Source organism: Leeia aquatica (assembly GCF_012641365.1).
GTDB classification, from domain to species: Bacteria; Pseudomonadota; Gammaproteobacteria; order Burkholderiales; family Leeiaceae; genus Leeia; species Leeia aquatica.
Window position 1 is genome coordinate 839,594 of sequence record NZ_JABAIM010000001.1, and the last position, 54,712, is coordinate 894,305.

General features: G+C 62.3%; 60 protein-coding genes and 5 tRNA genes (2 of these 65 cut by a window edge). 35 read left to right on the forward strand and 30 right to left on the reverse strand.

Annotation, left to right across the window (positions count from 1 at the left end):
* Positions 1-511 carry the 3' portion of a substrate-binding periplasmic protein gene (locus tag HF682_RS04310; protein ID WP_168875994.1) on the forward strand. Its footprint begins 245 nt before the window's first position, so only the last 511 of its 756 coding nucleotides appear in the window; its start codon lies beyond the left edge, outside the window; its stop codon occupies positions 509-511.
* A gap of 2 nt (positions 512-513) precedes the next feature.
* Here HF682_RS04310 and HF682_RS04315 read toward each other — a convergent pair whose 3' ends face one another.
* Complete coding sequence (locus tag HF682_RS04315; RefSeq protein WP_168875995.1) at positions 514-1,608, reverse strand: HD-GYP domain-containing protein; 1,095 nt, start codon at positions 1,606-1,608, stop codon at positions 514-516.
* A 28-nt stretch (positions 1,609-1,636) separates the two neighbouring features.
* The gene (locus tag HF682_RS04320) at positions 1,637-5,833 is read right to left on the reverse strand and encodes a PAS domain S-box protein (RefSeq protein WP_168875996.1); all 4,197 of its coding nucleotides are present in this window, start codon (positions 5,831-5,833) and stop codon (positions 1,637-1,639) included.
* 119 nt (positions 5,834-5,952) lie between these two features.
* Between HF682_RS04320 and HF682_RS04325 the strand changes: the two genes are divergently transcribed.
* Positions 5,953-6,444: a L,D-transpeptidase family protein gene (locus HF682_RS04325; RefSeq protein ID WP_168875997.1), complete on the forward strand. Its 492-nt coding sequence runs from the start codon at positions 5,953-5,955 to the stop codon at positions 6,442-6,444.
* 13 nt (positions 6,445-6,457) lie between these two features.
* On the opposite strand, the gene HF682_RS04330 is transcribed toward HF682_RS04325, so the two are convergent.
* The 4 genes from HF682_RS04330 to HF682_RS04345 form a co-directional block, all read right to left on the reverse strand.
* Positions 6,458-7,609 carry a hypothetical protein gene (locus tag HF682_RS04330; RefSeq protein ID WP_168875998.1) on the reverse strand — a complete coding sequence of 384 codons (1,152 nt, stop codon included), beginning with the start codon at positions 7,607-7,609 and terminating at the stop codon, positions 6,458-6,460.
* 134 nt (positions 7,610-7,743) lie between these two features.
* Positions 7,744-8,658: a PDR/VanB family oxidoreductase gene (locus HF682_RS04335; RefSeq protein WP_168875999.1), complete on the reverse strand. Its 915-nt coding sequence runs from the start codon at positions 8,656-8,658 to the stop codon at positions 7,744-7,746.
* Positions 8,659-8,660: 2 nt separating this feature from the next.
* Entirely contained in the window at positions 8,661-9,554 is an 894-nt protein-coding gene (locus HF682_RS04340) for a PNPOx family protein (RefSeq protein WP_168876000.1), read from the reverse strand.
* Positions 9,555-9,599: 45 nt separating this feature from the next.
* The gene (locus HF682_RS04345) at positions 9,600-9,977 is read right to left on the reverse strand and encodes a DsrE family protein (protein ID WP_168876001.1); all 378 of its coding nucleotides are present in this window, start codon (positions 9,975-9,977) and stop codon (positions 9,600-9,602) included.
* Positions 9,978-10,128: 151 nt separating this feature from the next.
* Between HF682_RS04345 and HF682_RS04350 the strand changes: the two genes are divergently transcribed.
* Positions 10,129-10,698, forward strand: coding sequence for a TetR/AcrR family transcriptional regulator (locus HF682_RS04350; RefSeq protein WP_168876002.1), 570 nt, complete (start codon positions 10,129-10,131; stop codon positions 10,696-10,698).
* Here HF682_RS04350 and HF682_RS04355 read toward each other — a convergent pair.
* On the reverse strand, positions 10,695-11,675 hold the full coding sequence (locus HF682_RS04355) for a GlxA family transcriptional regulator (protein ID WP_168876003.1): 981 nt from the start codon (positions 11,673-11,675) through the stop codon (positions 10,695-10,697). The two genes, HF682_RS04350 and HF682_RS04355, sit on opposite strands and share 4 nt — an antisense overlap.
* 133 nt (positions 11,676-11,808) lie before the next feature.
* Between HF682_RS04355 and HF682_RS04360 the strand changes: the two genes are divergently transcribed.
* Positions 11,809-12,432 carry a cysteine hydrolase family protein gene (locus HF682_RS04360; protein ID WP_168876004.1) on the forward strand — a complete coding sequence of 208 codons (624 nt, stop codon included), beginning with the start codon at positions 11,809-11,811 and terminating at the stop codon, positions 12,430-12,432.
* A gap of 152 nt (positions 12,433-12,584) precedes the next feature.
* On the opposite strand, the gene HF682_RS04365 is transcribed toward HF682_RS04360, so the two are convergent.
* The 8 genes from HF682_RS04365 to apaG all read right to left on the reverse strand — a co-directional run bounded on the left by HF682_RS04365 (position 12,585) and on the right by apaG (position 18,032).
* The gene (locus HF682_RS04365; protein ID WP_168876005.1) at positions 12,585-13,388 is read right to left on the reverse strand and encodes a MipA/OmpV family protein; all 804 of its coding nucleotides are present in this window, start codon (positions 13,386-13,388) and stop codon (positions 12,585-12,587) included.
* 241 nt (positions 13,389-13,629) lie between these two features.
* Positions 13,630-14,472, reverse strand: coding sequence for a phosphate/phosphite/phosphonate ABC transporter substrate-binding protein (locus HF682_RS04370; protein WP_168876006.1), 843 nt, complete (start codon positions 14,470-14,472; stop codon positions 13,630-13,632).
* Positions 14,473-14,713: 241 nt separating this feature from the next.
* Positions 14,714-14,789, reverse strand: a tRNA-Thr gene (locus tag HF682_RS04375).
* 100 nt (positions 14,790-14,889) lie between these two features.
* Positions 14,890-15,525 carry a LysE family translocator gene (locus HF682_RS04380; RefSeq protein WP_240947046.1) on the reverse strand — a complete coding sequence of 212 codons (636 nt, stop codon included), beginning with the start codon at positions 15,523-15,525 and terminating at the stop codon, positions 14,890-14,892.
* A gap of 160 nt (positions 15,526-15,685) precedes the next feature.
* Positions 15,686-16,498 carry a hypothetical protein gene (locus HF682_RS04385; RefSeq protein WP_168876007.1) on the reverse strand — a complete coding sequence of 271 codons (813 nt, stop codon included), beginning with the start codon at positions 16,496-16,498 and terminating at the stop codon, positions 15,686-15,688.
* Positions 16,482-16,685, reverse strand: a complete 204-nt coding sequence (locus HF682_RS04390; RefSeq protein WP_168876008.1) for an alpha/beta fold hydrolase — start codon at positions 16,683-16,685, stop codon at positions 16,482-16,484. Before HF682_RS04390 ends, HF682_RS04385 begins: the two co-directional genes overlap by 17 nt.
* Positions 16,686-16,718: 33 nt before the next feature.
* Entirely contained in the window at positions 16,719-17,537 is an 819-nt protein-coding gene (locus HF682_RS04395) for a DUF4393 domain-containing protein (protein ID WP_168876009.1), read from the reverse strand.
* Between the two features lie 111 nt (positions 17,538-17,648).
* Positions 17,649-18,032, reverse strand: a complete 384-nt coding sequence (apaG, locus tag HF682_RS04400; RefSeq protein ID WP_168876010.1) for a Co2+/Mg2+ efflux facilitator ApaG/CorD — start codon at positions 18,030-18,032, stop codon at positions 17,649-17,651.
* Positions 18,033-18,129: 97 nt separating this feature from the next.
* On the opposite strand from apaG, the gene rpe reads away from it, so the two are divergent.
* From rpe to HF682_RS18080, 7 genes are all read left to right on the forward strand, one after another.
* Positions 18,130-18,813 carry a ribulose-phosphate 3-epimerase gene (gene rpe / locus HF682_RS04405; RefSeq protein ID WP_168876011.1) on the forward strand — a complete coding sequence of 228 codons (684 nt, stop codon included), beginning with the start codon at positions 18,130-18,132 and terminating at the stop codon, positions 18,811-18,813.
* Complete coding sequence (locus HF682_RS04410; RefSeq protein WP_168876012.1) at positions 18,810-19,559, forward strand: SDR family NAD(P)-dependent oxidoreductase; 750 nt, start codon at positions 18,810-18,812, stop codon at positions 19,557-19,559. Before rpe ends, HF682_RS04410 begins: the two co-directional genes overlap by 4 nt.
* Complete coding sequence (locus tag HF682_RS04415) at positions 19,556-20,236, forward strand: phosphoglycolate phosphatase (protein ID WP_168876013.1); 681 nt, start codon at positions 19,556-19,558, stop codon at positions 20,234-20,236. Before HF682_RS04410 ends, HF682_RS04415 begins: the two co-directional genes overlap by 4 nt.
* Positions 20,237-20,310: 74 nt before the next feature.
* On the forward strand, positions 20,311-20,766 hold the full coding sequence (locus HF682_RS04420; RefSeq protein ID WP_168876014.1) for a contact-dependent growth inhibition system immunity protein: 456 nt from the start codon (positions 20,311-20,313) through the stop codon (positions 20,764-20,766).
* Positions 20,767-20,911: 145 nt separating this feature from the next.
* Entirely contained in the window at positions 20,912-21,361 is a 450-nt protein-coding gene (locus HF682_RS04425; protein WP_168876015.1) for a hypothetical protein, read from the forward strand.
* Positions 21,358-21,828 (forward strand): hypothetical protein, encoded by a 471-nt coding sequence (locus tag HF682_RS04430; protein ID WP_168876016.1) that lies wholly within the window; start codon positions 21,358-21,360, stop codon positions 21,826-21,828. Before HF682_RS04425 ends, HF682_RS04430 begins: the two co-directional genes overlap by 4 nt.
* A gap of 47 nt (positions 21,829-21,875) precedes the next feature.
* A complete protein-coding gene (locus tag HF682_RS18080; RefSeq protein ID WP_168876017.1) occupies positions 21,876-22,412 on the forward strand; it encodes a CbrC family protein in 537 nt (178 codons plus the stop codon).
* A gap of 141 nt (positions 22,413-22,553) precedes the next feature.
* Here the strand turns inward: HF682_RS18080 and HF682_RS04440 are convergent, their stop codons facing one another.
* Complete coding sequence (locus HF682_RS04440; RefSeq protein WP_168876018.1) at positions 22,554-22,847, reverse strand: hypothetical protein; 294 nt, start codon at positions 22,845-22,847, stop codon at positions 22,554-22,556.
* A 149-nt stretch (positions 22,848-22,996) separates the two neighbouring features.
* Between HF682_RS04440 and HF682_RS04445 the strand changes: the two genes are divergently transcribed.
* On the forward strand, positions 22,997-23,761 hold the full coding sequence (locus HF682_RS04445; protein ID WP_168876019.1) for an SDR family NAD(P)-dependent oxidoreductase: 765 nt from the start codon (positions 22,997-22,999) through the stop codon (positions 23,759-23,761).
* Between the two features lie 22 nt (positions 23,762-23,783).
* On the forward strand, positions 23,784-24,101 hold the full coding sequence (locus HF682_RS04450) for a YciI family protein (RefSeq protein WP_168876020.1): 318 nt from the start codon (positions 23,784-23,786) through the stop codon (positions 24,099-24,101).
* An 89-nt stretch (positions 24,102-24,190) separates the two neighbouring features.
* On the opposite strand, the gene HF682_RS04455 is transcribed toward HF682_RS04450, so the two are convergent.
* Complete coding sequence (locus HF682_RS04455; RefSeq protein WP_168876021.1) at positions 24,191-25,138, reverse strand: porin; 948 nt, start codon at positions 25,136-25,138, stop codon at positions 24,191-24,193.
* Between the two features lie 462 nt (positions 25,139-25,600).
* Here HF682_RS04455 and HF682_RS04460 point away from each other — a divergent pair, with 462 nt between their 5' ends.
* Positions 25,601-26,023, forward strand: a complete 423-nt coding sequence (locus tag HF682_RS04460; protein ID WP_205881900.1) for a GNAT family N-acetyltransferase — start codon at positions 25,601-25,603, stop codon at positions 26,021-26,023.
* A gap of 89 nt (positions 26,024-26,112) precedes the next feature.
* On the forward strand, positions 26,113-26,808 hold the full coding sequence (locus tag HF682_RS04465; protein ID WP_168876022.1) for a tetratricopeptide repeat protein: 696 nt from the start codon (positions 26,113-26,115) through the stop codon (positions 26,806-26,808).
* Here the strand turns inward: HF682_RS04465 and HF682_RS04470 are convergent.
* The 6 genes from HF682_RS04470 to HF682_RS04495 form a co-directional block, all read right to left on the reverse strand.
* A complete protein-coding gene (locus HF682_RS04470) occupies positions 26,805-27,323 on the reverse strand; it encodes a MepB family protein (protein ID WP_168876023.1) in 519 nt (172 codons plus the stop codon). The genes HF682_RS04465 and HF682_RS04470 overlap by 4 nt on opposite strands.
* 256 nt (positions 27,324-27,579) lie before the next feature.
* Positions 27,580-27,653 (reverse strand) — tRNA-Cys (locus tag HF682_RS04475).
* Between the two features lie 51 nt (positions 27,654-27,704).
* Positions 27,705-27,780: transfer RNA gene (locus HF682_RS04480), tRNA-Gly, on the reverse strand.
* Positions 27,781-27,798: 18 nt separating this feature from the next.
* Positions 27,799-27,874 (reverse strand) — tRNA-Gly (locus HF682_RS04485).
* A 27-nt stretch (positions 27,875-27,901) separates the two neighbouring features.
* Positions 27,902-27,977 (reverse strand) — tRNA-Gly (locus tag HF682_RS04490).
* A gap of 83 nt (positions 27,978-28,060) precedes the next feature.
* Complete coding sequence (locus HF682_RS04495; protein WP_205881901.1) at positions 28,061-29,215, reverse strand: aminotransferase class I/II-fold pyridoxal phosphate-dependent enzyme; 1,155 nt, start codon at positions 29,213-29,215, stop codon at positions 28,061-28,063.
* Positions 29,216-29,375: 160 nt separating this feature from the next.
* On the opposite strand from HF682_RS04495, the gene HF682_RS04500 reads away from it, so the two are divergent.
* The 5 genes from HF682_RS04500 to HF682_RS04520 all read left to right on the forward strand — a co-directional run bounded on the left by HF682_RS04500 (position 29,376) and on the right by HF682_RS04520 (position 34,653).
* The gene (locus HF682_RS04500) at positions 29,376-30,281 is read left to right on the forward strand and encodes a LysR substrate-binding domain-containing protein (RefSeq protein ID WP_168876024.1); all 906 of its coding nucleotides are present in this window, start codon (positions 29,376-29,378) and stop codon (positions 30,279-30,281) included.
* 158 nt (positions 30,282-30,439) lie between these two features.
* Positions 30,440-31,684, forward strand: a complete 1,245-nt coding sequence (locus tag HF682_RS04505) for an ABC transporter substrate-binding protein (protein WP_168876025.1) — start codon at positions 30,440-30,442, stop codon at positions 31,682-31,684.
* Between the two features lie 73 nt (positions 31,685-31,757).
* On the forward strand, positions 31,758-32,699 hold the full coding sequence (locus HF682_RS04510; RefSeq protein WP_168876026.1) for a carbohydrate ABC transporter permease: 942 nt from the start codon (positions 31,758-31,760) through the stop codon (positions 32,697-32,699).
* The gene (locus HF682_RS04515; RefSeq protein WP_168876027.1) at positions 32,692-33,552 is read left to right on the forward strand and encodes a carbohydrate ABC transporter permease; all 861 of its coding nucleotides are present in this window, start codon (positions 32,692-32,694) and stop codon (positions 33,550-33,552) included. Before HF682_RS04510 ends, HF682_RS04515 begins: the two co-directional genes overlap by 8 nt.
* A 6-nt stretch (positions 33,553-33,558) precedes the next feature.
* Positions 33,559-34,653: an ABC transporter ATP-binding protein gene (locus tag HF682_RS04520; RefSeq protein WP_168876028.1), complete on the forward strand. Its 1,095-nt coding sequence runs from the start codon at positions 33,559-33,561 to the stop codon at positions 34,651-34,653.
* A gap of 220 nt (positions 34,654-34,873) precedes the next feature.
* Here HF682_RS04520 and pgsA read toward each other — a convergent pair whose 3' ends face one another.
* The gene (pgsA, locus tag HF682_RS04525; RefSeq protein WP_168876029.1) at positions 34,874-35,452 is read right to left on the reverse strand and encodes a CDP-diacylglycerol--glycerol-3-phosphate 3-phosphatidyltransferase; all 579 of its coding nucleotides are present in this window, start codon (positions 35,450-35,452) and stop codon (positions 34,874-34,876) included.
* Complete coding sequence (gene uvrC, locus HF682_RS04530) at positions 35,449-37,275, reverse strand: excinuclease ABC subunit UvrC (protein ID WP_168876030.1); 1,827 nt, start codon at positions 37,273-37,275, stop codon at positions 35,449-35,451. The genes pgsA and uvrC overlap by 4 nt, the downstream gene beginning before the upstream one ends.
* A 120-nt stretch (positions 37,276-37,395) precedes the next feature.
* Here uvrC and HF682_RS04535 point away from each other — a divergent pair, with 120 nt between their 5' ends.
* The 3 genes from HF682_RS04535 to HF682_RS04545 are packed head-to-tail and all read left to right on the forward strand — an operon-like array spanning position 37,396 to position 39,815.
* Positions 37,396-38,034 (forward strand): hypothetical protein, encoded by a 639-nt coding sequence (locus HF682_RS04535; RefSeq protein ID WP_168876031.1) that lies wholly within the window; start codon positions 37,396-37,398, stop codon positions 38,032-38,034.
* Between the two features lie 60 nt (positions 38,035-38,094).
* Entirely contained in the window at positions 38,095-39,018 is a 924-nt protein-coding gene (locus tag HF682_RS04540) for a recombination-associated protein RdgC (protein ID WP_168876032.1), read from the forward strand.
* A gap of 20 nt (positions 39,019-39,038) precedes the next feature.
* The gene (locus HF682_RS04545) at positions 39,039-39,815 is read left to right on the forward strand and encodes a substrate-binding periplasmic protein (protein WP_168876033.1); all 777 of its coding nucleotides are present in this window, start codon (positions 39,039-39,041) and stop codon (positions 39,813-39,815) included.
* A gap of 79 nt (positions 39,816-39,894) precedes the next feature.
* Here HF682_RS04545 and HF682_RS04550 read toward each other — a convergent pair whose 3' ends face one another.
* Positions 39,895-40,233, reverse strand: coding sequence for a P-II family nitrogen regulator (locus tag HF682_RS04550; protein ID WP_168876034.1), 339 nt, complete (start codon positions 40,231-40,233; stop codon positions 39,895-39,897).
* Positions 40,234-40,266: 33 nt separating this feature from the next.
* Entirely contained in the window at positions 40,267-40,575 is a 309-nt protein-coding gene (locus tag HF682_RS04555) for a hypothetical protein (protein WP_168876035.1), read from the reverse strand.
* A 67-nt stretch (positions 40,576-40,642) separates the two neighbouring features.
* On the opposite strand from HF682_RS04555, the gene HF682_RS04560 reads away from it, so the two are divergent.
* Genes HF682_RS04560 through HF682_RS04575 form a run of 4 tightly spaced genes read left to right on the forward strand, consistent with a single transcriptional unit; the run spans position 40,643 to position 44,882 of the window.
* Positions 40,643-41,590 (forward strand): AAA family ATPase, encoded by a 948-nt coding sequence (locus tag HF682_RS04560; protein WP_168876036.1) that lies wholly within the window; start codon positions 40,643-40,645, stop codon positions 41,588-41,590.
* A gap of 6 nt (positions 41,591-41,596) precedes the next feature.
* Positions 41,597-42,571: a DUF58 domain-containing protein gene (locus HF682_RS04565; protein WP_168876037.1), complete on the forward strand. Its 975-nt coding sequence runs from the start codon at positions 41,597-41,599 to the stop codon at positions 42,569-42,571.
* The gene (locus tag HF682_RS04570; protein WP_168876038.1) at positions 42,568-44,520 is read left to right on the forward strand and encodes a transglutaminase TgpA family protein; all 1,953 of its coding nucleotides are present in this window, start codon (positions 42,568-42,570) and stop codon (positions 44,518-44,520) included. The genes HF682_RS04565 and HF682_RS04570 overlap by 4 nt, the downstream gene beginning before the upstream one ends.
* A gap of 14 nt (positions 44,521-44,534) precedes the next feature.
* Positions 44,535-44,882: a DUF3147 family protein gene (locus tag HF682_RS04575; RefSeq protein WP_168876039.1), complete on the forward strand. Its 348-nt coding sequence runs from the start codon at positions 44,535-44,537 to the stop codon at positions 44,880-44,882.
* Positions 44,883-44,926: 44 nt separating this feature from the next.
* Here HF682_RS04575 and HF682_RS04580 read toward each other — a convergent pair whose 3' ends face one another.
* On the reverse strand, positions 44,927-45,613 hold the full coding sequence (locus HF682_RS04580) for a hypothetical protein (protein WP_168875216.1): 687 nt from the start codon (positions 45,611-45,613) through the stop codon (positions 44,927-44,929).
* A 236-nt stretch (positions 45,614-45,849) separates the two neighbouring features.
* Here HF682_RS04580 and HF682_RS04585 point away from each other — a divergent pair, with 236 nt between their 5' ends.
* Complete coding sequence (locus HF682_RS04585) at positions 45,850-46,392, forward strand: PadR family transcriptional regulator (RefSeq protein WP_168876040.1); 543 nt, start codon at positions 45,850-45,852, stop codon at positions 46,390-46,392.
* Positions 46,374-47,006 carry a GyrI-like domain-containing protein gene (locus tag HF682_RS04590; RefSeq protein WP_168876041.1) on the forward strand — a complete coding sequence of 211 codons (633 nt, stop codon included), beginning with the start codon at positions 46,374-46,376 and terminating at the stop codon, positions 47,004-47,006. Before HF682_RS04585 ends, HF682_RS04590 begins: the two co-directional genes overlap by 19 nt.
* 107 nt (positions 47,007-47,113) lie before the next feature.
* On the opposite strand, the gene HF682_RS04595 is transcribed toward HF682_RS04590, so the two are convergent.
* Positions 47,114-48,328: a glycoside hydrolase family 18 protein gene (locus HF682_RS04595; protein WP_168876042.1), complete on the reverse strand. Its 1,215-nt coding sequence runs from the start codon at positions 48,326-48,328 to the stop codon at positions 47,114-47,116.
* 383 nt (positions 48,329-48,711) lie between these two features.
* Between HF682_RS04595 and HF682_RS04600 the strand changes: the two genes are divergently transcribed.
* Together HF682_RS04600 and HF682_RS04605 are read left to right on the forward strand one after the other, a co-directional pair.
* On the forward strand, positions 48,712-49,629 hold the full coding sequence (locus tag HF682_RS04600) for a LysR family transcriptional regulator (RefSeq protein WP_168876043.1): 918 nt from the start codon (positions 48,712-48,714) through the stop codon (positions 49,627-49,629).
* 77 nt (positions 49,630-49,706) lie between these two features.
* Positions 49,707-50,948, forward strand: coding sequence for an MFS transporter (locus tag HF682_RS04605; protein ID WP_168876044.1), 1,242 nt, complete (start codon positions 49,707-49,709; stop codon positions 50,946-50,948).
* On the opposite strand, the gene HF682_RS04610 is transcribed toward HF682_RS04605, so the two are convergent.
* Positions 50,922-51,407, reverse strand: coding sequence for an Lrp/AsnC family transcriptional regulator (locus HF682_RS04610; RefSeq protein ID WP_168876045.1), 486 nt, complete (start codon positions 51,405-51,407; stop codon positions 50,922-50,924). The two genes, HF682_RS04605 and HF682_RS04610, sit on opposite strands and share 27 nt — an antisense overlap.
* Before the next feature lie 128 nt (positions 51,408-51,535).
* On the opposite strand from HF682_RS04610, the gene kynB reads away from it, so the two are divergent.
* The 4 genes in view from kynB to HF682_RS04630 are tightly spaced (at most 26 nt apart) and all read left to right on the forward strand, a layout consistent with a single transcriptional unit that may run on beyond the window.
* Positions 51,536-52,162 carry an arylformamidase gene (gene kynB, locus HF682_RS04615; RefSeq protein WP_168876046.1) on the forward strand — a complete coding sequence of 209 codons (627 nt, stop codon included), beginning with the start codon at positions 51,536-51,538 and terminating at the stop codon, positions 52,160-52,162.
* A 20-nt stretch (positions 52,163-52,182) separates the two neighbouring features.
* Positions 52,183-53,448, forward strand: coding sequence for a kynureninase (kynU, locus tag HF682_RS04620; RefSeq protein ID WP_168876047.1), 1,266 nt, complete (start codon positions 52,183-52,185; stop codon positions 53,446-53,448).
* 13 nt (positions 53,449-53,461) lie between these two features.
* A complete protein-coding gene (gene kynA / locus HF682_RS04625) occupies positions 53,462-54,301 on the forward strand; it encodes a tryptophan 2,3-dioxygenase (RefSeq protein ID WP_168876048.1) in 840 nt (279 codons plus the stop codon).
* A gap of 26 nt (positions 54,302-54,327) precedes the next feature.
* Positions 54,328-54,712, forward strand: the 5' portion of a protein-coding gene (locus HF682_RS04630; RefSeq protein ID WP_168876049.1) for a glutathione S-transferase family protein. The gene runs 248 nt beyond the window's last position; the window shows 385 of its 633 coding nt (coding positions 1-385); the start codon lies at positions 54,328-54,330; the stop codon falls past the right edge of the window.

The following is a 54,712-nucleotide window of genomic DNA, read 5'->3' on the forward strand; positions in this document are numbered from 1 at the left end:
GATGACCATTCAGGAAAGCTTCCCGGAGGCCAAGGCGGCCTATCTTTCCGAGCGGTATATCGCTTACCGGAATCAGGCCATTTCCTTGCAAACCCGACAGCTCCAGATCTACAGCATGGCAGACTTGCAGGGGTTTTCTGTTGAGGCCTTCCAGCAGGCCCAGTTTGCACTGGGAGAGGAATTTGCGGCAGTAGTACGCAAGCATCCGTCTTACAGTGAGACTGCGGATCAGCGTACGCAGGTCTTGAAACTGCTGGCAGGCCGGACGGATGTGGCGGTGATGGATGAACGGATTTTCCGCTATCAGCAGGCCCGCCTGCAAAAACAGCCCCCTGCCAACGTGCCTCCTTACCTGCTGCGGGGTGCGGTTGAGATGCATAACCTGTTTCCCGCCACCTGGTATCGCATCGCGTTCAGGAAGCCCGCGCTGCGTGATGCATTCGACCGGGGCCTGGCCTTCCTGCGTACCAGCCACCGCTATCAGCAGATCGTGGATCAATACCTGCAATAAGCCTAATCCTCATCCCGGTAGCGTTCGGCGATCTCGCGGAATTCGGTTTCGATCTGCAGGAAAGCATCGAGGATATCCGGGTCGAAGTGGCGGGCACGGCCTTCGCGCAGGATGCGCACCGCTTCTTCGTGCGGGAAGGGTGGCTTGTAGACGCGGCGGGAGATGAGGGCGTCGTAGACGTCGGCCACCGCCATCAGCCGGGCGGAGAGCGGAATGGCGTCGCCCGCCAGCCCTTCCGGGTAGCCGCTGCCGTCCCATTTTTCCTGATGGTAGTGCGCAATCTCGCGGGCAAAGGTGAGGAAGCTGTTGCTGCCACCCAGCTCGCGCTCGACACTGAGGATGGTGTCCCGTCCGTAGAGGGTGTGCTTTTTCATTTCTTCGAATTCTTCCGCATCCAGCCGCCCCGGCTTGAGCAGAATGCGATCGGGCACCCCCACCTTGCCGATGTCGTGCAGCGGGGCGGATTTGTACAGCAGGGTAATGTTTTCCTCGGTGAGGGTGTCGGCAAAACGCGGGTGCTCGCGCAGGGTGCGGGCGAGCGCGGCGACGTAGTGCTGGGTGCGGCGGATGTGGTTGCCGGTTTCGTTGTCGCGGGTTTCTGCCATCGAAGCCATGGCGGTGATCAGCGCATCCTGCAGGCGGCTGAGTTCGGCGGTGCGCTGCTGCACCAGGTGTTCCAGCAGCTGATTCTCCCCCTTCAGCCAGCGGCTGGCCTGACGTAGCCTTAAATGGGTAGCAACGCGAGCGTAGAGTATGGGCGGGCTGATGGGCTTGGTCAGATAATCCACCGCGCCAAGGTTGAGACCATACTCTTCGTCTTCATCCTGGCTGCGGGCGGTGAGGAAAATCACAGGTATGTCGGCGGTCTCCGGATTCGCCTTGAGCTGGCGGCAGACGCTGTAGCCATCCATCTCCGGCATCATCACGTCGAGCAGGATCAGGTCGCAGCTGGGGGCCAGTTGCAGGGCCAGCGCGCCATTAACAGCGAGCTTGATCCGGTAATGGTCTTTCAGCAACCCGGCCATCAGGCTGAGGTTGTCCGGGGTGTCATCCACCACCAGCAGGGTTAACGGGCTGTTGCTCAGCGGCTCGGCCATGGGTGTGCTCCGCAATGATCCGACGGATTCAGGTCTTCCCTTCCTCCTTCAGTATTGCGGATGCCGCCGGGAAATCAAACCTGGACATGGCTTGATTCAGCTTTTGCAGGCCGGTTGCCCCCAGCTTTTGGGACAACGTCTCTTGCATGCCAGCCACCATCTCGCACGCTTGAGCGTCACACTCTTTAATCAGCGCGCGCAGCTGCTGCAGGCTATCCTCCGGCGACATCTGCTCTGCTACTGCCCCAGCATCAGGCTGGGACAGCCATTCCGCAGCGTGATGCAATATGGACTCCAGCTCAGTCGCCAACGCTTGCAGCGCGGCGGGAAGCTGCTGTTGCTCACCCGCGTGCAAGGCCTGCTCCAGTGTTTGCGCCGCTTCAGCCAATGCATCAGCCCCCAGGGTCGCGGCTACACCTCGCAGGGTATGGGCGCGCCGCTCGGCATCGTCCAGTTGCCCGGACTCCAGCTCGGACTGCAGTGCAAACAGGCAATCGCGCTGGCCTTCGACAAAGCGCCCGAGCATGCGACGAAAGAAGTCCTTGTCTCCCCGCATGCGGCGGACGGCGCTGTTCATGTCCAGCCCAGGAATCTCAGCCATTCCTTGAGGCGGCCGTTGCGCGGGCGTCACGTCAGGACCTGCTGAAGGGTCAGGCAAGCCCGCCCAGTAGGCCAGGGTGGCGTAGAGCAAGGCTGGATCAATCGGCTTGGTGATGTGGTCATTCATGCCGGCACGCAGACAGCGTTCACGCTCGCTTTTCATGGCATGCGCTGTCATGGCCAGCACAGGCAAACTGGCCAGTGCCGGATCCTCCCGCAATAAGCGGGTCGCGGTTAGACCATCCATCTCCGGCATCTGCACATCCATCAATACCAGATCGACCGGGTGGTCGCCCTGCAGGGCAGCCTGCAACAGCTGCAGCGCTTCCGAGCCGTTGCTGGCGACGCTAACCCGTGCCCCTGTGGCCTGCAGCAGTTCCATTGCGATCTGCTGGTTAACATCGTTGTCTTCTGCCAGCAACACATGCAACCGTGAAAAATCGGGCGCAACTTCACTTGGGTGCAGTTGGACCGCATCGGCAGGCTGATACAGCGCGACCACACGTTGCTGCAGGGTGTGCAAGAGCAAAGGAATCGGCAGGGTTCCCTCTACCGTCGCACCTTCCACTTCACGACGGGCGGGCTCGTCGCTGGCCGGGTATAGCAACATGACCTTGGGTTGCGGCACAGGTAGCAGCGACAGCAAGGAGACACCTACTCCCTCAGCCGGATCCAGCAACAACAACTGATAAGGGTGTTGCTCCAGAGCGCGCTGCGCCTGAGCGGTATCGGCGACTGCATCCACGGTGAGCGGCATGGTCCGCAAGGCCGACTGCAACCACTCCCGCCAGCATGCGTCCCGCGCGACCAGCAGGCAGCGCAGGCCCGTCATGGCAGCGGGCCAATGTGACGCAGGCGCAGGTCGGGCCGTCAGTTGCGCCGTGAATTGCACGCAGGTACCCTCACCCTCTGTACTTTCGATGCCAATGTGACCTTGCATCAATTCAACGATTGCCTTGGCAATGCTAAGCCCTAGCCCGGAGCCTCCAAAGCGGCGCGTTGTCGAATCATCGGCTTGGCTGAAGGCGTGGAACAGCCGGTCAATCTGCGCGGGACTGAGCCCGATACCGGTGTCACGTACTTTGAAGACCAGCTCATAGCGCTCCTCTCCCTGCAAATTCGCGCTACAGCTCAGCATGACTTCACCGGCCTCGGTGAACTTGATGGCGTTGTTCAGCAGGTTGATCAGCACCTGCCCCAGCCGCAATGGATCGCCCAGCCAGAGCCGGGGGACTGCCGGCGGTACCTTGACGTGGTAGCGCAATCCCTTCTCATGGGCCTTGCCACAGGTCACCGAGATCACATGCTCCAGCACCCGGTCCAGATCAAACTCCACCGGCTCCAGATGCAGTTTGCCCGCCTCGATACGGGAAAAATCCAGAATGTCATTGATAATACCCAGCAGCGCCACCCCGGCACGGTGGATTTTCTCGACATAATCGCGTTGCTGCGGGGACAGCGAAGTGCGCAAGGCCAGGTGCGCCATGCCGATGATGGCATTCATCGGCGTGCGGATCTCGTGGCTCATGTTGGCCAGGAACATGGATTTGGCGTGGGTGGTTTCCTCTGCCAGCTGGCGGGCCAGCTCGGCCTCCTGCAGCTCCAGTTGAAACTGGCGCAGCTGCAGCTGCTCCCGCTCTGCCGTGCTTTGCAGCAAACGCTCTTCGAGCTGCTTGCGCTCAGTGATGTCAGAGATGAAGGACAGGGTGGCGGGCTCGCCATTCCAGTCGATGCTCACTGCCGACAACTCGACCCATTGCACCCGGTCCTCCACGAGGTTGACGGTGCGGAAGCAGTAGTGAGGGGGAACGGGCTCACCACGCAAACGCCGCAAGTGATTCTCCAGTACCAGTGGCCGGTCCTCCGGATACACCGCCGTCAGGAAAGGCTGGCTGAACAGGGTTTCCCGGTCCAGCCCGGTCAGGGTCAACACACGCGGATTGGCGTACACAATATGGCCATTGGCCACCACCAGGATGCCTTCGGTCACATTGTCCAGCACCAGCCGGTGCTGCTCTTCAGAGCGGTTGAGCGCAGCCTGCAGCTGGTGGCGTCGGTCCACATCCAGAATGGCCCACACCGAGCCACACAAGGGATCCAGCCGATCAATCAGCTGCCCCGACAGCAGCGCCCAGAACAGCGTGCCATCAGCACGGCGCAGAGGCCGTTCTTCCTCATGGGCACTGCCCGCCTGCATCTGCTGCATGGCTGCGGCCATCCACGATGAAAAAACCGTGTCTTCGGCAAAGTAATCCACCAGCCGACAACCTGCCAGACTATCGGCAGACACCCCCAGCAAATGCCCCAATGCCGGGTTACCCCACTGCACCCGGCCATCGCCCGTCAATTGCAGCATGCCAATCAGGGTATTGCCGAGAATGGTCTCCCGCTCCTGCAAGGAGCGCTGCAGCTGGGCCTCCATCTGCTGCCGCTCGCGCACCATCTGCTCGGCGTGGTGCTGGCGCAGCTCGGCGTCTTTCAGTGCCTGCTTCATGTGTAGCGATTGCAGCCGTACCCGGGTCGCAATGCCCTGCACCTTTTGTGCCACCTGCTGGTGCTGGCGCAGGGTGGCACACGCTTGCTGCCATTGCCCCAGCTTGCCTTGTACCTCAGCCAGCTCGTTGAGTGCACTCAGGGTCATCAGCACGTAACCCATGTCGCCGACATCCGACAGCGCATGCTGGAATGCCCGCACCGCCTCCTCCAGACGGCCCCGCCGATGGTGAATATGCCCCATCGCCCACCAGCCATAGGGCTTCAACTGGCGGTCCTCGAAGTCATGCATCCGGTCGGCCGCCATCTTGGCGTACAGCTCGGCCTCATCCAGCCGCCCCAGCTGCGCCCAGACATAGGACGCCACAGAGAGGCAGAAATACCAGGTCGACAAATCCATGCCGTCTTCCTGCGCTGTGTCCCTCATGACGGGAGCCAGCACCGTGGCTGCCTGCTCGTACTCCTGCTTTGTGACGTGGCACAACGCCAGCAATGTCCGGACAAAAAACCCAAGCCAGTGCTCACGCACCGTGGGCAACAGCTGCAACGCCTCATTCAGCACAATGCTGGCATCATCGGTGTTGCCACTGGTGTAGAACAGCTCACCAATATTGGCAAGGATATGCACCGTGCGCTCCGGCATCTGCAAGGTGCGAGCCATCTCCAGCGCAGCCTGGAAGTGGGTGATGGCCTCATCCGACAAGCCACGGTCTTGTTCAGAAATGGCACAGGCGTTCAATGCAAACACCCCGGCCGGATTCGGGGTGGACATCACCAGCGGCAATACCCGCTCCCGGGCATAGCTCAACGCCTCGTCCAGATGGCCAAGCCGACGCAGCCGGGCCTGCGCCGCGGCACGCACCCAGAGCAGCAGCTCCGCGTCCGGCACCCGTTGCAGATCGCCCTCCAGCTGAGCCAGTGCGGCCTGCAGCCGCACAAAATCCCCGCTGAAGTAAAACTGGAAGGCCAGCGCCACCCGCGCGCCCACCTCAGCCCGCACGTCCCCGGCACCTGCCGCCTGCTGCAGTAAAGCCTGGGCCAGCTGTACACCCTCCGCCGGGCTATCCCGCATGCGATCAATGGCCTCTGCCATGCAGGCGCGCCAACGTGCCAGCTCCACTTCGTCCGCCATACCGACTCCATCCAGTCAGTTCACATTGATTATATGTCGGGGATGGTGGCTTTGCTGGCACGCGGGGAACCCATGACAAAGGAATGCGTCTGAGCAGCATCGCTTGTGGAGAAACCGCCATGTACCCACGCTGGCTGGCAGCGCTTTGCGCATTGCTGCTCTGCCTCCCGCTCGCCGCAGCGCCGCTGCAAGCCGACCGGGTGGTGGTGGACAAATCTGCCCGGCAGTTGACCCTCTACCGGCAGGGAAAAATCCTGTTGCAGCTACCCATGGTGCTGGGCGGTGTTCCCCGTGGCCACAAGCAGCAGCAGGGTGACCGGCGAACGCCGGAAGGGCGCTATCTGCTGGACTGGAAAAACCCGAACAGCCGCTACTTCCGTTCCATCCGCATCAGCTATCCCAATGCAGAGGATCGCGCCCAGGCCGCCGCTCGTGGCGTGAATCCCGGTGGCGACATTTTCATCCACGGGCAGCCTAACCAGAGCCGCTGGCCGGAAAGTGTGCTGCAGGAAGTCGACTGGACCGATGGCTGCATCGCACTACGCAATGCGGACATGCAAGCGGTGTGGGATCGGATCACCGTGCCGGTGAGTATCGAGATCCGCCCGTAGCCAAGAGGCAAGATCAGGCGGCGACCGCCAGTGCAGGTACACTGCGACCGGCACTGAGCGCCTGCTTGCAGCGTCGCATCAAGGCCTTGTCCCCTTTGGCCTTCAGCCAGTCGCGGATGGCGGACAAATGCTGCTTGGCCAGCTTGCGCTCGCCCAGCGCCAGCAAGGCCAGCGCATAATGCGCCCGCATATCCAGCAGCAGCCCGCACATGGGGGGCGAGTCCAGCTGGTGGCAGGCCTGCTGCATGGCCAGCTCCAGGTGCGGCAAGGCCAGCCTCGGATGCCCCGTATTGAGGGCAATCAGACCACGGCTGTAATGCAGGCACAGGCTGGCCATGCCCTCCAGCCGGGACTCATCCACCTCGTCCAGCAACTTGCGCGCCGCCTGCGGGTTCTGTCCCCAGCGGACCTGCACCAGTGCCAGATCCAGCCGGCTGTGCGAGGTGGGGGCCAGAATATGGGCCTCATGCAGGCGCAGCAGCATGCCACGGTAGTCTCCCGCAGCATGATGAATGGTCGCCACCCGCGCCAGATATCGGGCCGGGCCCAGCGCTGCATCACGGGCATAGTGGTCGATCTGGTCCAGCGCCTGTTGCAGTCGCCCCTGCCCGGCTTCCGCCATCGCCAGCCGGAAATCCAGTTCCTGCCGGGGCAATGGGGTACTCAGCCAGCCGCGCGGCAGACGCATCAGCCGTCGCAGCCAGCGACCCGATGCGGCCCAGTCGCCCCACTCCGCCGAGAACAAGGCCAGACGATACAGCGCTTCTGGCAAGGACGACCACAGAAACCACACCACATAGCCCAGCAAGGCGATGGCGGGTACGCCATGCGCCCAATCCAGTGGATGGCGAAACAGCAAGGCCAACAGCAGCCACCCTGCCAGCGGCCCCCACCAGGCCACCTGCCGCAGGCTCACCCGGCCCAGCTGCATCCACAGGCCGGAGGCGGGGTGCAAGCGGGCCTCTTCGGTAGCGGTCAGGTTAAACTGCGGGCGGCTGAAACGCTCGTGCACCACAGGGGCCGTATCGGTGGACTCATGCAGCTCAATCTCCAGATAACCACGCTGTGCCAGCGTCGCCCGTGCCGCCGCATCGTCACTGGCGGTCACTTGACCGCTCAATGCACGCCCTTGCGGCGTCCGCGCCCGATAGGTGAAATGAAACACCGCCCGCTACCCACCCCATGATGAATGTCAGGAGCATGCGCGGGCCGGGCCAGGCTGGTCAAGCCACGGCGGCGTGGACGGCAGCACGGGCCGGATGAGCGGTGCAACATGATGCTGCGCGCAGAGCAGGACTGCTACAGGTCCAGCTGCAATGCCGGGCCTGTGGCCCAGGATACGCAAGGGCACATGCCTTTGGCGCGCTGCGCCGGGGTCAGGCACACGTCGCGGTGGTCGACCTCGCCGCCGGTCACTTCGGCGTAGCAGGCACCACACTCGCCCCGCAGGCATTCATACGATGCCCAGGCTCCCGCCCGTTGTGCCACATCCAGCAGCGTCTCACCCGGTTGCGCCAGCACGGTGACGCCGGTACGGGTCAAGGTCAGCGCTACGGGCTGGTCCTGCGGGCGACGTGCTGCACCGAAGCTTTCCATATGCAACACCACAGCAGGCAAGCCCAGTTGCGCGGCTCGGGCCTTCACCGCCTCCAGCATGCGGTGGGGGCCGCATACATAAAAGGCGCTCCCTGCCGGCGCTTGCTGTAGCAGCGACTCCAAATCCAGCCGTTCGCCGTGCGCTTTGACATAGGTGTGCCGATGCGGCCCCAGCTGATCTGGCAGCAGCAATCGGTCGACAGACTGTACGGCGTAATGCACCTCAAATGAGCGTCCGGCCTGGCTGAGCGCATCCACCATGCCGAAGAACGGCGTCACCCCGATGCCGCCCGCCAGCAAGACGGTATGGGGCGCATCCGGTTGCAAGGGGAAGGCGTTGTAGGGGCCGCTGGCAGTGACCTCATCGCCCACCTGCAGGTGGGTGTGTATCCAGTCCGAGCCGCCCCGGCCCGGCTGGGCACGCTGGACACAAATCTGGTAGTGCTCGCGTGTTGTCGGCAAGGAAGTCAGGCTGTAGCGGCGCTCGCCAACCGGCGAGTGCAGGGTCAGGTGTGCCCCGGCGGTAAAGCCGGGCAAGGGGCTGGCATCCGCAGCCACCAGGGTCAGCTGCACCACATCGGTGGCGAGTAGGGTTTTACGCTGTACGATGAGTTTCATGATCAAGGATTAAACGGTGAGTAATCAACAAAGTCCCAGTTAACGCGGCTATCCAGCGGGGCAATGCGCCACTGCTCGGGCTGCACCCGCCACCAGCGATTGGTACCCCCGGTGGCCTGCTCGGTACCCGGCACCGCCAGCTCGATCGCGGCGGGGCCGCTCAACAGCAGCTGCTGGTGGCGGCTAAAACTGAGCAAACACAAGCCCGCCTGCGGATACACCTGGATATTGCCCAGGGTGCCAAACATGGCATTGCCGGCATAGTCCGGTATGCGCAAGGTGTCCCCCTCGCGCAGCACAAAGCCTGCGGGTCCGCCCCGATGCGAGCAGTCCAGCCCATGCGAGGGGTGAACACTGGCGACAAACAGCGTATCCGTTTCCGCCAGCCACACATCCAGGGTGTCCGGCACGCCCTGCCCCGCCATGACATCGGGCGTTGGCGCAGGCGCGGCCTCCCCCCATTGCGGAATACGGCGCTGGATGTACTTCGGGCAATTGGGGTAGGCCTGCTCTACCGCCACCCGCAACAGCGCTCCCTCCTGCTGGCTGACCCGGCCATTCACCCGCAAGCGGCGACGGCTGCTGAGCTCAATGAACAGCAGACCCAGCGCTTGCCCCAGCTGCAGGTCTACGGGCGCATCTTCCGGTAAACGAAGCTCGACTTCGTCGCCGCCTGATGAGACCTGGGCCAAGCCCGCCTGCCCCTCCAGCCAGCGCACCCAGGGCTTCCCGGCGAGGTCTTGCCAGGCCAGCGCAAACCCCGTTTGCAATGCGACGAAGGGTCGCGCCGGCATCGGTACCAGCCGGGTGATGGCGTGGCCATTCAGCAGCGCCTTGTGTCGCTCGCCGGTGGCTTCCTGGATGGCCACTTCACCTTCATGAAACAGATCGTCCATGCGGATTCTCCGGTCAGGCAGCCCGTTGCCGGGCTGCCAGCATGATCAGAACGTCAACAGGCGGTAACCGTCGTCCAGATACTTGGACAGGTCGATGATGCCGGAGGTACCCGGGATGGCCTTCTCGCGGATCAGCTTGGCACCGGCCTCGGTCGCTTCTTCAGTGGCGCCGAACACATCGGCACAACCACCGCAGACCCCGACCACGCTGGGCAGGATGGCCTTGTACAGGGTGTTGGCCGGATGCTCGGGCTTGATCAGCTCGCTAGCCCAGCGCACGCCTGCGCCCTGAAAGATCACCGCGACAGTCTGCTTCTTTTCCTGCAATTCGTAGGCGACGAACAGCGCGTTGAACAAGCGACCCAGCGCTTCTTCCGAACCCGATTTGGCATCTGCAAAAATCACAATGGCGGTCTTGGACATGTTGAACTCCTGAGGGTGTTGGTATGGGTTAAAATTTATTACCGATCGTTCGGTAAATAAATGCTACAGATGAAAGCGCTGCCGTGTCAATAGATATTTTACTGATCGTTCGGTATACTATCCGGACTGTAACAATGCCAATGAGTACACCGTGGGAAGAAAAAGCACCGTGCAGGATGCTGACCTGCTCCAGCGCATCTGTGATGCCTTTCGCGCCGCAGGCTATGAAGGCGCTACGCTCGCCACCCTGTCACTGGCCACCGGCCTGCAGAAGGCCAGCCTTTACCACCGTTTTCCGGGTGGCAAAGAACAAATGGCCGCCGAAGTACTGAACATGACCGGAGAATGGCTGGGCAAGGAAGTGCTGCAGCCGCTGCAAGGCAGTGGTACGCCACGCGCCCGGCTGGAGGGCATGGTGGCCCGGCTGGACCAGTTCTATGAGGGTGGCCGCAAGGCGTGTCTGTTGAACCTGATGTCACTGGGCCAGCCTTGTGAAGGCCCGTTTGATGCCACCATCCACAGCCTGATGACCGCCTGGGTAGATGCCCTCTCCCGGCTGCTGCATGAAGCGGGCATCGACATGCCCCTCGCCCGCAATCGGGCAGAACAAGCCTTGATCAGCCTGCAGGGCAGCCTGATTGTGTCACGCGGCATGGGCACGCAGCGACCGTTTCAGGACTTTCTGACCAATCTGCCGGATACTTTGCTCGGCTCGTCTTAACCCTCGTCACGCAGGGAAACGGGGCGGTACAGCTTGCGCCAGGCGGCGGGGGTGATGCCGAGGTGGCGCTGGAAGTGCTGCCGCAGCGAGAGCGCCGTCGCAAAACCCACCGCCTGGGCCACCCGCTCCACCGGCCAGTCGCCGCCTTCGAGCAGCTGGCAGGCCAACCGCACCCGTTCCTGCGCCAGCCATTGCTGCACGGTCTGGCCGGTAGCGTCGACAAAGCGGCGCTGGAAGGTGCGGCGGCTCATCAGGGCACGCGCCGCCAGTTGATCCACATCCAGCGGGCTGTCCAGCCGTTCACGCGCCCAGTCCAGCGTGGCGGCAATGCGCTCGTCGCCAGCCCGGACCGGTACCGGCTGCTCGATGTACTGCGCCTGCCCGCCTTGCCGCTGCGGCGGCATCACCAGCCGCCGCGCCACCCGGTTGGCCGCCTGTACGCCTTGCTGCTGTCGCAACAGGTGCAGGCAGCCGTCGATGGCGGCCACCGTTCCGGCGGAGGTCATTACCGCGCCGTCATCCAGATACAGCACATCGGCGTGCACTCGCGCCTGCGGGAAGCGCCCGGCCAGCTGCGCGCACCAGCCCCAGTGGGTGGTGACATCGCGGCCATCCAGCAGACCGGCATCGCCCAGCACAAACGCCCCCAGGCATAGCCCCACCATGCGCGCGCCCCGCTGCGCGGCCTGCTGCAAAGCCGCCACCAGCACCGGGCTGGCGGGTATGGCCGGATCCCCCCAGGACGGGATGATGATCAGTTCAGCTTCTGCCAGCACCGCAAGATCATGCGCGACCTGCACAGGCAGGCCATTGGCGGTGGGCAGCAGGCCCGGCTGCTCGGCGCAGACCTGATAGTGCAAACGGGGCAGGCCAAGTCGGCTCCAGTCCTCGCCAAACAGCAGGTCCGGCACCGAGAGGTGGAACAGGCTGATGCCGGGAAAGGCCAGCACCGCGACACGGGGATGGGAAGACGACATGGGGCAGCGCCAAGCCAATGCGGTTGGCACAATTATAATCATTTATGTCATTCATGCCAATGTTGGCGATGCGCCCTGCCCGGCACAATGCCGACATGCCTGTACGACAGGTGTCTATTTCAAGGAGAACCGCATGTCCCGCCGCGCCCTGTTGGTCATCGACGTCCAGAACGACTATATCGACGGCCCTTTCCGCATCACGTACCCCGCCGTCAATGATTCGCTGCCGAAGATCGCCGCCGCGATGGATGCCGCCACCGCGCACGGTATCCCGGTGGTGGTGGTACAACACAGCAGCACGATGGATTCGCCAATTTTTCGCCCAGGCAGCCACGGCTGGGAGAACCACCCGACGGTGGCGTCACGCCCCGCCCAGTTGCAGATCGAGAAGAAGCTGGCCAGCGCGCTGGCCGGTACCGGACTGGATGACTGGCTGCGTGAACGCGAGATCGACACGCTGACCTTAGTCGGCTACATGACGCACAACTGCATCGACAGCACCGCCCGCGACGCGGCCCACCGTGGCTATCAGGTGGAAGTGCTGAGCGATGCCACCGGCTCGCTGCCCTACGCGCATGAGCGGGGTCAGGCCGATGGCCAAACCCTGCACCAGACCACGCTGACCGTGCTGCACACCGCTTTTGCGCTGGTGCTGCCACAGGCCGAGTGGCAAGCGGCGCTGGAAGGTGCGCCGCTGCCGGCCCGCAGCAATGTGTTCAGCGCCAACCAAGCGGCGCTGGCGCTGCAGCTGGCCTGATAACCTGTTTATAGCCTGCTGCGCGACGGCGATACGGCGTTGAAAACCACTTCGGAATGCTCATTCACACCCAGTAAACTCCGCTTCCTCAGTCGTTTTCGCCTTGTCTCCCCCTCGCTCGCGAGACCCTAAACAGGTTCTGAGGCTCAAGATCAGAAGGTGTAAGCCGCACCAAAGAAGGCGCTGACACTGCGGGATTTCTGGGTGATCGGACTGCGCGCTGCATCACCGCGCAGCTTCGATACCCCGACCCGCCCCAGCAGGGACCAGTGCTTGTCCAGCTGGTGCTTGCCTTCGATGAACAGCTCCACGTCACGCAACCCGCCCTTGGCTTCAAAGCTGCGCAAGCCGGACTGGCTGGCCTGCCGGGCATTCACGCCAAAGAAGGTTTCGGCGTAAGCCTTGTTCATGTGGGTGGCCGACAGCCCCACGCTGACTTCGGTCTGCTGAGTCTGCACCACGGCGTAGCTGCCTTCGATGCTGGTGAGCATGCCGCCCTTGCGCCCGGTTTGCCCTGGCAAATCATCCTTGCCCATGCGGCGGCTCAGCGACACCCCCAGCTTCCAGCGGTCTTTTTCCCATTCGGCCCCCAGATTGAAAGTGGCACGCGCCTTGATGTCACCCAGCCCTTTGAGGCGGTTATCGTCCTTCTCCTTGCGTTCATCCCCGGCGGCGATCGACGCATATGCACTCCAATGCTCACTCACCGGATACTGCACGCCCAGCCCGCGCATGCTGTCCAGAAAAAACATATCCCGATACGTCACGTTCACGATCGGCATCAAGCCAGATTCCCGCTTGCTGGCGCCCGGATACTTGGGCCCACTCACCACGCCCGCCCCCAGGGTGACCGACCAGTTGTTGTCTTTGTTATCCGGGGCTGCCGCTTCCTCGGCACGCACCTGCGCCCCGGCTGCCAGCAACATCATCCCGACCCACCATCCCAGCTGTTTCATGACTTCACTCCTGCGATTGCACAAGCCGCACGGGGCGGCGACCGGTGCACTGTAAAGTCGGCGACCCTCAGGTACGCCAAAGGCGGGGCCACTGAAACCTAATACTGGCCGAAGTCCAATGCGGGCGCGGCTCGCAGCGGTGTGCTGGCATCAATGCGGACCCGCACACGGCATGAAAAACGGGGGCGCCAGGCCCCCGTTTTTCATGCTACCCGGTGACACCGGGTGTGATCTGCAACGCTTACGCGCCGCCGTAGCGGTTGTAGGTGTCCAGATAGGGTTTGGCATCAATCTCGCGGATATTGGTCACCCGCAAGCCTTGCCACAGGGCTTTCTGCTCCGGGTTGGACATCATGGCCAGCAGTGCCTGGCGCAGTTGTGCCAGCTTTTCCGGCCCCAGCTGCTTGCTGCCCAGAATCACCCACGGCGGCAACGCCTCGCTCTCCAGCACCGGCACCATGGCCGCGTTGCCCTTCATCTTGGCAAACACCGAGGCATCGCTCTTTACCGCGGCCAGGTCGGCCATCTTGTTTTCCAGCGCGAACGGCATGGCACCTTGCTGACGTACCGAGTACACCGTGACCTCGTCCAGATTCACGCGCTGTGCCTTGAGCATGCTGGTGGCCACCTGATAGGTTTCACCGCCGGTAATCGGCAAGGCCAGCTTCAGGCCGCGCAGGCCGGCCTGGGTCTTCAGCCGTTCACGCATGGCCGGGCTGCCCATCAGCACCACCTTGCGCGGAGCCGGGCCATTGTCCAGTGCCACCAGCGGGGTGTAATCCAGCTTCTGGATCGCCCAACCTGCCACCGTGCCCGGGCGTACCAGCACCACCTGATAGCGCTTGAAGCTTTCAGCATCAAACTGCCGATACGGCGACAAGCCATTTGCATTGACAGGCTGCTTCAGCACCTCGCTGAGCGCAGCCGCCAGCGGCTGATACTTGTTGCTGCTGTAATCGGCTTCCCCGCTGCTGCCGGAGCCTTCCTGAATACCGAAGGTCAGCGCCTGTGCTGGCATCGCCAGCCATGCCAGCCCGGCCACCACGCCGGAAACCAGGGAACGCCACCGTTTGATCTGCTGCATATCCATCACCTAACTTAGTACACACAAATGAATGTGCTAATAATTTTTAACCGATTTGTAACAATCGAAACAAAATGACTCAATAGTCATGTCAATGTTTTATGACAATGAATCAGACAAAAAAACAAGCCCAAACGGGCTCAAACATCCAGACTGCCAGAGAGAGAATACGGTCAACCACGCACACAGCGCAGAAAACAGACAGGCTGCCAAACAGCCTCATTCGACACAGCAGGGGATGTGGTGCCGGTAATAGGAGTCGAACCTACGACCTTCGCATTACGAATGCGCTGCTCTACCAACTGAGCTATACCGGCGTCCACGATTGGCGGGTCTGCCAATCAGAGGGCGCGATTCTAGCAGCATTTGGCCGTTTGGGGAAGCCCGCAGCGACTTCCCCGCCCTGCCCTCACACCATCAGGGCTTGATGGCGCTGCTGACCAGGCGCACACCTAGCGCCATCATCACGGTACCCGCTGCCCGATCCAGCGCCGTCTTGAAGCGCAGATAGGTGCGGCGCGGGGCCGGGGCGGACAGCAGCAAGGCCACCGTGGCATACCAGCCAACTTCAATCATCCAGCCCCCCAGCAGCACCAGCAAGGCGAGCAGCAGGGACACCTTCCCGGGCAGGAAGGTGGCGAACACACTGGCGTAAACGATGGCGGTTTTGGGGTTGCTGATCTGGGTCGTAAACGCCATCCAGAAGGAACGGGATGCCGAGTGGGCCTGCCGGGCTCCGCCCCCGGCATCCGCCAATGCGGCAGAAGCACCGCGAAAGATACGGTAGCCCAGATAACACAGGTACAAGCCACCGATCACTTTCAGCACCAGATACAGCAGCGGCACCGCCAGCAGCACCATTGTCAAACCCAGCATGGCCGCAGAGGACATGAGCAGCCCGCCCAAGCCCATCCCGAAGGCGGCGGCCAGACCATTGCCGCGTGATACGGAGACAGACTCGCGTGCCACCATCACAAAGCTGGGGCCGGGGCTGACGGCACCAATCGCCAAAGCAGCCAGAATACCCGCCAATACGTACAGGTCTTGCATCATGGAGACACTCCAGTCGGTCGAGGAAAGGATGCCGCATCGTGCACGCCATCCCGCCCCGTCGACAAGGGCCGATACGGACAGATTCACGGACCGCCGATCAACGGTCAAAGCCTGAGGTAACGATCCCGCTGCAGCGGCGGTGCAGGTATCGGCAGCACGATCAGCGCGCCGCAGCAAACCACGCTGGGTGCTGCTGCATATAGCGGTCACTGAGCGCATTGTAGAGCTCGGCCTGCCAGATGCTGGGCGGGTACTGGCTGCTGATCATGAACCAGGCGAGGTCGTGCAGCCTTTGCCGCCGGCTACGCCAGCGCCACAGCATGGGGTTATGCACCATTTCCAGCCAGGCATGCTCGCCGTCCCGCGAAAAAGCCTGCGCCATCTGCCGGGTCGACAGGTTGGCACACGCGTACACCACCAGCCGCAGGGCAACATCGTCTCCCTCCAGCAAGCGAGCCGCCAGCCGGGGAGACTGCGCCAGCGCCAACCTGCCCAAGGCCATCCGCACCGCTTGCCACGTCGAAAGCGTGCAATGGCCTGACGTTGCGGGCTCCAGTTGCTGATCGCCTGGCGGTAACCAGCGCTGCGCCACCTCCAGCGGCTGCGCCAGCGCGCTTCGCAGGGCAGGCAGCCGAGCGTAGAGGCGACTCAGTGCCGCCGCCGTGGTCGCGGACACCGTTACCTGTGCAGCGAGCCCCCACACCGCCTTGAGCAGCGCGGGCTGATTCGCCGCATCGTCTGTTTGCAGCAGGGGGCTGGCCATCAGTGCCTGCAGCACGCTCGCCTGCTGTTCTACTGGCAAACCCGGGTGAACATGCACCGCTTGCAGGATGCGACAGAGCGCACGCCCCTCCAGCGCCGGGCAGGACAGCACCGCCAGCATCTCTTCCTCACCCGCCTGGCTCAGCCAGTCCGGAATAGCCGCTGCGTGTCCTGCCAGCGCCTTCGCCATCTCTTCAGTGGTTAGGGTCATGTGTGTCCCTGGCAATTTCCATGTCATCCAACCATTGCCGGATCAGCCGCCCCAGCGCCTCCGGCTGCTCCAGTGGAATCAGGTGGCCGCTGTGTTCAATCACCGTCAGCCGGGCCTGCGGGATGCGCTCGACCAGCTCCTGTGCTTCCGTGAGAGAGCGGGTCTCGTCTTGTGCAGCCGCAATCACCAGCGTGGGGCAGCGGATCGGCGCGGTGCAAGCTTATGACAACAAGCCAACAGCTGCTGCAAACCGCTTGCCCAATTCGGTACGCATCAGCCCTCCCCTTTGATACGTCACTTCTTCCTTGTCCACCAGTGAAGATCCGGCAAATCGAATGTACTCTGGTCGTAGCTCAACCCACGAATAACTAAAAGGTTCGTCCAACCATACGTCGTACCTAATTTCTACCAAGCCAAGACGAATCCAGTTATCAATCATTGCTGAAGTCATTGGATTTTCCACGCGGATGCCAGCCGTATTTTTCAGATCAAAGATGTGTGGTACAAGGATGCTAAAAGTACTGTTCGCATTTATGCGGCGTATCTGAACAATCGGAACCGCATCTTCAGATTGAAGAACATTCCGAACTAGCCTCGCGTCTTCACTGTCAAGCTGCTTGATGATCTCCACGAATGCCGGATGAGCCACTGATGCGGCCCTGCCGTCCATTGAGGTTGCCAGCAGGCTCAGGTACATCTCTTTGAGGTTCGGCTCCTCGTGCGTAAACGCGAGGCCTTGGAGTGTCGGGCCAGCGATGGATGCCTTTGGCTCTATGATGTGCTCTGGCGGGATGGCCGCTGTCTTCTCCGCAATGTCCTGTTGAAACTTGCCAGAGAAGTAGGTTCTGGCCTTGTTACAAGCAAAATTGATTGCTGCCAGGGGAAGCAGCGCGTTGTTGATGGCTTGCGTAAGCGTTACCGCCGTTTGCCCAAGATTACTTGCGGCCTCCTTTACCTGCGTACTCTCACCCGCTGCTTTGATAACCTCGGACACGAGTGAAACACTGTCTCTGGCGGCCTTAAGCGGATCATCTTGCATGTGCTCCCCCAAGATTAATGGTGATGCCAGACATGAAACATGTACTTGGTCAGGTGCATTTTTAGTGCAGGCATGGCACATCAAACTTGGAGGCTCACACCTTGTAGCCCCTCAATGCAAAGTACGCGGTATGCTCAAGGTGAAGCTGGCGATTTCGGCTTCGAAGTGGGTGCCGTCGTCGGCGAGCATCTGGTAGCTGCCGTGCATGGTGCCGACCGGGGTGGCCAGTGCGCAGCCGCTGTTGTATTCAAAGCTCTGGCCGGGGTCGAGGTGGGGTTGCTCGCCGACCACGCCTGCGCCGCGTACTTCTTCCACCTTCATGTGGCCGTCGGTGATCACCCAGTGGCGGGAGATCAGCTTGGCGCCGACGCTGCCGACATTACGAATGGTGATGTAGTAGGCGAAAAGGTAGCGGTCCTGCGCGGGATCGGACTGGTCTTCCAGGTATTCCGGGCGGACTGTGACTTCGATGGCGTAGCTGGAATCGTCGGCCATGGACGGTTTCCTCGTGACGAAGCGGTCATTATGCCACAGCACCGCGGGACGGGATAAAATAGACTTCATTCCTGTTGACCGTCTGCCGAGTACAACCATGACCGACTTCCGCATTGCCCCCAGCATCCTCTCTGCCAACCTGGCCCGTCTGGGCGAGGAAGTGGTCAACGTGGTGGAGGCAGGCGCCGACCTGATCCACTTCGACGTGATGGATCATCACTATGTGCCAAACCTGACCTTCGGCCCGGTGGTGTGTGAGGCCATCCGCCCGCTGACCACGGCGCTGATCGATGTGCACCTGATGGTGAAGCCGGTGGATGCAATGATCCCGGCCTTTGCCAAGGCGGGTGCCAACATCATTACCTTCCACCCGGAAGCAAGCGAGCATATCGACCGCACGCTGGCGCTGATCCGCGATCACGGCTGTCAGGCCGGGCTGGTGTTCAACCCGGCCACCCCGCTGCACTATCTGGACCATGTGATGGACCGGCTGGACATGGTGCTGCTGATGAGCGTGAACCCCGGCTTTGGCGGGCAATCTTTCATTCCGGAAACGCTGAACAAGCTGCGGCAGGCACGCACCCGCATCGACCGCTGGCGCGAGCAGACCGGCCGCAATATCTGGCTGGAGATCGACGGCGGCGTGAAGATCGACAATATTGCCGAGATTGCCGCCGCCGGGGCCGATACCTTTGTGGCCGGGTCAGCCATCTATGGCACCAGCGATTACCGCGCCACCATTGCCGCCATGCGGGCCGAGCTGGCCAAGGTGGCGGCATGAAGCGCTTTATCATCACCGGCCACAGCAGCGGGCTGGGCGAGGCGCTGGCCCGCCGCCTGCTGGCCCCGGAGCATGAGGTGATTGGCCTCGCCCGGCGGCGCAATGCGGCGCTGGACGATGTCTCCCGCGCGGCGGCGCTGCCCCTGCAGCAGCACGAGCTGGACCTGAGCGAGGTGAGCACGCTGGACGAGTGCTTTACCGACCTGCTGGCCGGGCTGGAGTGGGACGGCATCACCGATGTCTATCTGGTCAACAACGCCGGCACCGTACAGCCGATTGCCGTACCGGGACGCCAAGACCCGGATGAGGTGGTGGCCGCGCTGCAGCTGAACCTGATCGCCCCGGTGCTGCTGAGCAATGCCCTGCTGCGCCATACCGAAGCGCTGCCGGTACAGCGCCACATCCTGCACATCTCGTCTGGCGCCGGGCGCAAGCCCTACTCCGGCTGGAGTGTCTACTGCGCAGGCAAAAGCGGGCTGGACCACTACACCCGCAGCGTGGGGCAGGACCAGCCCGCGCGGCTGCAGATGGCCTCGCTCGCGCCTGGCATCATCGACACCGACATGCAGCAGCAGATTCGGGATAGCGACCCGGACGACTTTCCGCTGCGCCCGCAATTCCTGCACTACTACCATCACGGCGAGCTGAGCAGTGCCGACAGCGTGGCGGTGCGCATTGCCGATTTTCTGCTCTCCGGCAGCATGGGCTGCGGCGACATCCTCGACCTGCGGGACATGGAGCCATGATACGTGCCGTAGCCTTTGATCTGGACGGCACGCTGATCGACTCGCTGCAAGACCTCGCTGCGGCTGCCAACCAGATGCGCAGCCAGCTGGGCCTGCCCGCCCTGCCCGCCGAGCGGGTAGGCAGCTATGTGGGCGACGGTGCCGCCGTGCTGGTGGCCCGCACCCTGCAGGACAACCCCGCAGCCCAGCCGGACGACAGCCCACAGCAAGCCACCGCCCGCGCCGCCTTTCACCAGGCCTATCTGACGGGGCTCAGCCAGCACACCCGTTGCTACCCCGGCATCCGCGCGCTGCTGGACCACCTGCAGCAACAAGGCCACCCGCTGGCACTGGTCACCAACAAACCACTCGCCTTCACCACCCCGCTGCTGCATGGGCTGGACCTGCACCGCTACTTCACGCTGGTGCTGGGGGGCGACTCGCTGCCCGAGAAAAAGCCCTCCGCGCTGCCGCTGCTGCACGTCGCCCAGGCACTGGACTGCCCACCCGCCCAACTGCTGATGGTCGGCGACTCCCGCAACGACCTGCTGGCCGCCCGCGCCGCCAGCTGCCCCATGCTCTGGGTCGACTGGGGCTACGGCGACCCGGCAGACGCGGCAGAGGCCAGTGGCGTGGTGTCGACGGCGGAGGAGGTTGGGCTGTGGGTGGGAGAACAAGTTGGTTTGGATGTGCTGTAGACTGAACCTCGCCTACCAGAAAACCTTTCTGCATTTGCCCTCTGTCGTTTATCCAGCCGTTGGGAGACACTGCTTTGCCTAACCCCAATCACAAGCGGCGGAAGCAACTTACGCAGACCCTGACCCAGCTGGAGAGGCAGGAATGGGGTCCGGCTCAGTCGAGTTCCAGTCTGACCGTCTCCTGCCATCAACTGCGCCACAAGCCATTGGGGCAGATGACGGTGGAAGACCTGCGGATATTGATCGGGCAGGACATCGGGCTGCCTTACCTGATGCCACTGGCGCTGGACACCCTCCAGAATGACCCACTGGCAAAAGGGCAGCACTACCCGGGCGACCTGCTGTGCGCTGTACTCCGTGCATCCTCTGCGTTTTACCAAAAATATCCGGCTTATCGCCTCGCGGTACGCGAGCTGGCAGCGCTGGCATGTCATGCGGTGCAATGGCTGGAGGAGTGGGAGCAATCCTCCACGCAAAAAGTGCTGAACGAGGCGCTCAGGGCGTTTGATGCCTCCGGCCAAGCGATATGAGGCGTTAACACAGGGGTGGTGCCAGCAGTTCACTTGAGCCCCCGGAAGACACCCTCACGCCTCCCCCTCCTTCTTCACATCACTTGCCGTTGCGATCCCCCCGCCGCTACAGTGCGCTATCTTCCTCCTGCTTCGGTGTACCGCCATGCGTGTGAACTTCTGCCTGCTGTCCTTGACCAGCCTGTTGCTCAGTCCGTTAGTCCATGCCGGGGAGTGTGCGGCGGGTGGCAAGCTGCTGTTTCAATGTACCACCAGCAAGGGCAAGCAGATTGTGCTGTGCGACAGCGGCAAGACCATTGATTACAGCTTTGGCCCGCGTGGCAAGCCGGAGATTGTGGTGCGGGCCAAGCGTGACGAGGCGTCCACCACGCAGTGGCATGGCATGGGCCGCTATATGAATTACTCGGTGGATGTGCCGAACCGTGATGTCAGCTACAGCGTATATTGGGGAGTGGATAGGCTGGACGAGCAGCATCCGGTGGAGGCCGGGGTGTATGTCATGCAAGGGGAAACCGAGCTGGCCAATGTGAAGTGTGATGGCCGCAAGCCAATTGCGCAGCATATGGAAGGGGTGGCGCTGCGGGAAGTGGAATGAGTACGTTCCCCCCTCGTCTGGGACGCAGGCTGACGCTGCTTGCGCTGGGCTTGCTGCTGCACGTGGGCAGTGTACTGGCTCATGCCTGGCTGACGTTTGCGGATGTGCTGGCTTCTGGCGAATCGAGCTGGCCTGATGATCCCGCACGGTCCGAAATCATGCTGGGTGGCGCGCTCTGTGCGCTGGTCACTGCGGTGATGTTTGCCCTGCTGATCTGGTCTGTCCGGCGCTGGCTCTCGCCCAGCTTGGCACGGTGGCTATTGCTGCCAGCCTATGCGCTGCTGTGGCTGCTCTCCGCCTATTGGGTAACGGATGCTTACGTGGTGTTGCTGGGCAATACCTGGCTGCCGGTTGAAGTGCTGGCACTGATACTCAGTACCGGCCATGCCACCCTGCCCGCACTGCTGATCAATGGCTTGCTGCTCTACCGCTGGCTGTCGCAGCCCAGGAGCGGGGGGCCGTGCTAACTTATTGCGTCCGACAGCTTCCAACCTATAAATTTAAAGTCCATCCGATGTCCGATCAACTACCCCAATTCCGCTACCATCCTGATCCAATTGCGTCAGGCGTCATCTCATTGAACAACGCGACATGTATCTGCTGCGGGTACGCTCGAGGCTATGTCTATGGTGGGCCACTCTACACGGCACAAGATGTCGAAGGGTCGGTATGCCCCTGGTGCATTGCAAATGGTGAGGCAGCCGCCCGGCTAAATGCATCATTTGTGGCTGACTACCCACTGCTGCAGTCAGGCCTTCCATCAGACATCGTTGAGGAAGTTTGCTCAAGAACACCGGGCTACTATTCATGGCAACAGGAGGAGTGGCTCTCGCATTGTGGTGATGCCTGCGAATTTCATGGGGATGCCAGCGTGGAGGATATTCGGTCAGCCTCTATTACCACTAAAGCACATTGGATGGCAAACTATCAGCTAAGTGAAGACGACTGGGTGAGTGCTACTAAAGACTATCAGCCCGGTGGTCACTCAGCGTTCTACAAATTTGTTTGTCGCCACTGTGGTCAGGTGTCATTCGGTTGGGACTTGCCCTAGAATTTGGGCACCGCTCTTTTGCCCGCCCTTGCCAGATCCCCTTGGGTTTCCATGAATTCGTACAGGGGATGGCCCAGCTGATGGGGAGCATGTACTTCAACCAGTCGGCAAACTGATTACGCCGCCCGGCTGCAAGCCGCCCTACCGCTGCAGCTTGCGCCGCGCCACCTGAAACAAGCCAGTCAGTATGCACAGGTAGAGGCATTGCAGCGGGATATCCAGAAAGCGGTCGGCCAGCCATGTACCCCAAGGCGTCCAGGACAGCGCCAGTGGCGGGTAGAGCAGCAGCCCGATGGCCCGCTCCGGCATGGCGGAGGCCACCCCATAGCCCAGGGTATCCACCCCCAGCCGCAGCAACAGCGCCACCCCCAGCACCTGGATGGTGCGGGCAACCACAGTGAGCAGTCGGGCATGTGCGTCTTCTTGAAGCGGCATAACGTTATCCTGGGGAAACCGGCCCATGGGGCCGGTATTCTGATATCTTGCAGTATCGCCCTTGCCACGCCCGGCAGCAAGCCGCTACGCTGGCAATCGCGAAATGCGAGTGGCTTGGCCACGCTTTGATCATGAATGGACAGCATGCAATGACAGCAGTTCTGGCAGGAAAAGTGGCGGTGGTGATGGGTGGTACCTCCGGCATTGGCTTGGCTACCGCGCAGCGCTTGATCGCAGCCGGTGCGCAGGTGGTGATCACCGGGCGCGACGCTGCCAAGGGGGCACAAGCCCAGGCCGGGCTGGGGCCGATGGCCGCTTATTTGCCCTGCGATGTGTCGCAGGCGGAATCTGTGACCGCCTGTTTTCAGACACTGGCGTCGCGCTATGGTCGACTGGATTGTGCGGTGAATGTGGCGGCCATTCCGTTCAACCCTGCCCTGCTGCACCACACATCTGATGCAGATGCCCGCGCCCTGCTGGCCAGCGACGTGATGGGCCCCTACCTGTGCATGAAGCAGGAGATTGCGTTGATGCTGACTGGGGGTGGTGGCACCATTGTCAATGTGTCTTCTATTAACGGCATGTCTGGCGTGGCCTCTGCCGCGCTCTATAGCGCGGGGCGGCATGCGATTCTGGGGCTGACCCGCTCGGCGGCGCTGGAATACATCAGCCAGCAGATTCGCATCAACGCGGTCTGCCCCGGTGCGGTGGATACGCCGAGGCGGCAGCAACGGGTGGCGCACCTGTCGCCCGCCGCCCAGGCCGAGGCAGCAGCACAGACGGCGCAAGCCATCCCGATCGGGCGCGTGGCGGAGGCTGCCGAGGTGGCGGAGGCCATTTACTGGCTGTGCTCTCCCGCATCATCCTATGTGGTGGGGCAAGCACTGGCCGTGGATGGTGGCTTGTCCGCCTGAGTTGGCGCAAGAAGGAGGCGATATGCCGCAATTTCTCTACCAAGTCCGCCCGACACGGCTGGCGATGCTGACCGAGGGGCCGACCGAGCAAGAGTCCGCCATTCTGGGGCGACACTTTGCTTATCTGGAACAGCTGCTGGCGCAAGGCGTGCTGCTGATGGCCGGGCGCACCCTCACCGAAGATGCACGCACCTTTGGCATCGCCATTCTGGAAGCCGAGTCCGAAGCCGCGGCCCTGCGCTGGATGCAGGATGACCCTGCAGTGGCGGAGGGGGTGATGCGGGCGGAGCTGTTCCCTTATCGCGTAGCCCTGTGGGCTGATGCGGGGCCACCGCGCTGACAGGATGAAGTCGGCTGGTAATCCTCAAAAAAGTGCCGGCCCCGAGGGGTCGGCCAACCATGAGGAGGACCTACTGCGAAATCAACACGTTAGAAGCTGTGCGACAGACCAATGAACAGGTCACGCGAGGCTTCGCTGTTGGTGTTGATCTTTTCACGCTTGTATTCGGCAAAGAAAGCCGTGCGCTTGGAGAGGTCATAGCTCATGCCCAGCCCCCACACGCGGTTGTTCTTGCCATCCACATTGCTGTGGTTTTTGGTGCGGATCACCAGCCCGCGAAAGTGCAGGCGACCCGTTTGATAGTCGGCATACAGGCCAAAGCTCTTCTGCTTGACGCTGCTGCCCGCCAGGCGGCCCAGGTTGTACTCGGCCCCAATGGTGAAGTTGTCCACCGGGGTGATCTTGGCGGCGAGGTTGGTATTGCTGTTGCGGCCTGAGCTGGCGTTCTTCTGGGCGTTGTAGCCGAAATGCACGCCCCAGTTGCTGCCTGCATAGTTGGCGCTCATGGCCCAGGCATCGGTGGCCCGCGCGGTGGTGGTCTTGTCCTCACCTGCCGCCCAGCTCAGGGCGGCGGTGAAGCCCCCCATCGCCGGAAACTCATACTTCACTGCGCCCTTGTTGCTGCCGGAAGACACACTGTCGTAGTCCAGACCACGGTCGTACACATACCAGCCACCCTTGAAGTAACCGTCACCAAAGGCATTGATGCCCTTGCCGATCTTCAGCGCGCCAAAGTTACCGGCCAGCCCGACGAAGGTATCCCCTGAGGCCAGGGTACCGGCGCCGGAGGAGCCATCAATGCGCAGGTCGCTGTTCACCTGCCAGATGGCCTTCATGCCATTACCGAGGTCTTCGCTGCCGCTGAAGTTGAGCTCGGAGCCGGCATCGTCGATCTTGTTCTGAGTAACACCACCCACCGCGTGCTCAATGTGCAAGCCACCTTCTACCTTGCCGGAGATGGTGACATTGCCTGAGTCCGCCAGAGCGCCCACCGATGCCAGGCCCATGATCACTGCACTGAGGTACGTTTTCTTCATGCTCTCTCTACCCTTTTTCCATTTGTTGTTTGCGTGTTGTTTGACCCCTTTGAGGTCAGGGCCTATTGAACGCGCAAGGGCAGATGTAGCCAATTTGTTGCCAGGCTATTGCAGATAAATCATTGAAATCAATGTATTAACTACACCACAGCAACAAAACCGCCGTGCGGTGCAGCATGCTTGATTTTACCGTGTAAGGTATAAGAAAGTTTAATGTAAGCATTTGTAATGTTGATGTAATGCTGCAAGGCAGCATTGATGTGCCTGCCTAAAATGTAGTCAGTATGCTCCGAGCTGGTAGCATAATCTGCTAATACCTGTAGTAATTCCGCCCTCTCATGTAACTGCCCCCATTCCTGTGGCAGCCCCCGCCACGCAGGGCATCCCGCAAAAACACGGCTTCCCCTCGATACCATCGGGTGGCAGAATTCAGCCTCTGCCACAGACCACGGGAACGGCACCATGCTGACCTACCGCCTTGCCACTGAGGCTGACATCCCGGCCATGTCCCGCATTCGCCTGTCTGTGACCGAGAACGTGCTGTCGCGGCCTGACCGTATTACGCATGACATGTATGTGGATCATCTGGAACGTCTGGGGCGCAGCTGGGTCTGCGAGCAGTCACAGCACATCATCGGCTTCGCCAGCGCCTGCGTGACGGACCACAGCATCTGGGCCCTGTTTGTCCACCCGACGCAAGAGGGGCAAGGGGCGGGCCAGCACTTGCTGGCGCTGGCCTGTGACTGGCTGTTTACCCAGGGCGCGCCAGTGATCCGCCTCAGCACCACCCCAGGCACCCGCGCCGACCGTTTCTATCAGGCACAAGGCTGGCAACGGGATGGCACCACGGCAGACGGTGAAATCTGCTACCTGCGCCTGCGCTGAACCCATATCACCCTGTAACAAGCTGCTTGGGCGCCCCCCCCCAACCCTTTGTTAGACTCGCCACACTGACCTGACTCCGAGCCCATCCCATGCTTGCACTGACCCGGCGCATCGTTACCGGCCTGACACTGACGCTACTCGCTCAACCGATACTGGCCACCCCCTACCCGGCGCACGACCTTAGCGCGTTACTGCAGGCCCCCAAGGCGGGTCAGCCCGCCCGCTTTGACCTTGCCCGCTTTGATGCCATCGTGTCGGACCTGTACCCCCACGCGCAGAACTACCCGCCCAGCTTTGACAGCCCAGAGGATCTGGCCCGTGCCAGACGGGAATACCAGCAGCTGAGCCAGATGCTGGATACCTTGCTGCAACACCCTGCCCGCGATTTACTGCAGCGTAGCGCCCTGTTGCACAATATGGGAGCCATCATGGATGTGCCCGGCGCGGCACAACGCGCCCTGCAGCGTTACCCGCAGTGGATCGCCGCAGATGCAGCCAATCCGCTGGCGCACTACAGTTATGGCCGCTTTCTGGCCGACATCGGGCAAGCGGATCAAGCCCGGCCCGTACTGGAGAAGGCCAAAACACTGGGCAGCGAGCATGCCCCCTTCACCCTGGGGCTGGTCTACCAGCAACTGGGCAACACACCACAAGCGCTCGCCAACCTGAAAGCCTGGCAAGCCCGCCACCCGGATGACGCCCATGTGAAGAAAATCATCAACGCCATTGAGAAAGGCACCCTGACCTTTCACTTCAAGCCCAGCGCCTCAGCCACCACCCCCTAAGGCAACGCCAGGCGTAAACGTGTCAGCACCGGTTCTGCTTGCCCATGCGCATCCAGCGGCAAGAAGTGCTGTAACTGCCAATGCTGGCTGCGCACTGCGGCCCGGGCCTGTGGCTGGCTCCACGGCGGGTACAGCCGGAAGGCCCGCTTGCCCTCCCGACCTGCGCCGGAGAGGATGCCGTGCGCCAGCAGGGTGACCTTGCTGAAAATGAAGTGCCCCTGCCGCCCACCTTCTGCAGCCAACACGATGGTCACATCCAGCGGATCATGCTCAGCAAAAGGCGCAATCTCCGCCCCCGGATGCGGACGTTGCCAAAGGGTAACGAACTGCCCGATTTTGGTCGGCGTGGTTTTGGCCACCCGGTAATGAATAGCGAGGCCATTCAGCCCAAAACGACATGCACCATACTCCTCCCCTTCGACCTCCGGCTGCAGCGGACTGCTCAGTACAAAACCGGCAGGTTCATAGACTTGCTGGAGTGCAGCTTCAAGGGCAACGCGATGGTGGGGTAGCATGGATCATCCGGTTGGCTGTGGGCGCAGTCTAACAACAGACCGCTTAAGCGCCCATGATCCAGCAGGGTGATGACAAGAGGTGTCAGCAGGATGCCAACACTCACGCCGCAGACATATGCACCTTGGGCCATTCGCCCAGGCAGGCGGTCACTATCGTGATAAGCGGCTGATCGCGGTTGGAACAATTTTGCGGAGCACGACAATAATTGCGGAGCAACGCAAAACGGCCTGCATCGCTGCAGGCCGCTTGTCGATTTGGAGGCGGGTACCGGAGTCGAACCGATCTCAACGGATTTGCAATCCGCTGCATAACCGCTTTGCTAACCCGCCGTATCTGGTCCGGTGCCACCGGGGGTGCCGCTGTGCGACACCATCAAATTCTGGAGCGGGAAAAGAGTCTCGAACTCTCGACCTCAACCTTGGCAAGGTTGCGCTCTACCAACTGAGCTATTCCCGCATTGTGATGCGCTGTATGTGGAGCGGGCGAAGAGTCTCGAACTCTCGACCTCAACCTTGGCAAGGTTGCGCTCTACCAACTGAGCTACGCCCGCATTCCGGCTTACAGCAGACCTTGTTACTGGAGCGGGCGAAGAGTCTCGAACTCTCGACCTCAACCTTGGCAAGGTTGCGCTCTACCAACTGAGCTACGCCCGCGTCGTTCACAAGAGACGGCAATTATAGGGGCTTCAGGATTTCTGTCAACTGCTTTTGCCGCTGTCTTGCCAAATTTCGGGGTTTTACAATCTGGCCAGCTCAAAGGCTTGAGCCAGATCCTGCCACAGGTCTTCGGCGTGCTCGAGGCCCACGTGAAGGCGTACCAGATTGGTGGGCACATCGAAGTCAATCAGGGCATTGGCCACGCTGGCGGCCTGGGCGAGGCTGACGATGGAGGGGATGACCAGACTCTCGTAGCCGCCCCAGCTGACGCCAAGCTTGAACAGGCGCAAGGCATTGCAAAACTTGCGCGGGTCGATATGGGGCTGCAGGGCAATAGTAAAGGGGCTGCCACCTTCTTCTGCCGGGGTGCGGCTGTCACTGCCGAGCGTGGGGTGCAGCACGCTGGCCACAGCGGGGTGCTCACGCAGGCGGCGGCTGAGTACCCCCACCGAGCGACGCTGGGCAGAGAGGCGTTGCGGCAATGTGCGCATGCCCCGCAGCAGTAGCCAGGCTTCCCACGGTGACAGTTTGGCCCCCAGGTAGGGGTAGGTCAGGTCGTTGATGGCATCAATCCGGGCCTGACTGCCGACCACAATGCCAGCGACGGTATCGCTGTGGCCGGAGAGGTATTTGGAGGCCGAGTGCACCACCAGATCAATCCCGGCTTTCAGCGGTTGCTGATAGAGGGGCGTGGCCCAGCTGTTGTCACACAAGGTGACTACCCCGCGCTGGCGGGCGGCGGTGGCCAGCCGGTGCAGGTCCTGCGTGCGCATGGTCCAGCTGGTGGGGCTTTCCAGGTACAGTACGGCAGCCCCTTCCAGCCGCGCGATCACAGCATCGGTATCGCTGCCATCCACATACTCTACCGTCACATTGAGGCGGCTGAGCAGCTTTTGCATGAAGCGGTAAGCGTCGGGGTAGACATCGCGTACGCAGACCATGCGGTCGCCTGACTTGACCAGCGAGAGGATGGCAGCACTGATGGCCCCCATGCCGCTGGAGAAGGCGCGTGCTGCTTCGCCGCCTTCCAGCTCTGCCACTTTCTGTTCAAACAGCTGTACCGTCGGGTTGTCACCCCGGCTGTAGATGGGCTGGCTGCCATGACCGGCAAAGCGCTGCTCCATGTCCTCCACCGTGGCGAAGGTGAACAGCGAGGATTGAACAATGGGCGGCGTGACGGACATCCAGGGGTTCGGTTCGTCATGGGCCAGCAGGGTCATCGGGTGCAGGGTCACGGTGCAAGTACTCCGGTGGCTGGAGAGGAAGGTGCCGTCAACAGGCAAATCCGCCCTCTCGCGGCAGGTTGTCATTGGCTGGCATTTCACATTGCCAGCCGCCCCCCCGGCAAGCGACAATATCTATCCATTGGCATTAGTTTTTCTAAACGAGCCCCGCATGCAAAACCGTCTGCCCCCGCTCAACGCCCTGCGCGCCTTTGAAGTGGCCGCCCGCCACCTCAGCTTTGCTGCCGCGGCACGCGAACTGCATGTCACCAATGCGGCGATCAGCCACCAGATCAAGTCGCTGGAAGAGGCACTGGGGGTGCAGCTGTTCATGCGGCAGAATAATCACATTCTGCTCACGGTCGCCGGTGAAACCTATCTGCCCAAGGTGCGGGAGGCCTTCCGTACCCTGCGCGAGAGCACCCATCAATTGCTGGGCATCCATTCGGTCACCTTGCGGCTGGCGGTACGCTCTGCGTTTTGCCTCATGTGGCTGCTGCCACGCCTGCCCCGCTTCTATGAGGCCTACCCCGGCATCCACCTTGATATCGAGAACGAGGTGGACCGCAATTACCTGCAATACGACCTGACCATCGACTACCGCCCGACCGGGGTGCCGGATTACAGCGTGCAGCAATTGCTTTCCACCCCGCTCTACCCGGTCTGCAGCCCGCAGTGGCGCGAGCAGTTGCAGCAGCCGGAAGACCTGATGCGGGTACCGGTGCTGCACGATCGCCCCTTGCAGGGCATGCCGGAGTATCCGGACTGGCAGCGCTGGCTGGCCGCCGCTGGCTGCTCGACCAACCTCAACCCGCAAGGGGTGACCTTTGCCACCGCCTTGATGTGCCAGCAAGCCGCAGTCGCGGGGCTGGGTGTGGCGCTGGGGCAACATGCACTGGTAGAGAGCGAGCTGGAAAGTGGGCGTCTGGTGCGAGCCTTGCCCGAATTGCAAGCCCCCATCCACCTGCCGTATTACCTGATTTCGCCGGTCACGGCAGATGAAAACCCGGGCATGGCGCCCTTCATGCGCTGGCTGACCGCTGAGGCAGCGCGTAGCCAGACCAGCCTGCCGGGCTGAGTTAGTTTTTCTAACTGATGGTATCTATTTTTCTCGTTTGACGCCCCTCCCCCCTCTACGGTCTGATAGTCCCCAGCCAAACCAAGATTGGCCGCACCAGAGGCAGGTCAGCCGCTACAGCCGACGGCCTCTCCATTCGCAGAAAAAAGGGGACCAAGATGACATTCAAGCCGGGAAAACTGCAGTGTCTGGTTGGGGCCGTGCTGGCCACCATGGCCTGCAGTGCTTTTGCCGAAGACGTGGAAGTGATGCACTGGTGGGTGACCGGCGGGGAAGGCGCTGCCGTTGCCAAGTTCAAAGAAGGCCTGAAAGCCAAAGGCTTTGACTGGAAGGACATGGCAGTAGGGGCTTCGGACGCCCAGCGTCTGTTGCTGAAGACCCGCATCCAGCAAGGCAACCCGCCAGAAGCCGCCCAGGTGCAGGAAGACATCTACGCCCACGCCCATGAACCGGACAAGCTGGCTAACCTGGACGAGGTCGCCAAAAAGGAAAACTGGGACAAGGTGCTGCCGCCGGTGGTACAGCGCTACGCCAAGGCAGGCACCGGTCACTATGTGGTGGTTCCGGCCACCATCCACCGCGAAAACGTGATGTGGATCAGCGTGGCCGCGCTGAAAAAACTGGGCGCCAGTGCCGCACCGAAAACCTGGGACGAGTACTTTGCGCTGGCCGAGAAAGCCAAGAAGGCCGGTATCATGCCGGTGGCCGGTGCCCGCACCTGGGCACTGGACCTGACCTTCCACCAGATTGCTTTCGGTACCATGGGTGGCGCGCAGTACAGCAAGGCCTTCTATGATGGCGACGATGCCGCCATGACCAGCCCGCAGATGATCAAGGCCTTCGAGATCTTCCGCAAGCTGAGCACCTACGCCGACAAGGGCACCGAGACCCGCCGCTGGAACGAGGCCACCTCGCTGGTGATTCAGGACAAGGCGCTGATGCTGATCATGGGCGACTGGGCCAAGGGCGAATTTGCCCAGGCCAAGAAGGCTCCGAACAAGGATTACTTGTGTGCCGCCGTGCCAGGTACCGAGAACGGCCACTACTTCCTGACCGACGCCTTCATTTTCTACAAGACCAACAAGAAGGATCTGACAGGCCAGATGGCGCTGGCGCAAACCATCCTGGACAAGAACGTGCAGGTGGGCTTCAGCGCCGCCAAGGGTTCGGTGCCGCCGCGTACCGACGCCGATGTCAGCAGCCTGGATGAGTGCGCACAGGACTCCTACGCCGACTACCTCGCCGGTGCCAAGAGCGGCAAGCTGGTGGGCTCACCCGACCTGTTCGTCCCGGCCGGTCGCTCCAATGCCTGGAACGATGTGATCCGTGCCTTCTGGGCCAACCCGGACATGAGCGCACAAGACGCGGTGAAGAAGATGGCGCAAGCCAGCAAGGCCAGCTGAGCCTGACTCACGCCCGGTGGTCTGCAGGCAGACCCTGGGCGTTTTTGTTTTTGCATTCAGGAGTTTTCCCTACATGTCGCCACCCTTATCCGGTGAGGTGGAAGCGCGTCCGCTGACTGACGCGCCGAATCCATCCGCCTGGAAACACCAGCTGGAAAAGTGGCTGCCGCAGATTGCCATCTCGCCGGCGCTCACCTTGTGCATTATTTTCTTCTACGGCCTGGCCGTCTGGGTCGGGATGATTTCCTTTACCGATTCCGCCGGCATGCCCAGTTACAACTGGGTGGGTTTCGACAAGTATGTCGCCCTGTGGAACGACGACTACTGGTGGGAAGCCGTCAAGCACCTGCTGGTGTTTGCGCCGCTGGCCGTGGGGCTGCCGCTGCTGCTCGGTGCCATTCTCGCCATCTTCCTGGATCAGAAGATCCGCTTCGAGGGCGGCTTTCGTACCATCTACCTCTACCCGCTGGCGCTGTCCTCGGTGGTAACCGGCACCATCTGGCGCTGGATGCTGGCGCCGGATACCGGCATTGAAGCCTGGCTGCACAGCATCGGCATGCAGAACGCTTCATTCGCCTGGCTGGTTGAATCCGACAAAGTGCTGTTTGCCCTGGCGATTGTGGCCATCTGGCAGTCCACCGGCTTTGTGATGGCGATGTTTGTGGCCGGGCTGCGCGGTATCGATGACTCCATCTTCAAGGCTGCCATGCTCGATGGCGCATCGCTGCCTCGTGTGTACTGGCGCATCATTCTGCCTATCTTGCGCCCGACCCTGTTCAGCGCCTTGCTGCTGTTGCTGCCTGCCGCGCTGAAATCGGCCGAACTGGTGATCGTGATGACCCAGGGGGGACCGGGCCAGTCCAGCACCCTGCCCGCCTACTATATGTATGACCGCTTCTTCACCCGCGCGCAGATGGGGCTGGGCTCTGCTTCCGGCATGATCATCATGATGATGTGCATTTCCATTGCCGTGCCGTATGTGATGATGGAGCTGAAACGGAGCCGCCATGAATAAGCCCCGTCTGACCGTCGGTCGCGTCTGTATCTACGCCTTCCTGGTACTGAGCGCACTGTTCTTTGCGCTGCCCACCTGGTTTGCTTTCATGGCCTCGTTCAAGACCTTGCCAGACCTGCAATCCGGCAATCTGTTCGGACTGCCCAATGGCTGGACCATCGCGCCGTGGAAGCGGGCCTGGCAGGAGGTCTGTACCGGCATCCAGGGCTGTACCGGCATGATGCCGTACTTCAAGAACTCGCTGATCGTGGTGATTCCGTCCACCCTGATCTCCACGCTGTGGGCCGGGTTCAATGGCTATGTGATCAGCAAGTGGAAGTTCCGTGGCAGTGAGTTCGTGTTCTTCCTGCTGCTGTTCGGCCTGTTCCTGCCGACGGTGATGTTCCTGTTCCCGCTGTCACTGATCCTGCACAAGCTGGGCATGTCCAGCTCGCTGCTGTCGCTGGTGCTGGTACATATCATCTACAGCCTGCCGCTGGCCCTGTACTTCCGCAACTACTTCAGCAGCTTCCCCGGAGAGCTGATCAAGGCGGCCCGTATTGACGGTGCCGGTCTGTTCACCATCTTCTGGCGCATCCTGCTGCCGTCGACCAAACCGATCTTCGTGGTGGTGCTGATCATGCAGTTCACCTCGATCTGGAACGAGTTCCTGTTTGCGCTGATCCTGGCCCCGTATGACCAGCAACTGGTCACCGTCGGCCTGACCAACCTCACCGGCTCGCAAATCGGCACCCCGGAAACCAATGTCTATATGGCCGCTGCACTGATGGTCGCCCTGCCGACCGTGCTGATCTATGTGGTGGCCGGCAAGTATTTTGTCCGCGGCCTCACCGCCGGGGCAGTAAAAGGATAATTCAACATGTCTGGACTGCAAATTCGTGATGTTCGCAAAGCCTACGGCAAACATGACATCCTCAAGGGCATCAACCTCACCGTCAACCACGGCGAGTTTGTCATCCTGGTCGGCTCCTCCGGCTGCGGCAAGTCCACCCTGCTCAACATGATCGCCGGTCTGGAAGACATCGAGCACGGCGAGATCCACATCGGCAGCCGCCGGGTCAACGACCTGAGCCCGAAGGACCGGGACATCGCCATGGTGTTCCAGTCCTATGCCCTCTACCCCGGCATGACGGTGCAAAAGAACATCGAGTTTGCGCTGGAAATGCGCAAGGTGCCGAAAGAAGAACGGGAAGCGGTGGTCAAACGGGTGGCCAAGACCCTGCAGATTGACCATCTGCTCGACCGTCGCCCCTCGCAGCTCTCCGGTGGCCAGCGCCAGCGGGTGGCAATGGGGCGTGCGCTGGCACGTAACCCGGCCATCTTTCTGTTCGACGAGCCGCTGTCCAATCTGGACGCCAAGCTACGCGTGGAGATGCGCAGCGAGATCAAGCAGCTGCACCAGCGCGTCGGTGCCACCATTGTCTACGTCACGCACGACCAGGTGGAAGCGATGACCCTGGGCGACCGTATTGCGGTAATGCGGGAAGGCCGCGTGCTGCAATACGGCACACCGGAAGAAATCTACAACCAGCCCAGCACCCTCTACGTAGCCGGTTTCATTGGCTCGCCGTCGATGAACTTCATCCCGGTCACCCTGCAGGAGATTGACGGACAGTGGACCTGCGATTTCGTGACCTCAGTCGGCGACCGCAAGCTGGTGGTCGGCCCGGTGCGGGACCGTCAATGGGACGGCAAGCAGGTGATTCTGGGCATCCGCCCGGAACACTTTCATGAGGCACGCAGCCTCAGCGAAGACCATCTGCCCTTGCCGATTGACCGGGTAGAGCCGACCGGGGCCGACACCTACATTTATGGCAGTGTCAACGGCGCCACCGTTGCCGCTCGCTTGTTGCCGCGCCAGATGAAGCACGGCACATCACGGCTCTCTCTACAGTTCGATTTGCCATCGCTCTCGTTTTTTGATCCGCAAACCGAACTGCGCATCACCCCTTAAGCCCAGGGGGACTTGACAGGCCACCCCTCGGGGTGGCCTTTTTTACATCCGGCGCCCGCGGTCTGCTGCAGCCGCTCCGCACTTGTTCATCGCCTGCTGCGCGACAGGATACGGGATACGGCGTTGCACCGGCGTTGGATTGCCTTGCACCCCGTAAGCGCTGCTTCCTCACCCCTTTTCGCCTGGTCTCCCCCTCGCCTGCGAGACGTTCAACCTGGCCTCAGCGCCCGGCACGCCCCGTGAGCAGCGGCCACGCCTGGCGCAGGTAGTAGACCATCGACCACAGGGTAAGCACCACCGCGATCACCAGCAGCCACTCGCCGGCCAGGCGGGTTGCCAGCCCCGGGATCAGCGGCAGGTCGTACAGCAAGGCGGTGATGGCGGCCATTTGCGCTGCGGTTTTCAGTTTGCCGACATAGGACACTGCCACGCTCTTGCGGGCACCCAGCTCGGCCATCCACTCGCGCAGGGCGGAGATGGTGATTTCACGGCCAATGATGATGGCGGCCAGCGCCGGGTCGGCGCGGTCCAGCTGCACCAGCATCACCAGTGCCGCGGCCACCATCAGCTTGTCCGCCACCGGGTCGAGGAAAGCACCAAAGGCGGAGGTCTGGTTCAGCGCTCGCGCCAGGTAGCCATCCAGCCAGTCGGTGACGGCGGCCAGCACGAAGAAACCGGTGGCCAGCAGGTTCTTGTCCGGCATGGAGAGCATGGTCAGCGGCAGGTAGTAGATGCCCATGAACAGCGGGATCAGGATGATGCGCAGCCAGGTCAGCAGGGTAGGCAGGTTCAGGGTCATGGGTGTAGTTGCCGGTAAATGCGTTCAGCCAGTGCGGCACCAATGCCGGGCACGGCGGCGATATCATCCTCGCTGGCGGCCAGCAAACCCTGCAGGCCACCAAACTGGGTCAGTAAACGTTGCCGGCGCTTGGCGCCGACGCCTTCGATCTCTTGCAATGAGGACTGGGTACGTGCCTTGCCGCGCCGCGCCCGATGTCCGGTAATAGCAAAGCGATGGGCTTCGTCACGGATCTGCTGGATCAGGTGCAGTGCCGGTGCATCGGTTGCCAGATTCAAGGTTAGGCCTTGTTGCGGCACAATCAAGGTTTCCAGGCCCGGTTTGCGCTCCACCCCCTTGGCAACCCCGACAATATCGAGGTCCGGCAGGCCCACTTCGTTCAGCACTTCCAGCGCCACATTCACCTGCCCCAGCCCGCCATCAATCAGCAGCAGGTCCGGCAGCCGGGCCTCTTCACCCGCCGCCTTGGCTGCTGCCAGTTTGCCATAACGGCGGGTCAGTGCCTGCCGCATGGCGGCGAAATCATCACCCGGCGTGATGTCGGTGATATTAAAGCGACGGTATTCGCCCGGTTGCATCGCCAGGCGGTCGTATACCACGCAGGAAGCCACGGTGGCCTCGCCCTGGGTATGGCTGATGTCAAAGCATTCGATGCGCGACACCGCCCCCAGGTTCAGCGCCTCGGTCAGGGCGGACAGCCGCTGGTCCTGCGCCGCGCGCGACAGCAACCGTTGCTGTAGTGCCAGGCGGGCGTTCTTTTCCGCCATCTGCAGCCAGACCCGCCGCTCGCCATTCGGGTTGCTGTTGAGTTTGACCTTGCGCCCGGCTTGCTGCGACAGCAGGTCGGCCAGCCCTTCGTCTTCCATCGGCTGGCTGAGCACAATCAGCGCCGGGGGCGGCAGCTCCAGATAGTGCTGCAGTACAAAGGCCTCCAGCACTTCGGCCTCGGTGGTGCCGTCGGACAGCGCGCCGGGGAACATCGCCTTGTCGCCCAGTTGCCGCCCACCGCGCACCATCACCAGATTGACACAGGCCATACCCTGCTCCACCACCACCGCGATGATGTCGGTATCAAGCTGGCTGGCGTTGCTGGAGACAAACTGCTTTTCCTGCACCGCCTGCAGCTGCTGGATCTGGTCACGCAGCACCGCGGCCTGCTCGTATTCAAAGGCTTCGGCGTGCGCCTGCATCTGCTGGGTGAGGCGCTCCACCACATCGCGCTGCTTGCCTTCCAGCAGCAGCCGCGCTGCATTCACATCGGTGGCGTAGTCTTCTGCACTGATCAGCCCGACGCACGGCCCGGAGCAGCGCTTGATCTGATACAGCAGGCAGGGCCGCGAACGGTTGCTGAATACACTGTCCTCACAGGTGCGCAGCCGGAAAATGCGTTGCAACAGGTGCACGCTTTCCCGCACCGCCCAGGCATTGGGGAACGGCCCGAAATACTGGTGCTGCTTGTCCACCCCACCGCGATAGGACGAGATGCGCGGGAAGGCATGGCCGCTGACCCGGATGTACGGGTAGCTTTTATCATCCCGAAACAGGATGTTGTATTTGGGGCGCAAACCCTTGATCAGGTTGTTTTCCAGCAGCAGCGCTTCGGCTTCGCTGCGGGTCACTGTCACCTCGATGCGTACCACCTGCGCCACCATCAGCCGGATGCGCGGCGAATGGTCGGTTTTCTGGAAGTACGAGGTCACCCGCCGCCGCAAGGCCTTAGCCTTGCCGACGTACAGCACGCTTCCGTCCGCCGCCAGCATGCGGTAGACCCCCGGCAGCAGCGGCAGGGTCTTCAGGAAGGACGGGATGTCAAAAGGTTCCATCAGGGCAGTTTGCGAAGTCGTGGGCGGATTCTATTACAAGATGGCGACGCCGCCCGCACAAGCTGCAACTTTTCCATGCATGATGACGTCTGAATGCCACGTCTGCACCACGGAATCCTCATGCTGCGTTACAGCCTGCTGTTGCTTTGCCTTGCCATGCCACTGCAATCCGCCACCCTGCCCGTACAGCGGCTGGATCAGCATGCGGCCTCTGGCCGGGTGCGTGCCGAAACGGTAGAGACCTCGCAAGGCTGCACTACCGTCACCCTGCGTTACCGCCAGCAGGTACTGCACAGCCAGGGCTGCTATGTGCTGTCCGGGCCAGACGCCTACTGGGCTGACCTGGATTTTGACCACCATGCTGATCTGTGGCTGCGGGGCTGCACCGATGGCCAATGCCGCAGCATCCGCTCCGAGGTCTGGCGCTTCCAGCCCGGCCGCCAGCGCTTGCAGTACGACGCCACCCTTTCCGCCCTGCCCAATCTGCGACTGGCACAGAACGAACATCGGCTGGAGTCCGGTATCGACAATGCCGGTTGCGCCGGGCAGGCTTTCCACTATGAACGTTACTGGCTGCCCAACGGGATATTGCGGCCCCTCTCTCGCCGGATACAGGAATGTCTGGCAGACGGCCGCATCCGTTATCAGGAGCACGCCTGGCAGGATGGCCGCTGGGTCACCACGCTCAGCCGCGAGGGTGCCCCCAGCGAGGCCGAGGAAGCCGCCCGCCGCAGCGGGGGCCTGCACACCCTGCCCTGAGCCCTTCGCCACAGTGTAAAATGCCAGCCCGGTATCACCCTCATCAGGAAACAACAGCCCATGTGGTTCAAGAATCTGCAGCTCTACCGCCTCTCCACCCCGTTCACCCTCAGCGCAGAAGCCCTGGCCGAACAGATGGCCGCCCGCGCCTTCAGCGGCTGCACCCGGCTGGACCGCAGCCATAGCGGCTGGGCTGAACCTTACGGGCTGGATGAGCTGGTGGTGGCTGGCGGTGGCGCGCTGTGGTTCTCGCTGAAGAATGAGGACAAGCTGCTGCCGTCCAGCGTGGTCAACCAGACGCTGGCGGACAAAATGGCGCATATTGAGGCCACCGAGGCACGCCGAGTCGGCCGCAAGGAAAAACAGACGCTGAAAGAGCAAATCGAGGACGAGCTGCTGCCGCGCGCCTTCAGCCGCTTCAGCCGCACCCACGCGGTGCTGGACCCGGAGAGTGGCTGGCTGCTGGTCGACGCCGCCAACGCAGGCAAGGCCGAAGGGGTGATCAGCGCCCTGTTGCAAGCGGTAGAAGGGGTAAGGCTGGAACGACCGGATGCCGCGCAATCCCCGGCCAGCAAGATGGCCGACCTGCTGCTCACCCCTGCCGAAGAGCAGGAGCTGCAATTGTTCCAGCTGGACAGCGATTGCGAGCTGAAAGGCGCGGGGGACACACAGAGCGTGGTGCGCTTTGCCCGCCACAACCTGTCGCTGCCGGAAGTAGCCGCGCACCTGGCCACCGGCAAGCAGCCGGTCAAACTGGGCTTGCAATGGCAGAACCGGGTGAGCTTTGTACTGACCGAGGATTGGCAGGTGCGCCGCATCAAGTTCCTCGATCTGGTGCAGGATCAGGTGACCGACAGCCATGCCGACGACCAGCGCGCGCTGATCGAAGCCACCCTCACCATCCAGATCGCCGAGCTGCGTGGCTTGCTGACGGACCTAATGGCCTGGCTGGGAGAGGCCGCAGAAACACCGGCAAGCGCCTGATTCTGGACTATACTGGCCCCATGGAACCACCCACCCTCTCCATCCGGCGAACCCTGCTGTTGCTGGCGGGTTTGCTGCTTGCTGGTATAGCCCATGCTGATCGGCCTGTGCTGAAAGTGCTGTTCGGCGTGCACAAACCGCCTTACATTCATGAGCCCAACCGCTCGGGCCTGGATTACGAGATCGTCAACCAGGCTGTGCAGCTGATGGGCTACCAGCTGCAGGCGGACTTCACCCCGCCTGCGCGAGGCGTGCTGCTGTTCAAGAATGCGGACATTGATGCGCTGGCCACCATGCGGGAGAGCAGCGGGCTGGAGGGGGCGTACTCCGACGCTTACATCAGCTATCAGAATGTCGCCACCGTGCTGGCCAAGCGGGGTATCGTCCTCAACAACATTGAAGATCTGGCGGGCTACAGTGTGGCCGCCTTCCAGAATGCCAAGCTCAATCTGGGCGAGCGCTACCGCAACGCGGTGGACAAATCACCCTCCTATCAGGAGGTCTCACCCCAGGTAATCCAGAACAAGCTGCTCTACAGTGGTCGGGTAGACGTGGTGATTGGTGACCGGCTGATCTTCCGTTACTTCAACCAGGAAGCCGCCAGCCTGGTCGATGTCAAACAGCCTATCCAGCAATTTGCCCTGTTTCCGCCCACCGAATACAAGGTCCTGTTCCGCGACCCGGCCATGCGGGACCGCTTCAACAATGCCTTGCGTGCCCTCAAGGCACGCGGCACCTACCGTGAGATCGAGCAAAAATACCTGGATAATCAGAGCAGCGGCACCGCCCCGCAATAAGCAGTGCCGTCGCACCTGAAGCGGGTCTGACGGGCCTTGAGGCTTGGGGTGCGTCAACGCCCCGCCAGCGGTCTGTCCCTTAAACCGCGTCTTCGTTCTGCTCACCGGTGCGGATGCGCACCACCTGCTCCACCGGCATCACGAAAATCTTGCCATCACCAATCTTGCCGGTGCGTGCCGCCTTGGTGATGGCATCAATGGCAGCGTCCACCAGTTCGTCTGCAATCACCATCTCCAGCTTCACCTTGGGCAGGAAATCCACCACATATTCGGCACCGCGATACAGCTCGGTATGACCTTTCTGCCGGCCAAAACCCTTGACCTCGCTCACCGTCATGCCGGTGATGCCGACTTCGGACAGCGCCTCGCGCACTTCGTCCAGTTTGAACGGCTTGATGATGGCGTCAATCTTCTTCATGTGTACTCCCGTTTCAGGTCATTTGCATTCGGTTTACCAGCCGAGGCGGCGACGCCAGGCGGACAGCAAGGATAATTGCGGCCACGGCACCGGCTCACCCGGCGCACGTTGCTGCAGGCGGCGGCGCTCCAGCCCCAGTCGCAGCATGTTCAGCAAGGCCCAGCCCACCAGTGCCAGCGCCGGGATCGCCACCGCATGCGCCAGCCAGGCCGGCAGCCAGCCTTGTTGCCGCAGCCCTTGCGCCAGCCAGGCGAAGAACAGGCCCAGCGTCAACCGCGCCAGCAGCCCGCCCGACACCCGCCGGATCAGTTCATCGAGCAGGGGCTCTGCCTCACTACGCATGTCATTGCCATGATTTATTTTAGGCATGGTCACCACAGTTTGCCGTGCGGCAGCTAGAATAAACAGCATGTTCACCTCACATCATAGCAAGAGCGCGGCAGTGGCTACAGCCCCCGCGCATCCGGTCCTGCAACAGGCACTCACCCAGCTCGGGCAGCAGCTGCTCGGCAAGCCGCAGCAGATTCGTCTGGCGCTGGCCTGTTTGCTGGCGCGCGGCCACCTGCTACTGGAGGACGTGCCCGGTGTCGGCAAGACCACACTGGCGCACGCGCTGGCACAAACGCTGGGCCTTGGTTATCAGCGGGTGCAATTCACCAGCGACCTGCTGCCCGCCGACCTGATCGGCATCTCCATCTATGTGCGGGAAACCGGCCAGTTCGAGTTTCACCGTGGTCCACTGTTCAGTCAGCTGGTGCTGGCGGACGAGATCAACCGCGCCAGTCCCAAGGCGCAGAGCGCCTTGCTGGAAGCGATGGCCGAGCGGCAGGTGACGCATGATGGCACCACCTATGCGCTGCCCGATCCCTTCTTCGTCATCGCCACGCAAAACCCGCTGACCCAGATCGGCACCCATCCGCTGCCCGAATCGCAGCTGGACCGCTTCACCCTGCGCCTGTCGCTGGGCTACCCGGACGCCCGCTTCGAGAAGGCCCTCTACCAGGGCCAGCGCATGGCTGAGGTGCAGCAGGCGCTAAGCATCGAGCAGGTGCGCGCCTTGCAGGCAGACGCCAGCGCGGTGCATGCCGCCGATCCGTTGATCGACTACGTGATGGCCCTGGTACACGCCACCCGTGACCCGCAGCGCTTCCAGTATGGCCTGTCGCCCCGCGCTGGCCTCGCCCTGCTGGCGGTCGCGCGCAGCTGGGCCTTGCTGGCCGGGCGCGACATGGTGTTGCCGGAGGATGTGCAGGCGGTGTTCCCGCATGTGGCAGCGCACCGCCTGCAAGCGGCCAGCGGCGCAGGCGCCAGCCTGCAGCAGGTTTCGCAACTGCTGCTCGACATCCCCTTGCCCTGAGCCGGCATGTCTGCCGTTTCTGCCTCCAGCCTGACCCCGCTGGGCCGTATCCGCCAGTGGCTGAGCCGCCCGCACCTGCCGGTCAACGGGGTGCTGCAGCTGGACCGCCGCCGCCTGTACATCCTGCCCACCTTGCACGGTCTGGTCTTTGCCGTGCTGTTGTTGACCATGCTGCTGACCGCGCTCAACTACATGCTCAACCTCGGCTTGCTGCTTACCTTTGCGCTGACCGGGCTGGGCTTTGCCGTGATGTGGCATGCCTACCGCAATCTGCTGGGGGTGGAATTACGCGCCGGGGAAGCCGAGCCGGTATTCCTGGGGCAAACCGCCTGGCTGCCGGTTACGCTCAGCATCCCGGCAGGGTATGCCCGCTTTGGGCTGGAACTGCACTGTCGCGACCAGCACGCCGCTGCGATTGACCTGCCTGCTGGTGGCAGCGTCCACGCCCTGCTGCCGTGGCAACCCGTGCGCAGGGGGTGGATTACCTTGCCCCGGCAGACCATCACCAGCCGCTTTCCACTCGCCCTGTTTCGTTGCTGGAGCTATAGCGACCTGCCGCTGCGGGTACTGGTCTATCCACAGCCAGAAGCCGATGCGCCTGCCGCCCCGGCCAGCACCCAGCCCGATGAGCAATCCAGCGCGTCCCGGCTGGACGACGACCACCCGGACCAGCTGCGTCCCTACCGCCCCGGCGACCCGCTGCGCAGCATTGCCTGGAAACACAGCGCGCGGCTGGACAGCTGGCTGACCCGCGTCGGCCAGCAAGGCGAGCGGCTGGAGCGCTGGCTGGACTGGCACACCCTTCCCAGCGGCTTGTCGGACGAAGCCCGCCTGTCGCGGCTGACCCGCTGGGTGCTGCGGGCCGAGCAGGAAGAAATCGACTACGGCCTGCGGCTGCCGGGACAGGAAGTGCCGCTGGGTCACGGCCCGGCACAACTGCGGCAGTGTCTGGAAGCGCTGGCCACCTGGGGGCAGCCTTGAGCCGCCCGTTGACCGCGCTGGAGCAGCGACGTCTGCTCAGCCAGCTGCTGCTGGTGTTGCTGCCGCATGGCTGGAACCTGCCCGTGTGGCTGAGTGCGCTGGTGGGGCTGGCGCTCGGCTGGCAGGCGCTGCGCTTGTGGCGGCGCTGGCCGCCGCCGCCCCGGCTGCTGCTGTCGGTGATCAGTATTGCTGCCCTGCTGCTGGTAATTGTGCTGAATCTGCGAGACGGCAATGGTTTCAACCGCGAACTGGCGGTATCCATCCTGGTGCTGTTTGGTGCGCTCAAGCTGCTGGAAAGCCGCCAGCTGCGCGATGCGCAATTCTGTTTCCTGCTTGCCTTTTTCCTGCTGCTGACCTTGTTTCTCTATGGGCAGCCGTTCTGGCTGGCTGCATATGTGTTGGTCAGCGCGATCTTTGTCCTGCGCAACGGACTCTACCTCTGCCACCCGTCGATTGAGGGGCAGCTGTCGGCGTGGCGTTTCCTTGGACGGCTGCAACTGTATGGCCTTCCCTGGCTGGTGGTGCTGTTCGTGCTGTTTCCCCGGCTGGACCGCCCGCTCTGGCAATTGCAGCATGACCCGGGCCGAGGCATCACCGGGGTCAGCGACCTGATGAGCCCGGGCAATATCGGCCAACTGATCCGCTCGACTGAGGTCGCCTTCCGCGCCGAATTCAGCGGGGCCCGTCCGTCGCCAGATGAGCTGTACTGGCGAGGGCTGGTGCTGTGGGATTATGACGGCCGCAGTTGGCTTCCAAGCCCGGAGCGCCGAGCATTCGCACGCGACATTCCGGCAGCGGCAATTCGCTATCGCTATCGTGTCACCCTTGAGCCACACCAGCAACGCTGGCTCTACCTGCTGGACCGCGGTCAGCAGGTGCTCGACAATGACCGGGGCAATTTCACGCTGGATGGCGAGTACTTCCGCCAGAGCACCGTCGACAGCCGCATGATGTACCGGGCGACCGCCGTAGCGGAAGACCCGGAAGTGATGGACACCCCCACCTTGCAGCAAGCCTTGTACCTGCCACCGGGCAACCCGCAAGCCCGGGCGCTGGCTGCACGCTGGGCCAGCCTGCCCACGCCACAGCAGCGGGTCAACGCTGCGCTGGCCTTGTTCCGGCAAGCCCCATTTGGCTATACCCTGGAGCCGCCGCCGCTGGGTAAGCAGGCGGTAGATGACTTCCTGTTCCGCACCCGGCTGGGGTTTTGCGAGCACTACAGCTCCAGCTTTGTGTTCCTGATGCGCGCATCCGGCGTACCGGCGCGGGTGGTGGTGGGTTATCTGGGCGGGGAATACAACACCCTCAGCAATTACTACATCGTTCGCCAGGCCGACGCCCACGCCTGGGCCGAAGTCTGGCTGGCCGGGCGCGGCTGGGTACGTGTGGATCCGACCGCGGCCGTGTCGCCTGACCGGGTTGACCAGGGCATTGCAGCCGCCATCAACGACGCCGGGGCGCAGGATATCCGCGCCTTGCGCACGCCGGACTGGATGCGTTCGCTACGCTGGGGGGTCGATGGTCTGGTCAACGGCTGGAACAAGTGGATTCTGAGCTACGACAGCCGCGAGCAGCTGGGCATGCTGGAGCGGCTGGGGCTGGAGAGCAACGCCATGGCGCTGGCGCGCCTGCTGGGGCTGGTACTGGCCAGCCTGCTGTTGCTGGCCACCCTGCCCCTGCTGCGCCAGCGCGGGCCGAAGCTGAGCCCGCTGCAAGCCGCCTATCAGCAGTTGTGCCTGCAGTTGGCCAAGGCAGGCTGCCCGCGTCAGCCGCAGGAGGGGCCGCTGGATTACGCCGCCCGACTCAGCCAGGCCTTCCCGTACGCCGCGCGCGAGCTGCAATCCCTGCTGACCAGCTACGCCCGCCTCTACTACGGTGCTGCAGTGAGTGAACAGGCCATGCAAGCCTGGGCACAACGCGCCCGCCGCTACCGCTTGCCGCGGCCTTGAATGGAGAACAAGGCATGTATCTGCTGCTGAAATACCTGATTACCGCCGGGCTGGTGGTGCTGATCAGCGAGGTGGCGCGCCGCAACGATCGCCTGGGGGGCTTGCTGGCCGCCTTGCCGCTGGTGACTGTACTGACCCTGTGCTGGTTGCGGCTGGAGCAGCAATCGGCCGACAAGATCGGCAACCATGCCTGGTATACCTTCTGGTACGTGCTGCCCACCCTGCCGATGTTCCTCAGCTTTCCCTGGCTGCAGGCCCGCTGTGGCTTTGTGCTGGCCTTGCTGCTCAGCGTGCTGGGTACGGTGCCGCTGTTCTGGGGCTACGCCCGCCTGCTGCAGCGGGTGGGCATCCACTTGCTGTAGCGACTGCCTTGTCAGCACCAGGGCGCACACGGCGGGCTTGTGCCTCAATGCTTGACATATTCACCACCCAGCACCAGCGCAGGATCATCCACCTGCAACCCGTTCTTGCTGCGCTTGAGCTGTAAACGATCAAAAGCAGGTGTCACCAGCCAGGTCTCGTCGTCCACGGCAAATGCCGCAATACGGGCACGGCTGCGCTCGGCTGGCAAGACCAGCCATTGCCACTCCCCTTGCAGGCGCGCCACCCGCAGCCCGGCGCGCACCCACTGCTCATTGGCGGGCATGTGAACGATGGCATCGCCATTCTGGCCACTGATGGCGGTCAGCGTCTTGCCATTTTTGCTTTCAAAACGAACCTCAACCCCGGCAATCGGCCCGCGACGCGGCACGCCGACAATGGCTACCCATGATCCGGCCTCCGGTGCCTTTTTCAAGCGTAATTCGTCTTCCTTGAACAGGCGAAACTGAGGGGGTGTTGACGGCGCCGTGGCTTGCAACTCAATCCGGTCCCCCTTCAGCTGCCAGCGACCTTGCGCCGACTGGTCCAAGGCGCCATAGCTCAGTGCCCACTGAAAGCGTCCATCCTTGTTTAACAGCAGCTCAGAGCCGACCTCCATCACACCTTGCAAATAGTAATGCCCCGCCAAGGCGGCCATATCATCCGTTTCAGCAGCCAGCGCTGGCAGGCAGATCAGGGGCAGCAGCAAGACACGGGACCAGGTTCGCAGCATCGTGCATCTCAAGCAGTATGGATTTCGCCAGTATACGCAACCGCTCACCTGTATGTCATACCTTCCCGCTGCCCCATGCGGCTATGGCATGGGCAGCCTCAGCCTCTTGTTTGCTAATCACCACGTCGCCGTATATCGCAGGGGCATGGGGGGCATGAGCAGGAGTAGCGCTGCGGTTCGAACCAGGCTTTGACCTTGCTTGTCTTTTATATATTCTAGCACTAGAATATAAAACCATGAACCTGACCGACGCCGAACTCTTGCTATTGGGCCTCGTCGCGGAGATGCCGCGACACGGCTACGAAATTGAACACGCGCTGGAAACACGGGGGATGCGTGAATGGACGCAAATCGGCTTCTCGTCCATCTACTTCGTGCTCGGCAAGCTGGAAAAAGCAGGGCTGGTATTAGCGGCAGCGCCCGCGGGCACCAAGGCGCGCAAGACCTTTTCCATTACGGCCGCAGGCAACCGGGTGCTGCTTGCGCAAACCGTCGCCGCCCTGCAAACCTATCGCCCCACCTACTCGACGCTGTTGCTGGGCATGATCCATTGGCCCGCACTATCCCGTGACGAAGCGCTGGCTGCGCTAGATGGCCGTCTGTCTTCGATCACCGCGGAAATCGCCAGGCTCGAAAACCTGCGCCGACAGCGGCAGCCCATGCCGGATCACATTGAGGCCCTGTTCGATTTTTCTGCCAGCCAGCTTGCTGCCGAGCGTAGCTGGATTACCAACACGCTGGATTACATGAGGAGCAAACCATGGCCGACGCAGGAATGATGGATCTGACCCATGACCGAGAGATGCTCCGCACGCTCTATGCTCCGGCAACCGGGGCTTTCAGCATGGTAGATGTCCCCCTGCTCCCATTTGCAGTCTGGGATGGCGAAGGCCTCCCAGAGCTGTCGTCAATCAGCACAGCGATCCGGAACCTGTATACCGCCATCTACCCGATACGGCGTCACGCTCGCGAGCGCATGGGCAAGTCCTTCGTCGAGCCCCCGGTGGAATTGCTTTACTGGGCAGACGACATGCGCGAATGGGCAGCGGGTCATCGCAATAATTGGCGTTGGCGCGCGCAGATCACATTACCCGTTTGGGCGGATGCCAGAGACCTTGAAGACTCTGCTGCAGAGATGCGGCAGGAGCTTGGGCTAGCCGCCCCCCTGCGCTGGGATGCATTCGCAGAAGGCAAGTGCGTCCAGATGCTTCATATTGGCCACACAGACGACGTCCCTGTCATTCTTGAGCGGCTTTACAGGGAATATCTGCCACAAGCAGGCCTGGAGCCTTCAGGCCCGTACCACGAGATCTACCTTGATGACTGGAGCCGCGTCTCACCCGCAAAGCGCAAGCTCATCCTACGGCAGCCTGTGCGTACGCGGCCCAACTGAACCCGCATACGCGACGAGCCTTCCTTGCTGATGCGACAGACGGCCATTCAGATTGCCATGACACCGCGTACCTCGCGCTGTCATGGCAACTTGCGATGCGGCCCCGGCTAGGGCGCCAGCCCCTGATTGATGGCTTCAAACAGGCTGCCATCCAGGTTATGGCCGTACTCCCACACCATGATGCCGGCCAGCCCTTGTTGTTTGGCCCACGCGGCCTTGGCGCGGGTGCTTTCGGCGTCTTCGTAGCTGATCATCTCGTCGCCGTTATACAGCCAGGGGGCTTTGGCCACATCGTCCCAGTAGCGGGTATAGCCTTTGGTCAGCAGACCCTGGATGTCGCCCCAGGAGACTCCATCCGGGTAGGCGGGCGCGGTAAAAGGCTGGAACAGGCCGTGGTTTTCGTTTTTCACGCCCTTCCAGGCCACACCGTAGAAGGCGGTACCCAGCAGCAGCTTGCTGGCCGGAACGCCTGCATTCAGGTACAGCTCCATGCTCTGCTTGGCGCTCCAGCCGCCCCAGGCCGGGTCATCCGGACGCTGAAACAAGTTGGTATGGTGCCCGGTCTGCTTGCTCCAGCCACCGTAGATGTCGTACGCCATCACCTTGAGGTAATCCACGCTACGGGTGATGCGCGGTACATCATTTTTCTGGGTGTACCAGATGTTGGCGGGCACGGCTACCGAGAGGCCATAACGCTGCCCGGTGCGCTGGCCCAACTGGTCCAGCGCCGCACGCAGGGCTTCGAGCAGGGCCGGGAAGTTGTCGCGGTCCTGCGGACGGGTTTTGATCGGCAGGCCCCAGTCCGGCCCGACCGGGTATTCCCAGTCGATGTCGACCCCGGCCAGCCGGTGCTGCTCCACCAGCTTCAGCACATTGTTAATGAAGGCCTGCCGCAAGGCCGGGTCTGCGGCCATGTCGGAAAAACCATCCGCGCCCCAGCCGCCAATCGACAGGTTCACCTTGAGATGCGGGTAGCGCTGCTGCAGCGTCGCCACCTCATCCCACAGGGTGGAGAACGGGGCAATGGTGCTTTGCTTGGTCGAATCCGGGCGGGGTTCAAGGTCCGGCAGGTAGACCTCACTGCCATTGCGCAGCAGGGCAAAGCTGATATTGAGCATGGTCAGCTGGTCGCCGCGTATCTGCGAGGCTTGCCAGTGCACGCCCTTGTCCTGCTCCGCCGCACGGGAGCCTAGCGGCCAGGTGCGCAGGTAAGCCACCACTTGTTTGCCGTGGGCGAGCGGCGCCGGTTCAGCCTGCGCAGCGGGCAGGCCGCAGCCCAGTCCGATCGCCAGCGCGATGGACAGACGTTGCAGCAGATTCATTGACAGGTTCTCCAAGGTAGCGAATCCGGGGATGCGCTGTATTTTTATACCCGTAGCCGGGTTTGTGGGCCGGATCTTTGTCCTGACCTCGCCTTCATCTAGCCACAAGCCGGGAGCTGATGCAAGCCATGTCCGGCAAGGATTTTTGCTGCATCGCGGGTGGTGAGGCATCGGTCTGCTCGTGGGCAAAACCACTTGCAAACCATCCGCCCAAACAGCCGCCTCCCCACTGGCCGCCCAGGGCAGCGGGCAGATTTGGTAACGATACCAGTCGCCGCTTCAGCATTTGTTGCATTCTGTGGACAGTTCCCCGTCGTTTCCCGTATTGCGAAAACTGCGGTGTGCGGCTAGGCTTGAATGAGTTTATTGCGATGTGAGCAACAATGCTGACCCTGCAAGCCTTGCAACTGTTTGTCCATGTCGCCGAACATGGCAGTTTTGCCTCTGCCGCCAGCCGCTTTGGTCTGACTCCGTCGACCGTAACCCGCCAGATCCAGCAGCTGGAGCAACAGTTGGACAGCCGCCTGCTGCACCGCTCGACCCGCAGCGTGGCGCTCACCGAGGCCGGACGCCACTTCCTGCCCCATGCACTGGCGATGCTGGACGCCTTTGAGAGCGGCTCGGCGGTGCTCAACCGCTTTGCCCAGCAGCCCAGTGGCATCCTGCGGATGACGGCACCGCACACCCTGACCAATCTGTATCTGGCCCCGGCCTTGCCCTCCTTTCTGGAGCGTTACCCGCAGGTCAAGCTCGACCTGCAGCAGACCGATGATTACATCAACCTGATCGAAGCCGGGTTTGACCTGGGCATCCGTCAAGGAACCCTCTACGACAGCACGGTGGTGGCCCGCCCGCTCTTTCACTTCGAGCGTATTCTGTGTGCCAGCCCACAATACCTGGCCCGATACGGCCAGCCGCGCCAGCCTGCCGATCTCGAGCAGCACAACTGCATCCCCTACAACCGGGGTAACCGCGACATGGTGTGGCAATTTCAGAAAGGGCAACGCCGCGAACGGATCACACCGAGCGGCAATATGCAGAGCAACTGCACCGAAACCCTGCGCTCCATGACGCTTGCCGGCATGGGTATCTGCCGCTTTGTCGAGCGGCTGGTGGCGGCCGATCTCGGTGCCGGGCGGCTGGTGCGGGTGTTGCCAGACTGGCAATCAGTGGTGGATGACCAGCTGGACACCCTGTTTGCGGTTTACCCGCAGCGCCGCATGCTGTCGTCCAAGGTCGCCGCCTTCCTCGACCACCTGCAGCAGTGGCTGCAAACCCATACCACCAGTGGCAGCGCCTGATCTGGCCGGATAGGTCCTGTCGCTGGCGGCCATCCCCCCGTATACTGCAGCCATGCCCTGAAAGCCATGGTCCCACCGTGTATCACCCTGCGCGTATCCTGCTGCCGTTTGCCCTTGGTTATTTTTTCTCTTACCTGCTGCGTACCGTCAATGCGGTGATTGCGCCGTGGCTGACCCATGAAATGGGGCTGAGCAAGGCCGAGCTGGGGGCGCTGACCTCGGCTTACTTCTTCACCTTCGCCTTGGCGCAGTTGCCGCTGGGTATCCTGATGGACCGGCTGGGTCCGCGCCGTTTGAATGCTGCGCTGTTGCTGGTCGCCGCAGCGGGCTGCGCCGTGTTCGGGCTGGCCAGCAGCAGTGCGGGGCTGATGCTGGGGCGGGCGCTGATCGGCCTGGGCGTCTCCGGCTGCCTGATGTGTGCCATCAAGGCCAATACCGAGTGGTTCCCGCTGCACCGCTTGCCAGCGCTGAACAGCTGGATCCTGTTTGCCGGGCTGGCCGGTTCCATCGTCGCCACCCTGCCGGTGGCCTGGCTCCTGAGCCAGCTGGGCTTTCAGGGCCTGTTCATGCTGCTGGTCGGGGTGGGTGTGCTCGCCGCCTTCATCCAGTGGCGGGTGGTGCCGGAACCGGCACAGGCGAGGCCGCAGGAATCATTGCGCGACAGCATGCAGGCCGTAGGGCAACTGTTCCGCCAGCGCCGTTTCTGGTCGCTGGCCCCGCTCGGGGCGCTGGTGATGGGCCTACACATGGCGATGCAGGGCTTGTGGCTGGCGCAATGGTTGCGGGATGTACGGCAACTGCCGGGAGCGACAGTCGATCATCTGCTGTTCCAGCTGGCGCTGGTAGCCACTTGCGGTGCCTTGCTATGGGGGCAGGTGGCGTCGCGCCTGCAAAAGCGCGGCATCGCCCCGCTCACCCTGCTGTGCGGCGTGGCGGCCTTGAACGGAAGCGCCTTGCTGCTGCTGGCCTGGAACCCGGACTGGCCTGCCTTGCTGCTGATCGGCAGCTACAGCTTTACCGCCATGGCGGGCAATCTGGCGTACGCGGTGATGACCGCGCGCTTTGACCCGCAACTGGCGGGCCGGGCCAATACCGCCCTCAATCTGGTCAACTTCGTGATCGCCTTCCTCACCCAGTCCGGCTTTGGCTATGCGCTGGAAGCGCTGCAGCCGCGCATGCCACTGCTACAGGCCTATCCAGCCTTGCTCACCACCATGGCGGCGCTGGTGATACTGAGTGTGCTGCTGGCGTGGCGGGGGCGGCGTGCGCATGGGGTGCCGCCCTCTCCGGTGTCAGCGCCGCAGCAAATCCATCGGTAAGCGCCCCTCACTGTCCTTGATCCGCTGCATCACGATATTGCTGCGAATGTCCATCACCCCCCGGGTCTTGTACAGGCGATTGATGGCGAACTCGGAGTACTCCTGCAGATTGCGCGCGCGCACCCGCAGGATGTAATTGCTGTCACCGGTCACAATATAGGCCGCCACCACCTCCGGCCACTGCTGCACCGCGTCCAGAAAGGACTCGTGCCAGCCTTCCATGTCCTGCCGCATCGACACCTGCACGATGGCCTCCAGCTCCAGCCCCAGCCGCCGTGCATCAAGGATCGCCTGATAGCCAGCGATCGCGCCCGCTTCTTCCAGCAGACGCACCCGCCGCAAGCAGGCCGAAGGCGACAAGGCCACCCGCTCCGCCAGGGTCTGGTTACTGATGCGCCCGTCCTGCTGCAGCAGGCTCAGAATGCGCAGGTCCAAAGCATCCAGCGAAAGACTTTGCATAATCAACCATCAATTTCCATTTTGTTCGCAAAATATTCTACTTTATAAGCTCAACAAGCAATGTTTCGCAAGCACATTGCGCACTGAATTGCCTATGATGAGCAGCAGAAACCGCACAGGAGCACAGCATGCGCATATGGGACATCAACCCGCCGCTCAGCCGGCACACCCCGGTCTGGCCCGGCGATACCGCTTTTCACAGTGAGCGGGTGTGGCAACTGGATGAGCACTGCCCGGTTAATGTCGGACGGCTGACGCTCTCCCCGCATACCGGCGCTCATGCGGATGCGCCCTTGCACTACAGCGCGGACGGCGCGGCGATCGGTGCGGTTTCGCTGGAGCCTTATCTGGGGCCGTGCCGGGTGATTCACTGTCTGGATCGACGCCCGCTGGTGGAGCCCGCTGATGTCGCCCCCTGGCTGACAGACTGCCCACCGCGCATCCTGCTGCGTACCTACCGGCAGGCCCCGCTGACAGCGTGGGACAGCCAGTTTTGCGCGATTGCGCCAGCCACCCTTGACCTGCTGGCCGCACAAGGGGTGAAGCTGATCGGCATCGACACCCCGTCGCTGGACCCGGAAAGCTCCAAGACGATGGACAGTCACCAGCGGGTGCGCCAGTACGGCATGGCGATTCTGGAAGGCCTGGTGCTGGATGAGATTACCGCAGGCGATTACGAGCTGATCGCCCTGCCGCTGAAACTGATGGACCTGGATGCCAGCCCGGTGCGTGCCGTGCTGCGCGAATTAGCGTGACAACGGAAAGGAAGCGAAGCATGGTACAACACCGGGAAGACTGCCTGCGACTGGACGCGAGTGATCCACTGGCGCCGCTGCGGGAGCAGTTTGCATTGCCGGAAGGGGTGATTTACCTCGATGGCAATTCACTGGGCGCCCGCCCCAAGGCCTCACTGGCACGCGCCCAGCAGGTGGTGAGCCAGGAATGGGGCGAGCAGCTGATCCGCAGCTGGAACGATGCCGGCTGGTTTGCGCTGCCGCGCACGCTGGGAAACCGTGTCGCCCGCCTGATTGGCGCCGCAGACGACGAGGTGGTGGTGACCGATTCCACCTCGATCAACCTGTTCAAGGTGCTGGCGGCCGCCCTGCGCCAGCAGCAACAGGACGCACCGGGTCGCCGGGTGATTGTGTCCGAGCGCAGCAATTTCCCCACCGACCTGTATATGGCAGAAGGGCTAACCCGTTTGCTGGGTGACTTCGGCAGTGCGGGCTGGACCCTGCGGCTGATCGACGACCCCGCGCAGCTGGCGAGTGCGCTGGACGATCAGGTGGCGGTGGTGATGCTGACCCATGTGCATTACCAGACCGGCCACCTTTACGACATGGCGGCGGTGACCGCGCAGGTGCACCAGCACGGCGCGCTGATGGTGTGGGATCTGGCGCACTCCGCCGGTGCCGTGCCGGTCGACCTGAACGGGGCCAATGCGGACTATGCGATCGGCTGTACCTACAAATACCTGAATGGCGGCCCGGGCTCACCGGCTTTCCTGTGGGTACCCAAGCGCCTGCAAGGCCGCTTCGAGCAGCCGCTGTCTGGCTGGTGGGGGCATGCCCGGCCGTTTGCCATGGAGCCTGGCTATCAGCCAAGTGGCGACGTTGGCCGCTTCCTGTGCGGCACCCAGGGCATCGTGTCGATGTCGCTGGTGGGTTGCGGTCTGGACATCTTCGAGCAGACCAGCATGGCGGCACTGCGACAAAAGTCGCTGGCGCTGACCTCGCTGTTCATCAATCTGGTGGAAACCCGCTGTGCGGGCTACCCGCTACAACTGATCACCCCGCGCGATCCCGCCCGGCGCGGCAGCCAGGTCAGCTTTACCCATCCGCAGGGTTTTGCCGTGATGCAGGCACTGATCGAGCGCGGCGTGATTGGCGACTACCGCGAACCGCAGATCATGCGTTTTGGCTTTACCCCGCTGTACACCCGTTACCAGGACGTGTGGGACGCAGTCAGCATCCTGCTCGACCTGCTGCAAACCGAGGGCTGGAATCAGGAACGTTTCCACCGCCGTGGCGCGGTAACTTGACCGGAGAATCCGAATGACGACCCCAAACCAAGCCGATGGCTGGCACGGCGCCCAGCTGGACTTTGCCAAGAGCATGAGCTACGGCGACTATCTGGCGCTGGAGCAGATCCTGAATGCACAGCATCCGCTGTCACCCGACCATAACGAGATGCTGTTCATCGTGCAGCACCAGACCAGCGAGCTGTGGATGAAGCTGATGCTGCACGAGCTGCATGCCGCCCGCAAGGCGGTGCGCGATGAACACCTGCCGGAAGCGTTCAAGATGCTGGCGCGGGTATCCCGCATCATGGAGCAGCTGGTACAGGCCTGGAATGTCCTGGCCACCATGACGCCGCCAGAATACACCGCGATGCGCCCCTATCTGGGGCAATCCTCCGGCTTCCAGTCCTACCAGTACCGCGAGATCGAGTTCATCCTCGGCAACAAGAACGCGGCCATGCTCAAGCCGCACGCCCACCGTGCCGAAGTGCTGGCTGAGGTCGAAGCCGAACTGAAGGCCCCTTCGCTGTACGACGAGGCCATCCAGTTGCTGGCACGCCACGGTTTCAGCATTGCCCCAGACCGCCTGCAGCGCGACTGGCAGCAACCCACCACACATGATGAGTCGGTGGAAGCCGCCTGGCTGCAGGTGTACCAGAACCCGCAACAGCACTGGAATTTCTACCAGCTGGCGGAAAAACTGGTCGACCTGGAAGACGCCTTCCGCCTGTGGCGCTTCCGCCACCTGACCACAGTAGAGCGCATCATCGGCTTCAAGCGGGGTACCGGCGGCACCGAAGGCGCCAGCTATCTGCGCCGCATGCTGGATGTGGTACTGTTCCCGGAGCTATGGCGTCTGCGTACGGTACTGTAAGCAGCAGCGCCCCCGGAGGAGCACGCATGCAGCTGTACATGAACCCCATGTCCACCTACTCACAGAAAGCCCTGATCGCCTTGTACGAGAAAGGGCTGCCGGTGACGCTGCAGGTGCTCAATCTGCGCGACCGTGCGGTGCGCCAGCGCCATGAGGCGCACTACCCGCTCGGTCGCATCCCGATGCTGGAAACGGACGACGGCCAGCAGATACCGGAATCCAGCATCATCATCGAGTACCTGCAAGATCACTACCCCAGCCACGGCCCCTGCCTGATTCCGGCAGAACGCGAGGCAGCACGGCAGGTCCGCCTGCTGGACCGCCTGTTTGACCAGTGCCTGAATGATGCCGCGCTCACCCTGCTGCACCTGCAGCTGGGTATTCGCCAGGCGGATGAGCGTGCAGAACGCA

Coding starts and splice junctions, on each gene's coding strand:
- HF682_RS04315 (WP_168875995.1), bottom strand. CDS start 1,608: ATGGCCGAGCCGCTGAGCAACAGCCCGTTAACCCTGCTGGTGGTGGAT.
- HF682_RS04320 (WP_168875996.1), bottom strand. CDS start 5,833: ATGGCGGACGAAGTGGAGCTGGCACGTTGGCGCGCCTGCATGGCAGAG.
- HF682_RS04325 (WP_168875997.1), top strand. CDS start 5,953: ATGTACCCACGCTGGCTGGCAGCGCTTTGCGCATTGCTGCTCTGCCTC.
- HF682_RS04335 (WP_168875999.1), bottom strand. CDS start 8,658: ATGAAACTCATCGTACAGCGTAAAACCCTACTCGCCACCGATGTGGTG.
- HF682_RS04340 (WP_168876000.1), bottom strand. CDS start 9,554: ATGGACGATCTGTTTCATGAAGGTGAAGTGGCCATCCAGGAAGCCACC.
- HF682_RS04345 (WP_168876001.1), bottom strand. CDS start 9,977: ATGTCCAAGACCGCCATTGTGATTTTTGCAGATGCCAAATCGGGTTCG.
- HF682_RS04355 (WP_168876003.1), bottom strand. CDS start 11,675: ATGTCGTCTTCCCATCCCCGTGTCGCGGTGCTGGCCTTTCCCGGCATC.
- HF682_RS04360 (WP_168876004.1), top strand. CDS start 11,809: ATGTCCCGCCGCGCCCTGTTGGTCATCGACGTCCAGAACGACTATATC.
- HF682_RS04365 (WP_168876005.1), bottom strand. CDS start 13,388: ATGAAACAGCTGGGATGGTGGGTCGGGATGATGTTGCTGGCAGCCGGG.
- HF682_RS04370 (WP_168876006.1), bottom strand. CDS start 14,472: ATGCAGCAGATCAAACGGTGGCGTTCCCTGGTTTCCGGCGTGGTGGCC.
- HF682_RS04380 (WP_240947046.1), bottom strand. CDS start 15,525: ATGATGCAAGACCTGTACGTATTGGCGGGTATTCTGGCTGCTTTGGCG.
- HF682_RS04385 (WP_168876007.1), bottom strand. CDS start 16,498: ATGACCCTAACCACTGAAGAGATGGCGAAGGCGCTGGCAGGACACGCA.
- HF682_RS04395 (WP_168876009.1), bottom strand. CDS start 17,537: ATGCAAGATGATCCGCTTAAGGCCGCCAGAGACAGTGTTTCACTCGTG.
- apaG (WP_168876010.1), bottom strand. CDS start 18,032: ATGGCCGACGATTCCAGCTACGCCATCGAAGTCACAGTCCGCCCGGAA.
- rpe (WP_168876011.1), top strand. CDS start 18,130: ATGACCGACTTCCGCATTGCCCCCAGCATCCTCTCTGCCAACCTGGCC.
- HF682_RS04410 (WP_168876012.1), top strand. CDS start 18,810: ATGAAGCGCTTTATCATCACCGGCCACAGCAGCGGGCTGGGCGAGGCG.
- HF682_RS04415 (WP_168876013.1), top strand. CDS start 19,556: ATGATACGTGCCGTAGCCTTTGATCTGGACGGCACGCTGATCGACTCG.
- HF682_RS04425 (WP_168876015.1), top strand. CDS start 20,912: ATGCGTGTGAACTTCTGCCTGCTGTCCTTGACCAGCCTGTTGCTCAGT.
- HF682_RS04430 (WP_168876016.1), top strand. CDS start 21,358: ATGAGTACGTTCCCCCCTCGTCTGGGACGCAGGCTGACGCTGCTTGCG.
- HF682_RS18080 (WP_168876017.1), top strand. CDS start 21,876: ATGTCCGATCAACTACCCCAATTCCGCTACCATCCTGATCCAATTGCG.
- HF682_RS04440 (WP_168876018.1), bottom strand. CDS start 22,847: ATGCCGCTTCAAGAAGACGCACATGCCCGACTGCTCACTGTGGTTGCC.
- HF682_RS04445 (WP_168876019.1), top strand. CDS start 22,997: ATGACAGCAGTTCTGGCAGGAAAAGTGGCGGTGGTGATGGGTGGTACC.
- HF682_RS04450 (WP_168876020.1), top strand. CDS start 23,784: ATGCCGCAATTTCTCTACCAAGTCCGCCCGACACGGCTGGCGATGCTG.
- HF682_RS04455 (WP_168876021.1), bottom strand. CDS start 25,138: ATGAAGAAAACGTACCTCAGTGCAGTGATCATGGGCCTGGCATCGGTG.
- HF682_RS04460 (WP_205881900.1), top strand. CDS start 25,601: ATGCTGACCTACCGCCTTGCCACTGAGGCTGACATCCCGGCCATGTCC.
- HF682_RS04465 (WP_168876022.1), top strand. CDS start 26,113: ATGCTTGCACTGACCCGGCGCATCGTTACCGGCCTGACACTGACGCTA.
- HF682_RS04470 (WP_168876023.1), bottom strand. CDS start 27,323: ATGCTACCCCACCATCGCGTTGCCCTTGAAGCTGCACTCCAGCAAGTC.
- HF682_RS04500 (WP_168876024.1), top strand. CDS start 29,376: ATGCAAAACCGTCTGCCCCCGCTCAACGCCCTGCGCGCCTTTGAAGTG.
- HF682_RS04505 (WP_168876025.1), top strand. CDS start 30,440: ATGACATTCAAGCCGGGAAAACTGCAGTGTCTGGTTGGGGCCGTGCTG.
- HF682_RS04510 (WP_168876026.1), top strand. CDS start 31,758: ATGTCGCCACCCTTATCCGGTGAGGTGGAAGCGCGTCCGCTGACTGAC.
- HF682_RS04515 (WP_168876027.1), top strand. CDS start 32,692: ATGAATAAGCCCCGTCTGACCGTCGGTCGCGTCTGTATCTACGCCTTC.
- HF682_RS04520 (WP_168876028.1), top strand. CDS start 33,559: ATGTCTGGACTGCAAATTCGTGATGTTCGCAAAGCCTACGGCAAACAT.
- pgsA (WP_168876029.1), bottom strand. CDS start 35,452: ATGACCCTGAACCTGCCTACCCTGCTGACCTGGCTGCGCATCATCCTG.
- uvrC (WP_168876030.1), bottom strand. CDS start 37,275: ATGGAACCTTTTGACATCCCGTCCTTCCTGAAGACCCTGCCGCTGCTG.
- HF682_RS04535 (WP_168876031.1), top strand. CDS start 37,396: ATGCTGCGTTACAGCCTGCTGTTGCTTTGCCTTGCCATGCCACTGCAA.
- HF682_RS04540 (WP_168876032.1), top strand. CDS start 38,095: ATGTGGTTCAAGAATCTGCAGCTCTACCGCCTCTCCACCCCGTTCACC.
- HF682_RS04545 (WP_168876033.1), top strand. CDS start 39,039: ATGGAACCACCCACCCTCTCCATCCGGCGAACCCTGCTGTTGCTGGCG.
- HF682_RS04550 (WP_168876034.1), bottom strand. CDS start 40,233: ATGAAGAAGATTGACGCCATCATCAAGCCGTTCAAACTGGACGAAGTG.
- HF682_RS04555 (WP_168876035.1), bottom strand. CDS start 40,575: ATGCGTAGTGAGGCAGAGCCCCTGCTCGATGAACTGATCCGGCGGGTG.
- HF682_RS04560 (WP_168876036.1), top strand. CDS start 40,643: ATGTTCACCTCACATCATAGCAAGAGCGCGGCAGTGGCTACAGCCCCC.
- HF682_RS04565 (WP_168876037.1), top strand. CDS start 41,597: ATGTCTGCCGTTTCTGCCTCCAGCCTGACCCCGCTGGGCCGTATCCGC.
- HF682_RS04575 (WP_168876039.1), top strand. CDS start 44,535: ATGTATCTGCTGCTGAAATACCTGATTACCGCCGGGCTGGTGGTGCTG.
- HF682_RS04580 (WP_168875216.1), bottom strand. CDS start 45,613: ATGCTGCGAACCTGGTCCCGTGTCTTGCTGCTGCCCCTGATCTGCCTG.
- HF682_RS04585 (WP_168876040.1), top strand. CDS start 45,850: ATGAACCTGACCGACGCCGAACTCTTGCTATTGGGCCTCGTCGCGGAG.
- HF682_RS04590 (WP_168876041.1), top strand. CDS start 46,374: ATGGCCGACGCAGGAATGATGGATCTGACCCATGACCGAGAGATGCTC.
- HF682_RS04595 (WP_168876042.1), bottom strand. CDS start 48,328: ATGAATCTGCTGCAACGTCTGTCCATCGCGCTGGCGATCGGACTGGGC.
- HF682_RS04600 (WP_168876043.1), top strand. CDS start 48,712: ATGCTGACCCTGCAAGCCTTGCAACTGTTTGTCCATGTCGCCGAACAT.
- HF682_RS04610 (WP_168876045.1), bottom strand. CDS start 51,407: ATGCAAAGTCTTTCGCTGGATGCTTTGGACCTGCGCATTCTGAGCCTG.
- kynB (WP_168876046.1), top strand. CDS start 51,536: ATGCGCATATGGGACATCAACCCGCCGCTCAGCCGGCACACCCCGGTC.
- kynU (WP_168876047.1), top strand. CDS start 52,183: ATGGTACAACACCGGGAAGACTGCCTGCGACTGGACGCGAGTGATCCA.
- kynA (WP_168876048.1), top strand. CDS start 53,462: ATGACGACCCCAAACCAAGCCGATGGCTGGCACGGCGCCCAGCTGGAC.